Source organism: Indolivaga macrotermitis (assembly GCF_900128985.1).
Classification (GTDB): domain Bacteria; phylum Bacteroidota; class Bacteroidia; order Bacteroidales; family Dysgonomonadaceae; genus Dysgonomonas_A; species Dysgonomonas_A macrotermitis.
This window is the reverse complement of record NZ_FQUC01000001.1, coordinates 461370-519040: the sequence shown is the minus strand read 5'-3', so window position 1 is coordinate 519040 and position 57671 is coordinate 461370. Positions and strand designations below refer to the sequence as shown.

Sequence of the window (57671 nt, the reverse complement as noted above, 5' to 3'; positions counted from 1 at the left end):
TTGACCAATATCGAAACGAATAGCCTTGACATTTGCCTTGATATTTTCCAATAATTCAGCTCCTTTATTCGAAGGGAAAATACTCAGATATGCTTTCGCTACGCTCAAGTCGGGACTGATCCTTACTGCACTGACCGACACCAATATACCCGGCATTCCTTTTGTTTGCAGAAGGAATACTTCCCCGAGTTCTTTCTGAATCAAACGGTTTATCTTTTGTTGTCTTGTTGTTTCCATTTAAATATATGTATATTGTATATGATTTATCGCAGCCAATAACTACGAGTCTGAAGGACAAAGATACAATCAATTTCTAGAGTATCCTTACTTTTTCCAGATAAGAGTAAGTCCATCCCTGATTGGCAAGATCACCTTTTCTACTCTATCGTCTTTTGCTATCTTATCATTAAACTCCTGTATACCTATCGTTTGCTTATCGGTATGATGCGGTATTTCCAAAACCTTTCCGTCCCACAATGTATTATCTGCAATAATAAGCCCTCCTGATTTTACTTTGTCAAATATAAGATCGTAGTATTGACAATAGTGCCTCTTATTGGCATCAATAAACACAAGATCGAACACCCCATTCAGAGTTGGAATTATATCGAGGGCATCACCTACATGTAAGTGTATTTTGTCTTCGAGTTTCGATTTATGTAAATGCTTCATTATAAAATCTTCCAACTCGTCATTTACCTCTAATGTATGTATTTCGGCATCATCGTCCGCTCCCTCTGCCAAACATAGTGTTGCGTAGCCGGTATATGTGCCAATCTCCAGAATCCGCTTCGGTTGAACCATCCGGCAAAACATTTTCAGTAACCGCCCCTGTAAATGTCCTGACAACATACGGGGACGCAATAGATTGACATGCGCATCTCTATTCAGATTCCTTAGCAAATCTCCTTCGTCGTCTATATGGGATAATATATATTCCTCTATAGCGTCAGTCATAATTATTTCATTTAAAACTTAACAAAAAAAGAAGTGGTAATGTAGAATCATTACCACTTCGTAAATATATAGATTTCCTAAAGAATTCTACTTATTCAACTGGTACGAAATATTTGTCACCAGCCTCCAAAACGCTTCCTACTTTTTCTATTTCAAGGAATGAAGTACCACCCTTTCCATCAGTAAACGAACCGCTCAAATAAGTTACATAGTCATCAGCATGTAATTCTTTCGCTTCAGCTAATTTTTTCATAGCTTTCAGGAAATATTCTTTATGCTTGTTAGTTGTATAACCGGTATCTTCCTGGTAATGTGCATTTACACCATAACAAACAGATAACTGGCGAGCAGTTTCTACATTACTACAGAATGCGTGAACCGGGCTTTTGCTACGGAAAGCAGCCAAAGTACGGGCAGTACGTCCTGTAACACTATCTGTGATAATAGCTTTAACGCCTAAACGGCTACAAGATTTAACGGCTTGTTTTGCAAGGAATGAAGTTCTGTCGTATTCCGAATCGCTGAAAGGTACAGGAATATCTTTCTCTTCCAGTTTAGAAATTTCAGCAGCACGGGCTACCTGAGCCATAGTGCGGACAGCTTCTACCGGATATTTACCGTAAGCAGTTTCACCACTCAACATCACAGCATCCGTTCCGTAATATACAGCGTTAGCGATATCGGCTACTTCAGCACGTGTTGGGCGTGGATTTTCGATCATAGTGTGCAACATTTGTGTAGCAACGATAACCGGTTTTTTATATTCGATTGCTTTACGGATAAGCAGACGTTGGATTCCGGGAATATTTTCCTGAGGAACTTCGATACCTAAGTCTCCACGAGCTACCATCACACCATAAGCATGTTCGTAGATTTCGTCGATATTATCAACACCTTCCTGATTTTCGATCTTAGCGATAATCTTGATATTGCTGTTTTGAGCATCCAATATTTTTTGAACATCCAAAACGTCTCCTTTATGTCTCACAAATGAGTGAGCGATAAAGTCAGCGCCGTATTTAATTGCGATATCAATACATTTTTTATCTTTTTCTGTGATAGAAGGCAATTGAATGCTTACTCCCGGTATATTCACGCTCTTACGGCTACCGATTGTTCCGTCATTTTGTACTTCTACGATCAGATAGTCATTTGTTTTTTCAATAACTTTCAATGCAGTTTCACCATCATCGATAAGAAGTACGTTACCTACAGGAACGTCTTTAACGATACTTGGGTATGAAACAGAAACTTGTTCAGGAGTCGACTTTACATTAATATCGCCGATTACTTTCAGTTTATCTCCTGTTTTTACAACAATTTTCTCTCCGCTTTCAGTAGCAGTTGTACGAATTTCCGGACCTTTAGTATCCATCATGATACCTATAGTAGGAGACACTGCGCGTACATTATTGATTACTTGCACGAAACCTTCTTCGGTCATGTGTGCAGAGTTCATTCTCACAACATTGATTCCTTCAGCATAAAGCGATTTGATGAAATCAACATCACAACGCATGTCTGAAATTGTTGCAACAATTTTCGTTTTCTTAAACATAAGACTAGTTTTTAATTATATTAAGTATTTATTTTTCATTCACAAAAAATTCGATAGCCAAGCGATACGATTCCAAACCCAAACCAACAACTGCCCCCTTACAAGCCGGAGCTATCATCGACTTATGCCGGAATTCTTCACGGGTATGTATATTAGAAATATGTACTTCTATTACCGGTGTAGTTATCGATTTGATAGCGTCATGCAATGCTATAGATGTATGTGTATATGCCCCGGCATTTAACACAACCCCGTTGTATTCGAAGCCAACTTCATGGAGCTTATCAATCAATGCACCTTCGTGGTTAGACTGAAAATAGGATAATTCGCAACGATCCTTATAAGCAACGACCAACTCCGAGTAATAATCTTCGAACGAAGTATTACCGTATACAGATGGCTCACGCTTACCCAATAGATTGAGATTTGGACCATTAAGAACTAATATCTTCATGAAATAACAGCGTTTTAGTAATGCAGGAGAATTTTAAAAAATTCACATACAAAGATAATTATTTTTTTGTTGATAAGAGTTATTCAAAATATTAAATGTTCAATACGATCTTTTGTCTACTCCTTCTACATAATTCAGAAAAGCCGTATTTACCATCCGGTTTCCTCCCGGTGTCGGGTAATTTCCCGAAAAATACCAGTCTCCGTTGTTTTCGGGACAAGCTTTATGCAGGTTCTCTATACTCTGGAATACGATTTCGACTTTAGCTTCTGTTCCTGCAGGAGTAAGCATCTGAGCCATTTTAGCGGATATCTCCTCGTCAGTAAATGGGGCGTAAATCTCCTTCACATAATTCACCACTTCTTCTTTCGGTTTATTACGTTGCGCAAGCGATTTTTGATATACCTCATCTATTATATATTCCAATCCCCTATCTTTTAACAATTCGACAGCAGCCCTGAATGCAGCGAATTCGCTCATTCTCGACATATCTATACCATAGCAGTCCGGGTAGCGTATTTGGGGAGAAGATGATACAACAACTATTTTTTTCGGATGTAAACGATCCAACATTTTTATAATACTCTGTTTCAAAGTCGTCCCACGCACTATACTATCATCTATCACCACCAGATTATCTTCATATGGACGGATAGAATCGTATGTTACATCATAAACGTGTGCCGCAAGGTCGTCCCGTCCTTTATCTTCCGATATAAAAGTACGTAATTTTATATCTTTAATAGTCACTTTTTCGGTACGTACCTTCATAGCGAGAATACGGGTAAGGTCTTCGTCTGAGATATTCTCGCCTTTCTCCCTGATCTTGCGGAAACGCACTTGCTGCATATAGTTTTCGAGCCCTTGAGTCATTCCATAAAAGGCTACTTCAGCGGTATTCGGCACAAACGAAAACACCGTATTCCTAAGGTCGGAATCTATTGATTTCAGAATATCCGGCAACAAAAGCGTACCCAATTCTTTCCGCTCTCTGTAAATATCTGCATCCGAACCCCGCGAAAAGTAAATACGCTCGAACGAACACGGTGCATATGCTTCTTTCTTCTCTATTATCTGGGGAAACTGTACTGTACCATCCTTTTTCACAACAATAGCCTGCCCCGCAGGAAGTTCACTTATCTGTGCCACATCCAGATTTAGGGTGGTCTGTATCACAGGACGTTCGGAGGCTACAACTACAATCTCGTCATCCATATAATAAAATGCAGGACGAATACCCCAAGGATCTCGGAATACAAACGAGTCTCCGCAACCGATCAACCCACCTATAACGAATCCTCCATCCCAGTTTTCGCTGGCACGGCGAAGCATAAAAGGTATATCGAGATTTTCTTCAATCACATCATTTAATTCCTTGCCCTTTACGCCCGAATCTTTACCATATTTATCAAACTGATATTGTACTTCACGATCGAGGTGATGGCCTAGCGACTCCAACAATACAAATGTATCGGCATAGTCGCGTGGATGCTGCCCTTCCTTTACCAAATCGGCAAAAATTTCATCCACGTTGGTCATATTGAAATTCCCTGCTAATGCCAGATTTCGCGAAGCCCAATTATTACGGCGCATGAAAGGATGCACGTATGATATACCGCTTTTGCCGGTAGTACTATACCTGAGATGCCCTAAAAAAAGTTCACCGGCAAATGGCAAATAATTTTTTGCATAAGCCGGATCATCTAATTTTTCGGTCGGAACCTTTTCATAATTACTCGCTACATTGCCAAATATTTCGGATATAGCACTCGAGCCTGTAGCTCTTTCCCTGAATATAAACTCGTTACCGGGAGTAGCATCTAGCTTTACAACAGCCAATCCGGCACCTTCCTGCCCACGGTTATGTTGTTTTTCCATAAGCAGATAGAGTTTGTTCAGCCCATAGCGCCAGGTACCATATTTTTCCTGATAATATTCCAGTGGTTTTAGTAGTCGGATCATAGCGATCCCGCATTCATGCTTTAAAGCTTCTGTCATTGCAGTTTACTTAATTGGGAGAATGTTGATGATTTTCTTTCCGTACATTTATTTCTTTGCCAAAAAGTTATTACAAAGATAATGCGAAAATCGGACGAAAAAAACGGAATTTACTTAATAGAATTCTTTTGACTCTTTTTTAATTTATTATTATGTCATATATTTACATACCATACGGTATGGTTTTATTTTAATAATAATAAAGACGCGAGCAACAGAATGAAGAAAGTGACTAAAACAGATTGGCTTGAAGAAGGATTGAGGGTATTAGCAACTGAAGGTTATTCTAAAATAACTATTGAGAATATGTGTAAATCACTCAGTATTACAAAAGGCTCTTTTTACCATCATTATAGAAGCATCGACGAATATATTAAATCATTGATGGAGTATTGGCTAAAAGAAAACACTATTGCTTTAATAGAAACCACAGAAACCTTTACTGAACTGGATGAAAAACACATTAAGCTAAATGAACTGACATCTGCGATATCTCAAAAAGCCGAACAGGTAATCCGCGCATGGGGTTTTTCAAATAACACTGTAAGGCTACACGTCCAATTAGTGGACAATATGCGCATGGAATATCTGACCCAATTAAACATACAGACAGGAATGGACGAAAAGGATGCTCAGGATTACGCCTTAATCGAATACAGTACTCTGATAGGAGTCCAGCAATTGCGCCCCGACATTACCAAAGAGGAATTCAACCACCTCTATCTCTTATTCTCTAACAAAAACTAAAACATAAAAATCATGAATTACTGGTTTATCTCAGCTGGATCATTTCTACTTATCTGCCTGCTTATCCATATGATTGCAGGCGACAAGAATTACCGTATGCTAAATCCGAAAAAGAACGATCAGGACAACAACAAGACTTTCGGTTTCTGGCTTATGGGACGTGGTACATTTCAAATGGTGAGTGTAGATTTATTACTGACCTCTGTTTGCATTTTCCTTATGGGTATTAACGTAATCCCTTATAACTTTCATCTCGCCCTTTTTATCTCCTTGCTTTATGCCGGATATCTCCTATTCTGGCTACTGACTTTGTATGTATCAAAAGCAAAACCGACGAACTACATCGAACAAGGGCAATGGGTTATATTCCTTATTAGTTTTATACTTATCATTTTAGGTTTATAAAATAGATACAACAAATTATTCGCAAATATATTTATAAAATAATTTGGTTTATAAAATAAACTAGTTTACATTTGCAGCATACTCTTTAAACTAAAACCGTAAACTATGAACAATTTAACCAGCGAAGAACGCATCAAACTTATAGATGAAATGATAGCCCAAACCAGAAACAACACCCAGAAAGGTGCTGGAAACGTCATGATCATATGCGGCTATTGCGTGGCTATAATAGCATTATTGAATATTCTTTTAGTATACACACTAGAACAGCCTCAATATGCGGCATGGATATGGTTATTAAGTATCCCTATGACCATCGTTAGCCTCATCATAAACAAAAAGAAAGACAGGCGAGCTTTAGTTAAAACTCAAGTAGACAAAATAATGTCGAAAACATGGATAGCGTTCCTACTATCAAATATAGCTTTATTAACTGTTATTTTTAGTTCATTCTTTGTTTTCGACACATGGTTATTCGCCGTACTTATCACTCCTGTTATTTTAATAATGCTTGGTTCCGGACAATATATTACAGGTGTAATTATGGGGTTTAGACCTTTCTACTACGGATCGGGATTATTCTGGATAGGAGCTATCTTGTGTATAATCCTCTACCCTATCATACACCAAACCGGTCAATTTGTGATTCTGGCAATATGCATGATAGCAGGTTTTGCTGTTCCCGGACACGCACTTAACCGTAAAGCAGAAAAAGATGTTTAAAGAATTAGACCCTCTATTGCATTCACAGTTACGTTTGGCAATCATGTCACTGCTTATCTCTGTAGAAGAGGCTGATTTTGTTTTTATCCGCGAAAAGACGAATGCTTCGGCAGGAAATCTAAGTGTGCAAATCGACAAACTAAGTGAAGCCGGATACATCAATGTCAATAAATTTATCGATGGTAAAAGACCCCGGACAATGTGTAAAATCACAAAGAAGGGAATCGAGGCATTCGACTCCTATGTAAAAGTTTTACGCGAATACATCGGAAAATAAAATATCAGAACTGTTTTATGATAACTTGTAACCTTTCATTATTTAATCGGTCTTACTTATTAAACCAACTCTTTTGATTGGGTAAAAAAAGTCCAACCTCCGGGAGCATGTGCATTTTATCTACCTTAATTGACAAAAAGAGAAAAAAATCAAAGAAATATTTGTATTCTTGTGACTATTTTCAATAAATAAAGACATACATATAAACTTCTGATCTGTAACAGTTGCCCACAACTATAATTTAGACAATGTGATAACAATTAATAATCTAAACAAAACGTACTATGGAGGTTCACCCCTTCATGTATTGAAGGGAATAAATCTCCAAATAGACAAAGGCGAATTTTTGTCAATAATGGGTTCGTCCGGATCCGGAAAATCTACATTGCTTAATATCTTAGGTATACTCGACACATACGATACCGGCGAATATTATTTGGATAATGTACTGATCCGTGACTTGAGTGAAACCAAAGCCGCTGAATTACGCAACAAGAAGATCGGATTTATATTTCAGTCATTCAACCTGATAACCTTCAAAAATGCGATGGAGAATGTTGCATTACCCTTATATTATCAGGGTGTAAGCCGTAAAAAGCGTAATATTATAGCGATGGAATATCTTGATAAAATGGGATTAGCCAGCCACGCTGAGCATTTACCCAACGAATTGTCAGGAGGACAAAAACAGCGTGTTGCCATTGCCCGGGCTTTGATAGCCCAGCCACAGATCATTCTTGCCGACGAACCTACAGGAGCATTAGACAGTAAAACGTCGAAAGAAGTGATGGGAATACTTCGTCAGGTTAATGAAATAGACGGAATCACAATGATTATTGTAACCCACGAACAGGCCGTAGCCGATGCTACCGACAAAGTAATCCATATAAAGGACGGAATTATAGGTTCTATAGAAGTAAGAAAATAATCCTATGTTAGACTTCGACGCATTACGAGAGATAGGTTCTACCATCAAGAAGAACAAGCTACGGACATTCCTCACCGGTTTTTCCATCGCCTGGGGTATTTTTATCCTGATAGCCTTGCTTGGCGCAGGTAACGGATTGAAGAATGGTATTACCTCTAATTTTTCAAACAGGGCAAAAAATGCCGTCAGTGTATGGCCAGGCTCTACGTCTATTCCATTCGAAGGGTTACCATTAGACAGGGTTGTCAAATTTGACGATGAAGACCTTGATATGCTAAGGAACAAAATACCCGGAGTAGACCACGTTTCAGGACGTATACACAGCAATTCCATCATATCCTACGGCACGAACTACGGATCATGGAATCTGTTGGGAGTACACCCTGATGCTGCCTATATCAACAACATAGATATGACAACCGGCAAAGGACGCTTTATCAATGAAGTGGATATCATAAAACGGAGAAAAGTGATTGTAATCAATACCGAAATGGCAGATATACTGTTCCCCGGTAGCGACCCAATGGGTAAATTTGTCACAGCAAAAGACGTTTCTTATCTGGTAATAGGAATATTTAAAGATAATACCGGCCGGACAAGTACACCATCGTACATTCCTTTCTCTACGGCACAAACCATCTATCGAAAAAACTACGGTACAGACAGGCTCGATTTTACAGTAAAAGGGCTGACTACAGTAGAACAAAATGAAGCTTTTATAGAAGCATTCAGAGAAAAAATGGGGGCATTGCATAAGTTTGATCCCAAGGACGAATCGGCTATCTCGATATGGAATACGGCAGAAGATGTAGCTCAAACAGAAAGCATATTAAACGGTATCACTTTGGTAATATGGATCATCGGGATATGCTCGCTTATATCGGGAGTTGTAGGTATCGGTAATATTATGCTGATAACCGTACGCGAACGCACCCGCGAATTTGGTATCCGAAAGGCTATCGGAGCAAGTCCTATATCGGTATTGAATCTGGTATTGCTGGAATCAATAGTCATCACTACCCTATTCGGGTATGTAGGAATGATGTTTGGAGTCGGACTTATGGAAATGATCAATTATGGTATGCAAAGTGCAGCCTCCGGAGCTTCAGGAGAAGGCCCCACTGTATTTAAAGATCCAAGCGTTAATCTGGCTGTGGTAATTATATCTACCGGTATACTTATCGTGGCAGGAGTGATAGCCGGTAGTATCCCTGCCATAAAAGCGATAAAGATCAGTCCGATAGAAGCAATGAGAGCTGAATAAATTTTATAATTAAAGAAATAGATTAGAAGTTTATGTTCGATTTAGATAAATGGCAGGAAATATGGAACACCATTACCGCGAATAAAGTCAGAAGTATAATGACGGGATTCGGAGTATTCTGGGGCATCTTTATGCTTGTACTTTTAGTCGGTATAGGTAATGCTTTCGAAGGCGGCGTTATGAAAAGTGTCAAAGGATTCGCAACTAACTCTTGCTTCTTCTGGACCAATGCCACCAGCGAACCTTACAAAGGTTTCAGAAAGGGGCGCCGATGGGTAATGAACAACCGGGACATTGAGACAATCAAATCTCAGGTAAAAGGTGTAGAAGAAATTTCGCCTATGCTATTCGGTGAAAGTTCATCCAAAAATGTAGTTTGGGGCAGAAAGTCAACAGGAGCTCAGGTGACCGGGGTTTATCCGGGACACTTTAATATCCAGACACAGACAGTGCTCCATGGACGACTCTTTAATGATCTGGATATCCAGAATCAAAGTAAAGTAGCCTTACTCGGGCGTACTGTTGCCCAGAATCTTTTTGACAAGGATAAAAATCCTGTAGGCGAATATATCCGGGTAAATGGTATTTATTTTCAGGTAGTGGGAGTTATACGCCCCAATTCACAAGCTCAGGTAGGTGGCGACGCACTAACATCTGTTTATCTGCCTTTCAGCACCATGCAAAAAGCATTCAACAGAGGAGATACAATCTATTTTATGGCGGCCACAGCTAAGCCAGACGTCCCCGTCACCTTAATAGAGAAACAAATTAAGGACGTTATCAAGAAAAATCATAGTATAGCACCGAATGACGATAAAGCATCCCGTAGTTTCAATATGGAACAGGAATTCAAGACTTTCCAAAATCTATTCTTGGGCATACGCTGGCTTATCTGGTTTGTGGGTATAGGCACCCTACTTTCGGGGATTATCGGGGTCAGCAACATTATGTTGGTTACAGTACGCGAACGTACCCGCGAAATAGGAGTCCGGAGGGCTCTGGGAGCCAAACCGATAGCCATACTCACCCAAGTTATCAGCGAAAGTTTTGTACTGACGTTCATCGCAGGATTCGGAGGGCTGTTCTTGGGAGCGATAATACTTGAAATGATCAGTATGGGTATGCAAGGTGCACCCGACGATGGCATGGTGTTTATCCCTCCGTTCGTATCATTCGGTACAGCAATGATATCTATGTCTATACTGGTCTTCTCAGGCCTCCTTGCCGGATTTATCCCTGCTATGCGGGCAATGAGTATAAAAGCGATAGATGCTATCCGTGAAGAATAAAAGTTACAATAGTTTAGATAAAAATAAAATAGAAAATAAACAAATATATACATAATATGAGCGAAGGACATAAAAAGAAAAGCGTTGTCAAGAAGGTTTTCAAAACTATCGGACTAGTATTGCTTGCTGCTATTTTCATAGGATTTTTCTTCTTCCTATGGCAAAAAAGTCAGCCGAAAGAAGTTATATATGAAATTGTAGAAGTTAAAGATGGCGACATCGAAAGTTCTACAGTAGCTACAGGAAAAGTATCGCCACGCGATGAAGTACTCATCAAACCTCAGATTTCGGGAATTGTAACCGAAGTTCTGAAAGAAGCCGGGGATTTCGTTAAAGCAGGAGAAGTAATCGCTAAAATTCAGGTTGTGCCGGAGTCATCATCATTAAGTGCGGCCGAATCTCAACTGAATGTATCCAAGATTAATCTCAATCTGTCGAAAACAGAATATGAGCGTCAGAAGCAGTTGTATGCTAAAGGTGTGATAGCTAAAGAAGAGATGGATCAATCGGAAGCTTCTTACAAAAAAGCTCAGGAAGATACTGAAAATGCAAAAAACAATCTGGATATCATCAAAACAGGAGTATCTAAAGTTACCGCACAGTATAGTAATACACAGATACGTTCTACTATCGACGGTATGATACTGGATGTACCTATCAAGGTCGGTAACTCGGTTATTCAGGCCAATAACTTCAATGAAGGAACAACTATTGCTACTGTGGCTAACATGAGCGATATGATATTTATTGGAAAAGTAGATGAAACAGAAGTAGGACGTGTACGTGTCGGTATGCCTATTAAACTATCAATCGGGGCTATTGAAGGCAAAAAATTCGATGCCCTGCTGGAATATGTTGCGCCTCAGGGAGTAGAAGAAAACGGAGCAATATTGTTTGAAATAAAAGCTGCCGCACAGATCACAGATTCTATCGATATCCGTGCGGGATACAGTGCCAATGCTCAGATTATCTTCTCTAAAGCAAATCAGGTGCTAACAATCCCCGAAAGCTGTGTTTCTTTCAGCAACGACTCTGCCTTTGTCTATACTCTGAAAGAGGAAACTCCTAAACAAGTGTTCGAGAAGAAACATGTTAAGCTCGGATTATCTGATGGTATCAACATCGAAGTGAAATCAGGTTTAGTGAAAGGCGATAAGATCAGAGGCAATGAAGCCAGCGACAAGCCGGAAGCCGGATCGGAAGAAGAGAATAAGAAATAATGTTTTCTGACAAAACAATGATTATGAAAAAATATTTTATAGCTGCCTGCCTGCTTTTCAGTGCAATCGGTATGAGTGGTCAAACCACATGGTCACTAAGACAATGTATCGATTATGCAGTTAATAATAACATAGAGATCAAGCAACAGGAACTGCAGGTCAAAAGTGCAGAAATAGACCTGAATACAAGTAAAAGCAGTCGCTTGCCCGATTTGAATGCCAGTGCCAGCCATACTTTTAACTTTGGGCGTGCCATATCCAGTTCTACGAACGGATATATTGATACCAATATGGCTAATACTTCATTAGGTATATCATCATCCACACCTCTGTTCACTGGTTTTAAGATCTCGAATGATATAAAGGCCAAAGAATTCAGTTTACTGGCAGCAACCGAAGGATTAGAAAAAGCTAAGGATAATATGGAACTGCAGATCACCTCCTATTTCCTGGACGTCCTTTTCAAAAAAGAAATACTGAAAGTCTATCAGGAGCAGGTATTATTAACTCTAAAGCAGGAAGAAAGAACCCGTATCCTTGTTGAGAATGGCAAAGTTGCACTTGCACAGTTATATGACATCAAGGCTCAATTAGCAAAAGACCAGCTCAATGTCACAACATCTGACAATGACTTAAAGAACAGCCTTCTTAATTTGGCACAAGCATTAAACTTGCAATCGGCTGAAGGATTTGACATAGAGGCTCCTGATGTAGACGGTGTACAATTGACCGACAACGTATTAGCCGGATTAATGCACCCTAATGAAGTATATCAAAGAGCATTGGATGTCAAACCACATGTAAAAGAAGCTGTATACAATGTCGAAAGCAGTAAGAAAAACCTAAAAGTAGCGCAGTCGGGTTATTGGCCTACTCTCAATTTCAATATGGGATACAGTACTGCATTTCAGAGAATATACAATGCCAACAATGTTAGTTTCAAAGATCAGTTCAACAACAACGGAAGCGAGTATCTGGGATTTAGCCTGTCAATACCTATCTTCAACCGCTTTCAGGTACGGAATCAGGTACGGCAAGCCCGTCTTGATATTATGAATCAGGAACTGAACCTTGATAATGTAAAGCTCGCTCTTTATAAAGAAATTCAGCAGGCGTATCAAAACGCCGTATCGGCTCAGGCAAAGTATGTGTCTACCGAGAAGGCTTATGATGCAGCTCTAGAGTCTTTCAAATATGCCGAAGAACGCTATCAGATAGGAAAAACCAGCGTTTTCGAATACAGCGAAGCTCAAACCAAACTGATTAGTAGTAAGTCTGAACAAATACAAGCTAAATATGAGTTTGTTTTCAGAAGTAAGATTCTGGATTTCTACCAAGGAAAACAAATCGAGATTTAAATATATAAACTCATACATAAAACATGATGCGAATCGGTATTTTCATAAATACCGATTCGTATTATTTATATATATTTGCAGCATAATAATTTATTATATACTAATATGAAGATGTTTCGGTATTTAACAGTAGCCCTTATTATCTTAACGGCTGTAGCATGTTCCAACAAAGGACCTCAATTCGTAATACAAGGAAAAGTAGCCGATGCAGACACTGCTGTTCTGTATCTCGAAAAAAGAGAACTGGATAAGATTACCCTTCTTGATTCGGTTAAACTAGGAGACACCAAAGGGGATTTCAAATTTTCACAACCGACCACTTCTTATCCCGAGTTCTATGTACTCAGGCTTAACGGGCAAGTTATAAACATAGCTATAGACTCTACTGAAAACGTAACTGTAAACGCATCTCAAAAAAGATTTGCGACCGATTATACTGTCGAGGGTTCGGAAGCCAATTCACTATTAAAAGATGTTGCTCTGGCTCAATATAAAGCAAACCATGAATTGGTTGAATTACGTAAGAGATTCGATTCTAAGGCTGTTAATGAGCAGGAATACATTACAGAAGTTAAGTCCATTGCAGACAGCTATAAAGAAACCGCTAAAAAGATCATCTTCACTAACCTGAAAAGTCCGGCTGCGTATTTTGCACTTTTCCAAAAAGTAAGCGGATATCTGTTTTTTGACCCATATGACCGTACAGACTATAAGATTTTTGCAGCTGTAGCAACTGCCTGGGATATGGAGTATAAAGATTCTCCCCGTGCCAAACAGTTACACGACTATACTTTGGCTGCCATGAAAATACGTAAACAAAGTGAGCAAAATCTGGATATTGACTTCGATAATATACACGAAGCAAATACTGCCGAATATTATAAAATAGAGCTACCGGATGTAAACGCTAAAAATATAAACCTCGCATCTTTGAAAGGGAAAGCTGTATTACTTGATTTTACAGTATATCAGGATGAGAATTCTCCCCGCCATAACATGGAACTAAACAGACTGTATAATAAATATAAACCCAATCTGGAAATCTATCAGGTATCTTTTGATTCTGATACCCACTTATGGAAAAATGCAGCGATCAATATACCTTGGATTGCTGTTCACGAGGCTAAGTCGGTTAATTCCGAACTTATCGCCAGATATAATGTACAGGCATTACCGACTATCTTTTTGTTAAATAAAGACGGAGATATTGTAAAACGTTTATTACCAAATGATAATATTGAAACCGAAATACAAAAAATATTATAAATAGCCCATTTCGGTTTTGCTTTCTCGAAAAATTAATTATATATTTGTATCAGACATAAAAAGAAAAGGAGTTCTCGTCTATTCGGCGAGGATTCTTTTTCTTTTTGTCACAAAATAAGAGTAATAATTTATAATTAACATTTTGCTATGGCTGTTGCTTATATGACCGAAGAAGGTTACGAGAAGTTGAAAGAAGAAATCAACCTCTTGGAAACAGTAGAGAGACCTAAGATCTCAAAACAGATAGCCGAAGCCCGCGACAAAGGCGACCTATCTGAAAATGCTGAATACGATGCAGCAAAAGAAGCTCAAGGCATTCTTGAAGCTAAGATTGCTCAATTAAAAAATTTATTTGCGAGTGCACGCCTGATAGATAAGAATTCTATCGGTACTGATTCTGTGCAAATTCTAAATAAAGTTACTATCAAGAATACTAAAAACAACCAGCAGATGACCTATACTCTGGTTGCTGAGAGTGAGGCTAATCTCAAAGAGAATAAAATAGCTGTAAACACTCCTATTGCACAAGGATTATTAGGTAAAAAAGTCGGTGAAGTAGCCGAAATAAAAGTTCCGAACGGAATTGTATCATTTGAAGTTGTAGATATCTCCATCTAAAAATATAATAAAAATGTCGAGCATTTTTTCTAAAATAGTAAAAGGTGATCTTCCATCTTACAAAATAGCTGAAAGCGATAAATTCTTTGCATTTCTGGACATTGATCCTATGGCCAAAGGCCACGTATTAGTAGTTCCAAAGGAAGAAACAGATTATATTTTCGACTTAAGTGACGAATTATTAGCAGAGATGATGGTTTACAGTAAAAAAGTAGCCAAAGCTATATCAAATGCAATACCATGCCAAAGAGTAGGTGTTATGGTTGTTGGATTAGAAGTACCACATGCTCACATACATTTGATCCCGATCAATAAAGAATCGGACATGAACCTTTCCAATCCGGGATTATCACTGGAGAAAGAAGAATTTGAAAGAATAGCAGATGCTATTGCGACAGAGTTCGCTAAATTATAAAAGGATATTCGTAAGAATCTGCCAGGATAGACAATTGTTTATCCTGGTTTTTTTATTCTAGAAAAGCAGATTAATATCAAAATATACTCACAAATAACAACTTACAAAGCAGATTCAAATAACAATCAAGAATCCAGAATCTTAGTTTATTTTAATAATTCTAGCGAAAGTTAGTACCAGAGAAACTTCAAAATGAAAGATAAAAGTATTTATTTTGTATACACATATCAATAATTAAATACCACAATGGAAATAGAACGCTTATACGAAATATTTAAGCAACATCCCACAATAACTACCGATACCCGCAACTGCCCTAAAGACTCGATTTTTTTTGCTTTAAAAGGCGCCAATTTCAATGGAAACGAATATGCAGCCAAAGCGATTGAGCTAGGTTGCAGTTATGCCATAGTAGACGAGGCGAAATTTGCAGATAAATCCAAAAACATATTATTGGTTGATGACACATTAAAAACATTACAAGATCTGGCACATTTGCACCGGTCTAAATTTACGATTCCGGTAATAGCAATTACAGGGAGTAACGGGAAAACTACATCTAAAGAACTGATAACTGCTGTTTTGGCAAAAGAATTTGATGTACTATCGACTCAAGGTAACCTCAACAATCATATAGGAGTGCCGCTTACACTCCTCAAGATGAGCAAAAAGCACGAAATTGCCGTAATAGAGATGGGAGCCAGTCATGTTGGTGAAATCAAAGTTCTTGCTGAAATTGCTGATCCCACATTCGGCTTAATAACCAATATCGGACATGCTCATATCGAAGGTTTCGGATCATACGAAAATATCATAAAAACAAAATCGGAGCTATACGACTATATCAGAACCCGTAAAGACGGTAAAATATTCATTGACGCTAATAATGAATTACTGGTTGGATTATCCGATGGGCTCACTACAATCCAATACGGACAGGGAGAAGGCTTATTTGTCAGAGGAAAAGTTGTATCGAATGATCCTTACATGAGTTTTATCTGGCAATTCTCGAAAGACGACCACCTGGTTCGGACTCATCTCATTGGCGAATATAATTTATCAAATGTATTAGCTGCTGTAACCATAGGAAAGTATTTTGGAGTAAAAAAAGTGAAAATAAATGAAGCCATCACTGATTATATCCCAACAAATAATCGTTCCCAGTTAAAAAAGACAGCAAAAAACACGCTTGTTATCGATGCTTACAATGCAAACCCGACAAGCATGAATGCTGCTTTGCAGAACTTTGTAAAGTTGGCAATCCCGAACAAAGCCGTGATTTTGGGAGATATGCGCGAATTAGGTCCGGATGCAGCAATGGAACATCAAACCATTGTAGATCTGGTTACATCAAACGGAATCAAAGATGCTTTCTTTATCGGGGAGAATTTCAATAGGACTCATACCGATCTGCCTAAATTTAAAGATCTGGAGACATTCCTATCCTATCTGAAAGAAAAACCGTTGGTTGATAAGAACATTTTAATTAAAGGATCGAGGGGTATCCAACTGGAAAAATGTGTAGATTTGTTGTAATGAAAAACAAATAGTATTACTAATGAAAAAAATATTTTATTTAAGCCTTCTTATTTGTATACTGATTCCGGGCGAACTTCTGGCATGGGGCACAACCGGTCATAGGGTTGTAGCAGATATAGCTGAACAGAATATCAAATCGGGAACTCAGAAGAAAATAGCACGGTTACTCGATAACCTCCCGATGGCATATTGGGCTAATTGGCCTGATTTTATCAAGTCGGACAAAACCGGTCAGTGGGATAATACATTTATCTGGCATTACGTAAATGCTCCGAGAAACCAATCGAAAGAAGATTTCATTGCTTATATTCAGAGCGTAAAACAAGAAAACATTTATAGCGAAATCCCTAAATTGGAACGAACTATCGCAGATAATGTTTCTTCACCTGAACAGAAAAGAGTAGCACTGATCTTTCTAATCCACTTGATAGGAGATGCACACCAGCCCATGCACGTTGGTTGTGAAGAAGACTTGGGCGGAAACCGTATTTCGGTGCTTTGGTTCAGTGACAAAAGTAATCTGCACTCGGTTTGGGACTCTAAACTCATCGATTTCGAAAAGTACAGCTATACTGAATACTCACATATTCTGAATATTATCCCGAAAGAGAAGAAAAAAGAGTTACAAGCAGGTACTCTCGAAGATTGGCTTTACGAGTCTCATACTCTTGCCAATGAAGTGTATGCCGGCGTTAATAACGAAGACCGCCTATCCTTCGATTATAGCTACAAATACAAGACAGCGATGGAGCTTCAGTTGCAAAAAGCAGGTTTGCGTCTTGCAGCCATATTAGATCAGGTTTTCAAATAAACAGAATAAAAGCTATAGCAAAAAGAGAACAGACGGTATTCTGTTCTCTTTTTTAGTTAAAGAATCAAATTAATTGATACTTTTTATCCTTAATAAAACTGTACTATCGGTATTTATAGCGCCTATAAAATAAAAAACAATTATCTTTGCAAGTCAGTCAAAACCTCTGTACCAATGGTTGTTCTAACAATTACAACAATTTGCAGAAATGTTAAAGGTATTCTTGCGTCAATAAAGAACTTAGATAAAATAGATTTGTAAAAAGAATGAACGAAGAAAAAAATCTTGTAAATCATATAATCGCTGCGTGTCAGGATAGAAAAGCGAAAAGTATTGTCACTGTCGATTTGTCCGAATTACCGGGAGCAATATGTAAATATTTTGTTATCTGTGAAGGAAACACTCCAATTCAGGTATCAGCCATTGCTGACGAAGTAGTAGACAATATAAAAAAGAAAACAAAAGAAAAACCCATTTCTATCGATGGTTTACGCGAATCCAGATGGATCGGAATAGACTATGGCACAGTAATTGTTCATATATTCATTCCCGAACTCCGCGAATTCTATGACTTGGAACATCTATGGGCTGATGCCAAACTAGAACAAATACCAGACATAGATTAAAATTTGGGCTGAACAATCAAATAAATGAAATGTTATGAATAAGCGGAACCATAACATTAATTTAATTCAAGAACAAAAGATGTTCCTTCTTTAATTTATATGGAAAATAAAAACAATAATAATCCATTACCTAAAGGTAAAGGCCCCAAAATACCAATTTCCAGCTACTGGATATATATTATCCTGCTAGCATCTATTATCGGGATATATTTCTTTTCACAGAATGCCATGGTGAAAGAGGTTGGCTGGTCTGACTTCCAAAAGTACACCGAAGAAAATTGTGTGGAGCGCATCGTCGTGTTCAACAAGAAAAATTCACTTCAGGCATATATCCGAAAAGATTCGGTACAACACGTGTTTAACGAAGATCCTGCTAAAATAGGTAGTGATCCTTCTATTATCGTGAGCATACCTTCCGCCGATAAGTTTTCTGATTTTTACGATAAAGTTATCGCTAACAACAAATACAAGATAGATGTAAGTTACGAAACAGGATCGGATTTCACTGATATATTAATCGGATTCCTACCGTTTATCTTACTTATCGGTATCTGGATTTACATTATGCGCCGTATGTCAGGAGGAGGCTCCGGAGGCGGTGGCGGAGTATTCAGTGTTGGAAAATCGAAAGCCCAATTATATGATAAAGGCTCTGATGCTAAAATAACTTTCAAAGATGTAGCCGGACTTGCCGAAGCAAAAGAAGAGCTGGAAGAAATGGTGGAATTTTTACGCAACGCATCCCGTTACACCGAAATAGGGGCTAAGATTCCTAAAGGAGCCCTTCTTGTAGGACCTCCGGGAACAGGTAAAACCTTATTAGCCAAAGCTGTTGCAGGAGAAGCAGATGTTCCGTTCTTCTCAATGTCGGGTTCAGACTTTGTTGAAATGTTTGTCGGAGTTGGGGCTTCACGTGTAAGAGACCTGTTCAAGCAGGCTAAAGAAAAAGCTCCATGTATCATATTCATCGACGAAATAGATGCAATTGGGCGTGCACGTGGAAAGAACCCGAATATGGGCTCAAATGACGAGCGGGAAAATACATTGAATCAGTTACTAACCGAAATGGATGGTTTCGGAACTAATAGTGGAGTTATCGTATTAGCCGCTACAAACCGTGCTGATATATTGGATAAAGCTTTGTTACGCGCAGGCCGTTTCGACCGTCAGATATATGTAGATCTACCGGATTTAAATGACCGTAAACAGATATTTAAAGTACATCTTCGCCCTATCAAGATAGATGATACTGTAGACATAGAGTTTCTTGCCCGCCAAACTCCCGGATTCTCTGGAGCGGATATTGCCAATGTGTGTAACGAGGCTGCATTAATAGCTGCCCGTAATCACAAAAAAGTAGTTACCGAAAGTGACTTTACAAGTGCAATTGACCGTATTGTAGGCGGACTTGAAAAAAAGAGTAAGGTAACGACTCTGAATGAGCGCAAAACAATCGCCATTCACGAAGCAGGACATGCTACTTTAAGCTGGTTTCTCGAACATGCCGATCCATTAGTAAAGGTTACAATTGTACCACGTGGAAAAGCCTTAGGGGCGGCTTGGTATCTACCAGAAGAAAGACAGATCACAACAAAAGAACAAATGTTGGATGAACTGTGTGCCCTACTTGGCGGCCGTGCTGCTGAAGAGGTATTTATAGGACAAATATCATCCGGAGCAATGAATGACCTGGAACGTGTTACGAAACAGGCATACGCTATGATATCTTACATGGGTATGAGCCCTAAAATCCCTAACTTATGTTTCTATGATTCGTCAGGACAAAGTTACGGATTCAGCAAACCATACAGTGAAGAGACAGCCCTTGTGATAGACAAAGAAGTACAAGAGATGATCAACTCACAGTATGAGAGGGCGAAAGAATTGTTGCGCCAACATTCGGAAGGACATAATAAGCTTGCCGATCTCCTTTTGGAGAAAGAAGTTATTTTCTCGGATGACCTGAAAACAATATTTGGTCGACGCCAATGGATTTCGCGTTCAGAAGAAATACTGAAAGAAGCGGAACACCAACAGGAGTTGAGTAAATTGGAGGAAAAAGAAGAGGAGTCGAATAACGAAGGACAAATAGTAGCTACAGACGAAAGTGCTATTTCTGCTCCCACTACTCCATCAGAAGATAAACCCGAGATAAAAGAGTAAATTCTCTAAAATTATTATAATGATAAAAGGTATAGTTCAGTAAACTATACCTTTTTCATTATATTTGCACAATCAACAGTACAACGGTTATATAATCTTGTAAAAAAAGACTCAATAGTGCTTAATCTAAAAAATCTCGGAACCCGCATATTTACAGGACTAATATTTATTGGGCTCCTTGTTGGAGGTATCCTATTCAATCAATATTCTTTTCTGATCGTATTCTCAATCCTCACAGCTTATGCGCTCTATGAATTTTACGGATTACTGAGTAAGGTGGGCAAGGTACCTTTGAGTAAGGTGTTAAATACAATCGGAGGATTGTGCCTGTTTATCAGCTCTTATTTCTTTTTCTCCTGTACTAATCAATCCTTGATTTTATTGGCTCCTTATGCCCTGTATCTGTTAATACTCTTTATCTCAGAATTATATTTGAAACATCCCAACCCTATCCTATCTTTAGCTTATGCTGTTTTAGGCCAGATATATATAGCTATCCCTTTATCTTTACTCAATTATCTGGCATTCAAATATGATATGGTTAATAACGAGTATCACCATGCATTTTTACTTGCGCTATTCGTGTTTATTTGGGTAAACGACTCATTTGCTTATCTTGCCGGATCATTATTCGGTAAACATCGGCTATTTGAACGTATTTCTCCAAAGAAATCATGGGAAGGATTTATCGGTGGTGCTATCTTTTCTATCGGTGCTGCTGTAGTATATGCTCAATTTTATGCACAGCTACCTTTGTGGGCATGGATAGGATTCGCTATTGTAATGATATCTGTCGGTACGCTTGGAGACCTCATCGAATCGCTGATAAAACGGACTTTAAATGTAAAAGATTCCGGTAGTGTTCTCCCCGGACATGGGGGTATCTTAGACCGGATAGATAGTGTGATATTTTCAATACCTGCACTTTTTATCTATCTCGAAGTCGTTTCATTCTTCATTAATCCTTAAGTTTCTAGAAAATTCATCGCCCCTTCCTATAGCTTAAAAAGCCTCTATGTGAATATATTTTCATGAATATATTTATTTTTTTGCATTTTTTTACTAAATTAGCACGTCTAATGCAGGCAATAAGTACAAACAATTAGGTAATCATTCGTAAGATAACACTTATTATAAATCAAAAACTTAAAGACAAATTAAGCAGCTTTCTCTCTTGTAACTAATCTCAAAACAACTATTTTCCATAAAAATATTCTGACCATGAAGAAACTTTTACTATCAGGAACTATGCTTTTATCGTTCTTGTGCGCCTTCGGACAAAAGAGCGATGACAGTGCTTTACTAAAGAAATTGGTAGATAAGCAAATCCTCACGCAACAGGAAGCTGATCAGATTGCTCAGGAGGATAATAAACAGAGTCAGCCTGCTTCATTTACACAGAAGGTTGATAAAGTAAGGGATGCTTTTAATACACCTTATATGAAATTTGGAGGATATGGAATGCTTTTATACAAATACAGTGATGTATCTAATGTAAAACATGACTTTGAGCCACGTGTCGTATTCCTGAATATGGGCGGACAGCTTACCAACACAATCGGCTACTTTGTTATGGCTGAGTTGGTAGACCCTCTTTTACACGAACTTTATCTTGATTGGACGCCGACTAAAGCATTTAATATCCGGGCAGGGCAATTCAAGGTTCCGTTTTCTTTCGAAAACCAGATAAGCCTTACTAATCTCGAAACCGTCGTATATTCTCGTACTATATCGAGTTTGGTTAGTATGAGTGATGATGTTATGAAACTTCAGAATAACAAAAATAATGGAGGCCGCGATATCGGTATCCAGGCATCGGGTTCTTTATTCCCTACAGGCAACCATGACCTGCTACAATACTCGATGGGAGTATTTCAGGGATCGGGTATAACTACTCGTGAACAGAATAACACAAAAGACTTTGCAGGTACATTGACTGTACAGCCTATAAAAGGACTTAGAGTTGGAGCCGGAGGTTATTTCGGGCAGGCAACTTATTCTAATGACGGAGGAATAACAACTTCAGACCATGTAAGAAACCGTTGGGGAATAAGCTCTGACTATCAAACCGACCGTCTAACTGCCCGTGCAGAATGGTTTAAAGCAAATGATGGAGGTATAGACCGCGAAGGAGTATACGGATCTCTTATGTATTACCTTATTCCTAAAAAATTTAATGCTGTAGGTAAAGTGGATTACTTTAACAAAGACAAAAATATCAATAGTGAAGTTATGGACTACACATTAGGACTAAATTACTACTTCTTTCCTCAATGCAGGTTCCAGTTAAACTACACTTATTCTGACTATTCGAACAAATGGGGAGCAGAAAACAGCAATGTAGTACAGGCTCAATTACAGATTGTTTTTTAAACAGTTTATAATATAGTTATGATCTGATCAACTCTAGATATTTAATTATTACTTTTGCACCAAAATTGAGACTTCGATTTTGGTGCAAATTTTATTTCATGAAGAGTTTTCATTAGATCGGGTTATGAAAAAAGTATTCAAATGGACATTGTATGTTATTACATTTCTAGTTGTATTCAGCATATTACAAGTAGTTATACTTAAATTTGTTCCGGTATATTATACCCCGTTGATGGTCTCTAATAATCTAAACCAGCTATTCACGAAAGGAAGTGCTGAATGTGAACACAAATGGGTACCTCTCGATAAGATATCAAAAAACTTACCCCGGGCAGTAGTTGCATCCGAAGACAACCTATTTATAGACCATTCGGGCTTTGACTTCAAACAAATAGAGAAAGCGCGCGACGAAGCGGACAAAGGAAAACGTTTACGCGGAGCCAGTACCATTAGTCAACAAACAGCCAAAAATGTATTTCTTTGGCAAGGACGGTCATTTATCCGTAAAGGACTCGAAGCATATTATACTGTACTCATTGAACTGATATGGGGAAAAGAACGCATCATGGAAGTTTATCTGAATTCGATAGAAATGGGCGAAAATATATATGGTGCTGAAGCTGTTGCGCAACAACATTTCAAGACATCAGCCAGTAAACTTACAGCATCGCAATGCGCGCTTATAGCGGCTACGCTGCCTAATCCTAAAAAATTCAACTCGGCAAAACCCTCGCCTTATATACAGAAACGTAAAGCTAAAATACTCAATCTAATGGGTAAGATTGGCCCCGTAGACTTTTAAGTAAAAGTATATCTTATTTTAGAATAGTATAGTACTGCCTGTATTATTCCCCGCATAGACAGATATACAATAAATGCCAGCCACAAAGCATTATTCCCTAGTGTCGGAACCAATAAAAAATAAATAAGGAAGAAGCAAAATGCAGCCACAAGCATCGAGTTTCTCATTTGCCGGGAAGCTGTTGCCCCAATAAAAATCCCATCCCAAAGAAAGGCAGAAAAGCCGGCGACAGGTATTATCAATATCCATATACGATATTGCTCGCAAATGGCTATTACATCAGCTTTATCTGTAAGAAGACCTAATATAGAGCTCGTAAAGAGTGCGTATCCGATAGTAAATAATAACACAAAACATCCTCCCCAAAGAAAGATAAGTTTTATCATTCTATTCAGTTTGAAGAACTGCTTAGCTCCGATAAAACGGCCGGTAAGAGCTTCCGCAGCATAAGCAAAACCATCCATTATATAAGAAAATAATGTGAATAATTGCATCAAAAGAGCGTTAGCAGCCAAAACCAGAGCACCCATACGGGCTGAGACTGATGTAAAGAATGTAGTTACTGCAATGAGTAAAAGTGTACGAATAAATATATCAGCATTCACCCTGAAAAATGGTATATAAGCCTTCCGATCTTTTAATCTATTAAAATCTAATAGCACTCTTATATTTTTGTATTTATAAAACCAGATTAAAAATGAAATCAGGAATCCCGAGAATTGAGCGACAGTTGATCCCAGAGCAACTCCTTTCAGTTCCATTTTCAGGACATAAACAAATAACAGGCTCATTGATATGTTTATGATATTAACAGCTATAGCTATCATCATAGGGGTACGTGCATCCTGCATACCGACAAACCATCCGGCAAAGGCATACATACCTAATACTGCCGGTGCCGCCCAAACGTAGATATAAAAATAATCGGCTGCATATATCTTCAATTGTGGTTCGGCATTCACCACCCGAAAGAATATCTCGAATATAGGATACTGAAAAGCAACAATCAATATCCCTCCCAACAACGCAATCGACAGTGACCGCAATAGTATTACCCCCGACTCTCCCATGTCTTTTGCTCCATAAGCTTGGGCAGTGAAACCACTCGTACCCATCCGGAGGAAAGAAAAACTCCAATACATAAAGTTAAATATTATTACAGCAATAGCTATAGCACTGATAAATATCTCTTTATCAAGGTGACCTACAATAGCCATATCCACCATACTCAACAGTGGAACAGTTATATTTGAGATTATATTGGGAATTGCGAGACGCAAAATGGCTCTATTCATAAATACAAAAATAGCTAAAGACTTCTTAATGCAGAAATAACACCTAAACGGAAAAAACCTTATTTCGGAAAAACTTAATATATTTGTACTATGATAAAGCGATTTAATCTTCGTAATATGAGCATAGTGAGATCATTTTTACTTATTGCAATCTTAACTCTGGCCGGTAGTTCTTTTGCCCAAACATCAGGCTATCATCCTTTTTTAAAGATTGGCGATGAAACTGTTATGTTATCCGACTTTGAATATGCTTACAAAAAAAATTTGCTTAACAATGCAGATAAGCCCGAGCCGCTTGATGATTTTCTTCAATCCTATATCAATCTCAAAATAAAGATAGCCGAAGCTAAAGATAAAGGTCTGGATAAATCCGACATTTTCCTGAATGAATATAATAATTACGCCCGTACAGCACGATCTCCTTTTGTAAGTGACACTATATCACCTGCAATTGTAGCCAAAACAACATATGACAGGTTGCAGGAAGATGTAGAAGTAAGCCAAGTATTCATCCCTTTCGGGGTTGAAAAGGTTTTTCCGAAGGACACTTTAGACACTTTCCTGAAAATTACACAGGTAAGGCAAAAAATGGCAGACGCTTCGAAAGAAGAATATGCCTCCCTTGTAAAGCAGTATCCTGTACCACAGACTAACTCTAACAACAGTATCACATCTTGGCAAACAGCTTTGATGTCTTCCGAGATTTTAGAAAATGCAATATATAATACTCCGATTGGCACTATCTCTCAACCGGTAAGGACTAATGAAGGATATTACCTTATTAAAGTTCATCAAAAAAGAGCCAGCAGAGGAGAAGTTAAAATATCTCATATAATCTTCCCCTTTCCCGATAATGCCACTCCGACACAAAAAGACAGTGTCAGGGCACTTTCGCAACGGGTAGTAAATGATTTAGATAAAGGCGTTTCGTTCGAAGGGTTAGCTAAAGTTATTTCATTCGACAGGGCGACTGCCGAAGTTGGGGGCAATCTAGATTGGTTCAGCACAAGGAGTAATCTTCTTCCGACATTCGACTCTATTTTTTTCAGTCTGAAAGAAGTAGGTAATTATACAAGGCCTATCGAATTTAATTACGGCATACAGATATTTAAACTGACAGCCAAAAGTAAATTGGATCCGTGGCCGGGTATCAAAAACGACCTCATAAAAGAGCTTGAAGAAAAAAAATACACAACCGAGATAGAAAAACTAAAGCTAAAAAGACTAAGCGATCAATACTCATATTCGTTAAATAATGAGACTTATCAGCAATTATTAAACATTGCAAACACTACTCATGTATCAGACAGTACATTCTTCCATGAACTGGCTCCGATAGAGCAACTTCCTCTGATTCAAACAAGAGATAAACAACTTCTTGTTTCAGACCTTCTCCTTTTTATAGTTCAATATCCTCAAACGAGATACTCTCTTTCTACTGATATTTTAGAAGAGAAGAAGAATGAGCTCATTCTTAACCAACTATTTACAATGCTTGAAGAAGATGTGATTAAAAATAATCCCGAACTCCGGTATCAATTACAAGAATATCACGACGGCATTCTATTATTCGATATTATGGAGCAGGAAGTATGGGCTAAAGCCAGAGACGATGATAAAGGACTGGCTAAAACATTCAAGCGCAACCGGTCAAAATACACATGGGCTGATCCTAAATACAAAGGATACGTGATCCATGTAAAAGATAAAGACACATTTGACGAAGCTCTCGAATTTCAGAAGAAGAAGGGAAAAGACAAAGACTTTATCCAGCAACTACTAATTACATTTAATACCGATTCGGTTAAGCCTCTATACGTAGAAAAAGGAGCTTGGGGTAAAGGCGAAAATAGCTTTGTAGATCATATTTTATATGAAACCGAAGTAAAAAAAGAGATTGTAGGATATCCGTATTTCTTCATTAATGGAAAAATGATCAAACGACCCGAAACATTTGAAGATGTAAGAGGGCTTGTTGTACAGGACTACCAGAATCAACTGGAGCAGGAATGGACTAAAAATATAAGAAAAAAATATCAGGTAACGATAGATCCCGAAATCTTACAGAACCTGAAACAAAAATACAACCAATGATAAAACCGGCTCAGTACATATGTAAACGGCTTTTACTTATTACCCTTTTGGTAATAGTCATAAGTGCTTGTTCGTCAAAGACCGATACTAAATTAGATAAAGACGACACGCCAGTAGTATCGGTACACGGAAGGACTCTTTATCTTTCAGACCTGAATAATGCTATCCCTGCCGGATTAAATACGGCAGACAGTACACAGGCAGCCGACGCATATATAAAGATGTGGGTAAAAGAGGAGCTTATCTACGAAAAAGCAAAGCAAAATGTAACGGATCAATCCGAAATTGATGAGATGGTAGAAAATTACCGCCAGTCTCTTACCACCTTTACTTATATGGAGCAACTATTAAAAGAGGAACTATCAAAGAAAATAACTGATAACGAGCTTAAAAGTTACTATGATAAGAATCCTGATAGCTTCGAGTTAGAGTCGTGCCTTATCAAAGGCCTTTTCTTAAAAATACCTCAATCATCAACAGAAGTAAGGAACTTTAGACAATGGTATCAGTCTAATACGGACGCTGCTAAAGAAAAGATAGAAAAAGCCTCTTATCAGAATGCGGTTATTTATGACTATTTTTATGATAAATGGATCAACTTCGATGATATATCATCAAATATCCCTATCTCTATAAGCGATCAGGCTCAATTCGTAAAAAACAACAAAAACTTCGAGACTGAAGACTCGTTGTACGTTTATTTCCTGCATATAGAAGAATATGCACTTCCCGGCACAAAAGCCCCTTACGAATACTCGAAACCTGAAATAACAGACATCCTGATCAATAAGCATCGTGAAACATTTTTGCAAACTTTGGAGCAAGATCTTCTCAACAAAGCGATTGAAAATGATGAAGTAAAGTATTACCAAGATAAGAATCAGGCTCAGAAGAAAAAATAAACAACAGTCTGTTAATAACTTCTTTTAATATATTCAAAATATAAATCTACCCTATTATTACTATATTTACGCCTCATTTAAAATATACATAATGGCCCTTTTCAAGAAAACCATCCTTTTTGTCGGTCTATTCGGATCCATACTATTTGGAGCTAAAGCTCAAGACAATGTTATTGACCAGATTGTCTGGGTTGTAGGAGATGAAGCTATTCTTAAATCTGATGTCGAAGGTGTAAGAATGCAAATGCAACTAGAGAAAGAACGTTTCGACGGTGATCCTTACTGTCTCATCCCCGAACAATTAGCTGTACAAAAATTATTCTTGCATCAGGCCAAAGTAGATAGTATAGATGTAGATAATACAAATGTAACACGGACTGTGGACAGGCGTATCAGCAATGCGATCTCATCTCTTGGCTCTCAAGAGAAACTTGAAGAATATCTCGGCAAAACAATATCCCAACTACGAGAGGAATGGCGCGAACAGGTTCGCGACAATGAAATTGTGAATAAAGTACAACAGAAACTTGTAGGTAATGTAAAGCTTACTCCTGCCGAAATACGAAACTATTATACCCAACTTCCGCAAGACAGTTTACCTTTTATTCCTACAACTGTAGAAGTTGAGATCATTACGATGAACCCGAAAGTTCCTCAAGCAGAAATTGATGCTGTAAAGAATAAACTTCGCGATTTCACAGATAGAGTCAATAAAAAGGAAACAGACTTTGCTACGTTAGCCCTCCTTTATTCAGAAGACACTGAGTCTGCTAAACGTGGAGGAGAACTGGGCTTTATGGGACGTGCCCAGCTGGTTCCCGAATTTGCAAATGCAGCATTTATGTTGAACGACCCTCTAAAAGTATCTAACATTGTAGAATCAGAATATGGTTTCCATATTATCCAATTGATAGAAAAAAGAGGTGACCGTGTTAATGTGCGCCATATACTGTTAAAACCGAATATTCCTACAGAAGAGCTATCAAAAACTACTGCAAGAATGGACTCTTTAACACAGGATTTAAACGCTAAAAAATTCACATTCGAAGAAGCGGCGTCATACATATCTGCGGACAAAGATACCCGTAATAACAAAGGGTTGATGGTTAATAAGAATGACTATAGCACTTATGCCGGAACCTCACGTTTCAGGATGGAAGACCTACCTCAGGAAGTAGCCAGAGTTGTAGATAAACTTGCAGTTGGAGAACTATCCAAGCCATTTACAATGCTAGGAAGCAACGGTAAACAAACAGTTGCGATCGTTAAAGTACGCCAAAGAGTAGACGCTCATAAGGCAAATCTTTCTGATGACTATCAGGTTATGAAATCTATAGTAGAAGGTAAAAAACGAGAAGAAGTCCTTAAAAAATGGGTACAGGATAAAATCAAAGCTACTTATGTTAGAATAGACGATGATTGGAAAAACTGTGACTTTCAACATACAGGCTGGATCAAATAAAGTAGTCTAAAAGGATGGCTCTTTCTTAGAGAGATGTGTATCCGCAAAACACAGTGAAAACACTATTTTCGTAATCGTTTACAGAAAATACAGGTCTAAGGACTTATGATAAAGTATATAAAACAATTGATAAACAACAGGCGCAAAATGCACATAGCAGTTATTTTGTGCCTGCTTGTTATATATAGCTCTGCGCAGGCTTGGGTACAACAAAAGAACCAGCAAAATCCAAACTTAACTGTTCAGGCTCCAAAAACACCCCAACAACCTGCTCAAAAGAATGGAAAGAAGCTTATCGTTATAAAAAAAGCTTCGATTCTGGAACAGCGCGAAGGATTTGAACCACAGATACTAAAAGACAGTGTGGTATTGCTTCATGACGGTATTGTGATGTATTGCGACAGTGCTTATCTGGATGAAGCGGCTAACCGTTTTGATGCCTTTGGCACAATAGAGGTTATACAAGGGGATACACTATTCCTTTATGGCAGCTACCTGCAATACGAAGGAGACATCCAATTGCTCAAGGTGCGTAACAATGTTCGTCTCGTAAACAAAGATGTAACCTTGTTTACCGATAGCTTAGATTACGATCGTATCGGCAACATCGGCTATTATTTTGATGGAGGTATGCTGGTAGACTCTGTAAATGAGTTAACTTCTTATTGGGGACAATACGAACCGGCTAAAAACCTTGCATTATTCAAGGACAGTGCCCGGTTGACCAACCCTAAGTTTGTAATGTACACCGATACTTTACTATACAATACAGAGAACAAGATAGCTACAATACTGGGGCCAACACGTATAGAATCAGACAGTGCTACAATCTATTCTACTAAAGGCTGGTATAATACAAATACGGAACAGTCTCTGCTACTAGACCAGTCACGCATTGTCAATAAAGAAGGATATAGAACATTAACCGGAGACTCGATATTATATCACAAGAAAGAGGGATATGGGGAAGTGTTTGGCAATATGCACCTACAGGATACGATCAAGAAAATAATCCTGACAGGACATTATGGACTATACAATGAACTGACTGATTATGCAATGGCTACAGATTCGGCTTTAGCGATAGAATATTCGCAAGCCGACAGTTTATTCCTGCATGCCGATACCCTTCAGATATTTACAGACTCTATATACAAACAGGTAAAAGCACATCAGGGTGTAAGATTCTTCCGTGTTGATGTTCAGGGTGTTTGTGACTCGCTTCAATTTAACAGTAGAGATTCTACCTTGTACATGTACAAAAACCCTATTTTATGGAACGAGAACCATCAAATACTGGGAGATACCATACAAGTCTTTTTTAATGACAGTACCGTCGACTGGTCACATATCTGGCCTAACGCCTTTGCTATAGAAGACAAAGATTCAGTCCATTATAATCAGGTGAAAGGAAAGGATATGAAAGCCTATTTCGACAATAAAAACATAAGGCATATATTGGTATCAGGTAATGCAGAATCAATTTTCTATCCGGAAGAAGAAGATAAAACCATGATTGGAATGAATCAGACCGAAAGTAGTTTTCTATCGATGGATTTTAAAGAAAGGAAAATTGAGAAAATTAAAATGTGGCCGAAAGCAACAGGTAAGATGACTCCTTTGGCTGACCTTAAGCCCGATGTAGGCAAGCTCAATAATTTTATGTGGTATGATTACCTTAGACCCCTCGACAGGCATGATGTGTTCCGACAAGTGCAACGCAAAGCCGGCTGGGATCCCAATAAACGAAGGTCGAACCGTTCAATGCCCGCAGACTAAATATTATTTTGAACCAATTACACAACAAAAGCAACAATGAATGATATAATACATCTACTGCCTGACTCGATCGCCAACCAGATAGCAGCAGGAGAAGTTGTTCAGCGCCCGGCTTCTGTTGTTAAAGAATTGCTGGAAAACGCCATTGATGCAGGAGCAACTTCTATACAACTGATTATAAAGGATGCAGGCCGTACCCTGATTCAGGTAATAGATAACGGCAAAGGAATGTCCACTACCGATGCCCGTTTAGCTTTCGAACGCCATGCTACTTCCAAGATCAGAACCGCTGAAGATTTATTTGCATTACAGACAATGGGATTCAGAGGTGAAGCATTGCCTTCTATAGCTTCGGTTTCTCAGGTAGAGCTTAAAACAAGGCGGCACGAAGACGAAATAGGTACTCATCTTATTATATCGGGGTCAGTCCTCGAGAAGCAAGAAGAAACAGCCTGCCCTGTTGGCAGTAATTTTGCGATCAAGAATATATTTTTTAATGTTCCGGCCCGTCGCAAATTTTTAAAATCGAACGAAACCGAGCGAAAAAATATCCTAACGGAACTGGAGCGGATTGCTATGGTTAATCCGGAGATAGAATTTTCCTTTATCGATAACGAGATTGAAGTATTACGCTATCCTGCATCCAACCAAAAACAACGAATAATCAATGTTGTAGGGAAAAGCTTCAATCAGCAACTGATAGCTGTTGAAATAGAAACATCCATTGCAAAAATACATGGATTTATAGGTAAACCCGAGTCTGCCCGCAAGGCCCGCGCCATGCAATATTTCTTTGTCAATGGAAGATACATGCGGCATCCTTATTTTGCCAAGGCCATCACATCGGCATATGAGCCTTTGATACCGACAGGCGAAAACCCTAACTTCTTTATTTATCTGGAAGTAACTCCCGATACTATTGATGTAAATATACATCCGACCAAAACCGAGATCAAATTCGAAAACGAGCAACCGATCTGGCAAATATTAGCCGCTATGACCAAAGAAGCGCTAGGTAAGTTCAATGAAGTGCCTAGTATCGATTTTGATACAGAAGATGCAATCGATATACCCATACATGACCGTACTGCTCAAGCTATACGTCCTCAGGTAAATATCAATCCGTCATACAATCCTTTTAAGACACAGTCAAGCGGGAATTCATCGTATAGCCGTCCTAATTTTGACTGGGAATCTCTATACAAAGGTTTTGAAGATGATGCGAAAATAAGCGGCAGCGCCGGTGACGAAACACCTATCCCTTCCGGCTTGTCATCCGGTACTCTATTCGAGGAGCAGAGTGTAGATGATTCGACTACTCTTCATTATCAGTATAAGAATAAATATATTCTGACATCGGTTAAGTCAGGATTAATGATGATAGATCAACGCAGGGCACATATAAGAATCCTGTTTGACCAGTTTTTACAGAATATTAAGCAAAAGAGGGGTATATCCCAACGATCTTTGTTCCCTGAAATCATAGAATTCTCGGCCTCCGAAGCGGCGATGATACCTTATCTGCTAGAAGATATAGAAGCTGTAGGCTTCGATCTCAGCAATTTAGGAAACAACACATATGCTATAAATGGGGTTCCATCGGAACTTGATAAAGTAAATCCGACGGAGTTAGTGCATAATATGGTATCTAAAAGCCTTGAGACAGGAAGTGATGTAAAAGAAGAGATACAAGAATCATTAGCCTTATCTATGGCATATGCCGCTGCAATTACATACGGACACAAACTTACAGCCGAAGAAACGTCTAATATTGTAGATAAACTATTTGCCTCTTCGTCGCATAAATATACGCCCGATGGTAAACTGATAATATCAGTAATGGATGATATCGAAATCGATAAACGATTTAGATAGAAGTCAGGCCAGATTGCACTTAAGGTGCCGGTCTACAAGAGATATCAGCTCTTCTGCACTGGTTTTTGAGGTTTCCACAGCAATACTCCCTTTATTATACGGAGCATAGCGTAAACTATTTGTAATAGAGAACATCCCGATTGTAGGAACTCCGACACTACTTGCCAGATGCATAATACCGCAATCTGCCGTAATGAAAATGGATGAGTTGGCTATAACTGCCCCCATCTCTCTCAGATCCAAGCTATAATATGTTCGGGAAGTAAAGTCTATCTGGGAAATATTCTCTTTGGGCAATACTTCTACGATATTATAACTTTCGCCATACGTTTCATTAAGCTTTTGATACACTTCTTTCCACCAATCTTTCGAATAACACTTCGTGCCTGTAGCAAATGTATAAATGCAGATCGTCGGTTTCTCCGATTCCGTGATCTTTCTTAAGACCGAGGCTCCGTTTGTCATCTCCGAACTGTCCAACCTTAAAGAAAGTTCCGGCACAAACTGCTTGTCGGATAAATATCCCGACTTAGTTAAATAATCCCTGAAATTATATACTATACACTTTGCCATATGGACGTAATCCTGGTTTAACGCCAATAGTTCAGGTATATTATAACTATAAAACTTAATATTAGACTTGGCAAGCTTCGTTGCCAGACGACCTGAGGATGATCCTATCTCGACATTTATAACCATATCATACTTATATTCCCTCAACGAAATCCATGTCGAGAGATAGCTGAACAGGCATTTAAACGGTCTGCCGGGTAACTTAATAATACGATCCAGATTAGGATAATTTTTAAATAGAATAGGTGCCAGATTGCCGCGCACAAATATATCTACCTTACATGTTGGGAAGTGTGCTTCTATCTCCTGCAGTAGGGGAGTTAACATAAGCTGGTTACCCAACCGGCTATTAGGTCTCACAATCAGAATACGTTGCAAAGAAATGCTTTGCAGCATCGAGATGTCCCGGTTTGTAACTATACCACCTATTTTACACGTCAACGCTCTCATCAGATAGCGTCTCATTTCATTTATACCAGCATACATATTAAACAAGTTATGCCTAAACTCGAGTAACGGAAATGTTAACTAAAGAAAGGGAAATCCAAGTATCTTTTTATTGTTTTTACAATTGTATCCAATTAGGAATATAAAAAGAAAAAAGATCGATATAACACTCAACTTCATCGACGAATAGATGTGATGAGGGTTAATCCTTATTTAAATAAAGGGCTGGTATATATTTTTCGGGACAAAACTTATCGAAGTCAGAACTTTTATTCTTCAGGCTTTTTACTTTGTATACTTAAGGTTTCGTTATCCCAGTTCTTTATTTTTCCTTCTGCTACTTCTATTATCTACGGCACTAAGATAAAGGATTTTATACATTCTGGCAATAGGTCAACAAAATCTTAATAATTTTTCTATATATATTTTTTCTATTTGAGTTTCAGTTAGATACTATAAACATTCTTTAATCTATTCCAAGAGTCATTTTGCATATCTCTATCTCTTTCTCATTACCGGTATTTTTACCCATAACATCGGATAATTTTACGGCCTGCAAAAATTCATCCTGAGGTTTCGATTTAATCGCTGTTAGCTTTATTACAATATTTAGCGGTTTTACTCCAACATCATTGGTGAAGTAAGTACCTATACCATAAGTATCGTGCACTCTCCCATTCACGTAATTCTTGATACGTTTTACTTCTTCCACATTCAAAGAATCACTATATACGATGGTTTTCGATGCCGGATCTATCCTGTTTTGTTCATAAAACTGAATAGCCTTATCCGTAAAATCCAAAACATCACCGCTATCGCACCGTACTCCGTCAAACAGTTTTGCCTGTTTCAGGCTAAATGATTTGAAGAACGAATCTGTTGTATATGTATCTGTTAACGTTATCCCCAGACTTCCCTGAAATACATCGACCCAAGCCTCTAATGCTTTGATGTTTGCTGCCCGGTAACCAAACAGGGCACCGTGGTACATAAACCATTCGTGTGGCATAGTCCCGATAGGTGTAGTATTATGTTTCATAGCTAAATACACATTGCTTGTACCCTTAAAATAATTACCGGAATTTGCTTTTAACGTTTCCACAACTTTATCATGTACATCAAATGAAAAACGGCGGCGTGTACCGAAATCCGAATAATCGGCATCTAAAGCAGTTAATCCCAACGCTTTTTCCTTGGCATGTGCTTCCACATCGTCAGGCTGAGCTCCGGTCATTATAAAATACAGCTCTGAAATCAGGGCCATGAGCGGAACTTCCCACAGAACAGTACGATACCAAAAACCTTCTATATAAATCTCCAGATCACCACCTGTTTGTGTTATATGCACTTCATCGGGATTATATTCATATCCCTCAAGAAAATCGATAAATGCCGGATCGAAGAAATAACACCGTTTTGCAATATACCTTTTCTCCTCTTTTGTCATCCTCAGAGTTGCCATAGAAGCTACCTCTTGTTTCAACCTCTCGGCAAAGCCTTCAGGAAATTGAGTATGGCCCCGGTTGATAAACTCATATTTGACATAAGACCATGGATACAATTTTTGAATGGCAAGCATTACCGAGAACTTATATAAATCGTTGTCGGTGAAATGTTTTAGAATCATAGTTATAACTTTTGGGGCATATACCGTCTGAACTTAGAGGCAATACCAGTACTTATTGTTTGTGAATATAACGCCCGGCACTATAAAATTGTTATCGTCTTTCCAATAAAACTACATTTTCGACATGATGCGTATGAGGAAACATATCTACCGGCTGTACTTTTATAACCTTATATTTTTCGTCTAACAGATTTAAATCTCGGGCTTGTGTAGCCGGATTACAGCTTACATAAACTATACGTTCGGGTTCTGCAAAAAGAATTACATTCACTACATCTTCGTGCATTCCGGCACGGGGTGGATCGGTAATGATCACATCAGGTTTTCCATGTTCATTGATAAAATCCTGAGTCAGAATATCCTTCATGTCTCCTGCATAGAAGAGAGTATTTTCTATCTTGTTATTTTCAGAATTCACTTTTGCATCTGCAATCGCGTCTTCGACATACTCAATCCCTATTACTTTTTGAGCTTGTTTAGCTACAAAATTAGCAATCGTTCCTGTCCCTGTATATAAATCATAAACCAGCTCGTTTCCGGTTAATCCGGCAAAGTCCCGGGCTACTTTATAAAGATTATACGCTTGTTCGCTATTAGTCTGATAAAATGATTTCGGGCCGATCTTGAATTTCAGTCCTTCCATTTCCTCATATATATAATCATTTCCTCGCCATGTCAGTACTTCCTGATCGGTGATAGTATCATTCGCTTTCTCATTCAATATATAAAGCAGTGATGTTATCTGTGGAAACTTCTCTGCTATTGCATTCAGGATATCTGCTTGAGCATCTTTATCTTCTTCATAGAATACAACTATCACCATTAATTCTCCGGTAGTAGATGTACGGATTATAAGAGTGCGCATCAATCCGCCTTTAAATTTAAGATTGAAGAATGTATATCCTTTTTCGTGGCAATAATCACGGACAAAATTCCGTATTTGGTTAGAGATATCGTCTTGCAACCAGCATTTTTCTATATCCAATACTTTGTCGAACATTCCGGGAATATGAAATCCTACGGCATCCATATATTCGAATACTTCGCCCGAATTGATTTGCTCCAGAGTCAACCACTTCTTATTAGAGAATGTATACTCCAGTTTATTACGGTAAAACTCGGTTTTGGCAGAGCCTAGTATCGGTTGTATTTCCGGAATTTCGATATGACCTATACGTGTTAAGTCGTTGGCAACCTGTGCTTGTTTATACTTCAGCTGTTCTGTATAAGGAAGAATCTGCCACTTGCAGCCTCCGCAGATCCCAAAGTGTTGACATACGGCTTCGGTTCTCTTTTCTGAATACTTTTCGAAATGTACAGCCTTTCCTTCGGCATAACTGTTTTTCTTACGTGTTACCTGAATATCAATTACATCGCCGGGTACTACATAAGGCACAAATATAACCATGTTATCTACTTTGGCTATTGCCTTTCCTTCGGCTGCTACAGTAACGACCTCTACTGAAGGATATAGGGGTAAAGCTTTTTTCTTTCTACTCATTTCTATTCTTTTGACACGCAAAAATAATACAAAAAAGTAAGACCCTGCATCAAAAGACGATACAAGGTCTTTTATTTCGGTTATAATAAAAACTATTCTTCTTCCAATTCTTTCAGATTGTCCATACTCTTTTGTATAGAGTCTATATTTTTGTCATATATCTTTTTATAAGACCATAGCGTGAAAACTAACGAGGCCATGAATATGCAGGTCATCAGTACCCACAGCATGGTACTCGCATTTAGCTTCATATATAAGTAAATACATCCGCCCATTATCAATGGTATAAATAAAAACATAAACTGCTTTTCTTTTTTTATCAGGATATTGTACTTATTTATGTGATAAATATTACTACTCACAGGTTTAGAAAAATTTATTCTGGTCAGGATATACAACTTAAACAACACCCAACATAATAAGCCTAAAATACTGACCAGTACACTGTACATAAATATCTCATATGCCTGTAATTTTACAGGTAATATAATACCATATATTGGAATAGGAATAACCAATAACAGAATTATAATTCCGAATATCTCATAAGCAATCAAACGGCCGAGGGCTTTATCTGATTTTGTATGTAACATTTCACGCATTATATTCTCTTTCAGAACTTCTTGTTTTTTTAATCGCTCATCCAAAGTGAGCCATGTATTTTTTAATTCATTAAGTTCCATATTCTCAATTTTTAATGTTTGACATTTCTCTTAATTTTAGCTTGATCCGTTTCAGTTTTGTAGCGACATTACTTAACGAGAGACCCGTGATTTCGGCTATTTCTTTATAGGACTTTTCTTCCAAATAAAGCAAGATAAGGGCTCTTTCCACATTTTTTAGCTTATAAACCAGCCTATACATTTCTTTGATATTATCCTCCATGTTTTCAGGCTCCATCAGTACCCCTTCCAATAAAGAAACCGATACTTTTTGGGGCTTTCTGAGCGTCTTCCTTAATCCCGAAATGCATGTATTAAGTGCGATCTTATATATCCATGTTGATTCGGAACTATCTCTGCGAAACACAGGATACCCTTTCCATAGATTGCAAACGACATCCTGATAAAGGTCTGCCATAGGATATTCATCTGTTACATAAAAGGAGCATACTTTATATATAACCCTCTCATATTTTCGGATCATGTCTATAAATGAACTTTCGAGCTCGATATTATTCATCCTTTATTCTTTTATACTATCAGACGCCATGATTACGAAAAAATGACAATCTGAATATAAATAATGCGAATCAGTAGTTGAAGACGTTCTAGCTTTTGCTGTAATGATCTTTATAGATAGGTGACAATAACTAAACAGAGGTGACATTTGGCTGTTACCTGAGTGTCACTTTTGTCACCTTACTATTTCACTATACATCAAGCAAATACTCTTAAAAAAGGTGACAAAGGTGACAAAAGTGACACCTTTTTTGAATTTATTTTTTTAGTTTTCCACTTTTAGTTTATTCTGTTCCAATATATCAAAGGGCTCTCTTGGTAATAGATAAAAATAAAAATCCTCCGGCTGTAACCGGAGGATCTAGTTATATCAGATAGATTTACTTTTAATTATCTGCTTTAGTTTTCTGCTAAGTTTTTCTTTGCATCCATATCTCTTGTCACTTTTCCATAAATAACCAAAGCAATGGCTGAGACCAGACCTATACCGAAGAAGAAAAACCAGATATAATGAGCATGAGCTGTTACATCGGCATATGCCTCCGGAGTATATCCCCGTGGATCGGGGCAATATCTTTCGAGAAGGAATCCCGAAATACCGAACGCTAAAATTGAAGACACAAACGAATGTAAATGACTAAATCCAAGATATAAGCCTTCTTCACCTTTAGGCGATTGCAATGAAAAGTATTCCAAAAACCGGGGTGAAATAAAACATTCTGCCAATGCCTGGAATGCAATACCTACTATCATCATCAACGTTACAGGATGTATAGTCCCAAATACCAAACTATCGCCCATCATCGAACCGGTAGCCATAATAGCTGCTGATATTGGGATAATAAACATACCCACAGTCATAGAAGCCAGCGCCGAGCGTTTTTGCATCAGGGTAGTAATAATATTCACCATCAAAAACACAACAAACGGATTCACATTGGCAATCCATCCGGGTGACGCGTCTGCTCCAACCAAACGGATTACATATTTCGGCATAGTTGCATACATTTGTTGTTGTACCATCCAGAATCCGCTGACGATAAGTATAAGAACGATCAGTCGACCGTTGGTACATACTTTTCCCAATGCTTTGAATATATCTGAAAAAGATTTTCCTTGTCCTTCGGTATTAGCCGAGCGATACATAAAATACACTGCTATCAGTGCTAATAATGTCATTGTACCCGAAAAATAATTGAGATACACCAATCCTACATCTCCTAAACTCTTTCGCAATGGATCAACTACCGTTTTTCCGGTAAAAGCCCCAATATTTACCATCATATAGAAAATAGCAAAACCTCTGGCACGGGTACTTTCCGTTGTTTCGCGGGCTACAGTACCCGAAATAACAGATTTTATAAATGCTCCACCAATTACGATCAGCAATAATATAGGTACTATAATCCATTGCTGCATACTTCCCAGCAAGCCTGTAAACTCGGTATCGTGACCGAATGTTACCAGACCTCTGTCTTCAAAGAATGCCGAGAATAACCCATTACCTGTTCCGGCTCCGTATTTTACCAATCCCGCATTTTCGAACATCGTGGGCACAATCCCTAATCCGAAATATCCTACTGTAAGTAGCAGGAAAGCGATGAGTATAGATGTTCTGAAACCTATTTTATCAGCATAAGCACCGACGAAGGTGGGAAGTAAATAAAGTAAAGCTGAAAATGTACCTGAAATTAATCCCGCCTCTATATCTGAGAACCCCCAGACATTGGACAAGTAGATGGTCAGAACAATGAATACAGCATAATACGCCAAACGCTCGAGTAATTCGACCGAGTTGGCGACCCAAAAGGCTTTAGAGAATTTTGTCATAATAGTCTAGAGTCTGTTTATATGTTATAGATTAGATATTGTCTCTTTCAGAAGGCTTTGATATAGTAGGTCAGTTTTGCTGAAATAACCCTGTTAGCCGAACGTGAATATGGATCATACTTCCGATTATCATATATATCGCCAAAGCCCATATAGTAACGCCCTTCTAAGGCAAAATTACCGACACCTGTACGAAGTTCTACCCCCATACCTACTGTTATACCATAATCTATTTTCCGCTGAGCTTTCAATCCATACAGATCAGTGGAGAAACTGGCTGAATCGGGAGGTGTGGCCAGCCATTCATCAAAGGCGGCATTTGTTTTCTCTTTATCGCTGAACATAATGCCTATTTGTGGACCGGCATTAAAGAAGAACCGTACCTTATCTCCAAAATAGATATGTGTCAGAAAGGGTATCGTGATATAATTCAATGTATGTTGATGCTGGTTTGCGACCAGATTTTCATCCCGAAAATCTGTTTTCCATCCCATTTGCGAGTAGTTCAATTCGGCTATTAACCCTACATTCTTCTCGGATATATAGCGCACGGAAACTCCGCCTTGAAATTGTTGTATGGATTTAGTCCTAAAATTGAGGTTAGTACTTGTAGGTACAATACTCATGGATGAAAAAGTTGGTCCGAACCCGACACCTACATTCCATTCCGATTTAAATTTATCCTGACCAAATCCTAGCAGGCTAGCCCCTATCAGAAACAAGCTTATCAACAGACATTTTTTCATTTACCGTATTCTATTTTATCGATTGTTCCGTTCGGCTTATAATGAATCAGATAAAATCCGTTATTCATAAAACCGCCTGTCGGGTTCGCTTTCACAAATGAGAATGGTGTCTGAAGAGTTGGAACTGCGACAGAACCAATCTGATTCTGAAAATCGCGTCCGTAATTCAGATAAGCTGTAAGGAAATACAATCCTGTATCATATCCCAGCATTCCATATTTCGGATAAGTATTTATCAGCGACTTATTATTATACCAGCCTTTGTAATCCTGTACAAACCTCGACACTTTATAGTCTGTATCATTAGCATAGAACGGAGTATAGAAATATGTATCATATTTGCCAAATTCTGTAGTATACTGGGTATATGTCTGCCACTCGGTGTGCCCGAATAGAGATATGCTTACTCCCGGCCTTTCGTTTACAACAGTCCCTAATGCCGGTAAAATAGTTTGTAGAGTCTGGATTGAGCCGGATGCCGGGATAATTACATTTTTTCTGCTGGGGTCGATTGCCAAAGCCAAGTTTGCAGTTAAGCTTTGATTGTCCGATATTTTTCTAATCTTTGTCCCTGACTGAGACAAATAACTATCTAACGTCGAAATAAGTTCTTTTTTATCATCTCCATTACCTGTTATACAGATAACATTTGCACCGGAAAATAAACTGACAAAAGTGCGGGCTACATTTGTGTATAATTCGCTGGAAGGAGCATTTACCTGAAACACATGGGTATTGTTCTGGGTCTCGTGTTTCTTAGTAGGGAAAGGGATAACGTACTTTATACCTTGTTTTTGAGCAAATGCAGACATTATGGAAATCTGTTCGGGTGAAACACCTCCTATAACCATATCAAGATTTTTCATTTCATAAGTATCAAGCAAACTTTTCAACTTTGCTGTACCTGTCTCTGATCCCATATCAAACACATACACATTAGCAGACAAGCCTCGTGCTTTGACATCGTTCAATGCCATCAGAAAACCTTCATAGTATTCCAAGAAGCGGGCGCTTTGTCCTTCCGATTTATTCAGGAAAGGCATTATTACCCCTATATTTAGTCCATTAATATCCTGCAAAGTAGATACTCCGGTCGAAACCTGAGGAGTAGCCGTATATGACGAACTATTCGCATTCGGTATCAAGATAGTCATACCTTGTTTAAGGCCATCTCTCAAAGAAGGATTCAGGCTTATCAGGTCTTCCGGTGTAGTATTATATTGCCTAGAGATTCCATAAAGGGTTTCTTTCGGCTCAACAGTATGCTGACGGTATTGCACAGGTGCAGGTACAGGCTGAACTTGCGGACGACCTTGAGCCGCTGCTGCTGTTTGCTCCTGACCTAATGGAATTACCAACCGTTGACCAATATATAAAGGTTTTTGACTAAGTTCGGGGTTTACATCCACCAATTGCTCAATAGAGACTCCTGTAGATTTTGAAATTGAATACAGTGTTTCTTTAGCTTTTACTATATATTCCCTGATTCCATATACCGAAGAACCTATTTTAGGCTGTGCGGTTGCTACCGCAGATTGCACTCCTCCGTTATCCGGAACCTTGATTGCTGCTCCTATTTTCAATCCATTCTCTATCTCCGGATTTAAGATATAAAGATCTGCTACCGGAACATTATACTGCTTAGATATCGAATAGGCAGTTTCTCCTTTTGAAACTATATGGGTGATATATTTTTTATCTGTCTGGTGAGAGCTTATTTCTGTGTTTGCTCCGAATTTCCCTATTGTTGTCGCTGACAGAGACGGTGCTAATAGCAGACAACCTAATACAAGAATGGATTTAATTTTTTTTAAACTCATTTGTCTATACGTTTATATTGAGTAGCAAAGGTATAAAATATAGCGACATTTTCGCATTTTTTTAATTCTCATTAGTTAACAGATACAGCGAATCCTTCTCATCTGAACTCAGCCCAAAGCCCCGACTCTATGGCACTACGGCTTTGCTCTATCAATTCGGGAATATCATCGGTGGTTAATCCTTTTGTTTCAATCGGATCATGTACGATTATCTCCATTGTTTTTCCGAAATGCATTGTCGAAGTATTTCTTTTCAAAACATTATACGGGCCATTCAATGTTATAGGAACTATTGGCAATTGCATCTGGGTAGCTATTACATACGCCCCTTTTCTAAACCGTCCCATCTTGGCATTCAGGGTTCGGGCTCCTTCGGGAAAGATAACCATAGAAACACCTTCTACGAGTTCTTCCTCGGCCTTCTGTATAGTTTGCAGCATTGTTTTTGTATTAGAGCTGTCCACAAACACATGGCCTGCTATTTCGGATGCTTTTCCGACAAAAGGTAGCCGGCGTAATTCGGACTTCTGTACCCATTTGATATTTTGGTTCAAGTACCCGTATGTCAGAAATATATCGAATGCACCCTGATGATTCGCAACAAAGACATACGATTCATCCGGCTTCACTTTAGCATTCGGCTTCACTCTTATTTTACAAAGAGCAGCCCTGCATACTATTTTAGACCAATATTTCGGAGGAACATATCCCCAGAATTTATGTTTACCAATGGTGCAGCCACACATAACCAATACAGCTGTTATAATAGTAGCAAACACAAGAATAGGAGTGAAAATCAGCCATTGGTAGAGGAACGACGCAACTACTCTCATCTTTGAATTTACTTTTGATTATTGATCAAATAAACAAAAATACATTTTTTTACTGTTGTGTAGATACCAACTTATTCTTTTTTCTTCAGATTTATATAAATCAAAGAAACTAAACACTTAATAAATACCTATTTTTGTATACTATTTTCTTTATGCGATTATGACTGACGATTTATCCCAATACAACCCCGAAGGTTCGGAACTTAGAAAATTACAACTCAAGATGTTGGAGATTCTGGAAACTGTAACATCTATTGCCGACAAATATAATATTCCATATTGGCTAAGTGGAGGTACTCTTCTGGGGGCTATGCGTCACGGAGGATTTATACCTTGGGATGATGATATAGACATAGAACTACTCTTACCCGATTATGAGAAGCTTCTTCAAAAACTTTCGGAAGAATTACCGGATACATTTTATCTACAAACACCTAAAGATAAAGGATACAGGCTATTATTTACAAAAGTGAGAGACCGTAATTCTATCGTGCATGAGGAAGATGATGAATTAGACAGATATACCGAAAAGGGATTGTATATCGACATTTTTCCGGAAGAACGAAGCTATAAGCGGTTGAAAAGTTTTGTCGATTTCTTTTATGGACGAGGATACAGACGCATTAAAAGAGGTAAGCCGTTTCATTCTGCACAATACTTCATGGAATATTTCTCGTCACTGTTATTTTTCTATCCTTTCGGTATCCTTCTGAAATATGTTGCACGCGGAATATGTTCTATCACTAAACCCAACCATATACTGCATAGCTATGGTATTGGAAATACCACTAATCACCATGCTTCTTATATATTACCGACCAGCACAATTGAATTCGAAGGAAAAACATTTTCGGCACCGGGTAATCCCGATGCTTACTTAAGCAAACAATATGGTGATTATATGACAATTCCGCCAAAAGAAAAAAGGGCTACTCATTTTTTACGTGTTACATACAAATAACTTACTCTGTCAATAAACTACTTATTGCTTCTTCAATTACTGTTTTCATTAAAGCATACCCTTCCTTACTGGGATGTATCTCATCTGGGATATATTGAGAGTCCATTGATCCGTCAGACTTCAAAAAAGGAGCGAAAAGATCGGCAAATACATATCCCTTCTGGTGGGCATACAATTCTATTTTCACATTTAGTTCGCATGTACGTGCAGATACCTCCTTCGATTTTCCTCCCCAATTAAAAACACGGGTGTAAGGAACCGATGTTAATATAACCTTTATACCATTTGATTCCGCCGATTCTGCCATAAACTTTAGATTAGCAAGGGTTTCGTCCTCATCGTAAGGTGCATTAAATTCCGAAGCATCATTAATTCCTCCGCTTATCACAACAATCTGAGGATTAAGATCAAGTACATCCCGTTTAAACCTGAGTAGCATTTCGTCTGTGGTCTGCCCTCCAATTCCCTTACATATATAGCCGTTAGACTTGAAGAAAACAGCATCTTTCCATTCCCAGAATTCAGTAATCGAATCTCCTATAAAAACAACCTTGTTCCCCATCTTTTCATTATGATTATGTAAGTATGTATTCTATAGTTGTTTCAATACCATTTTCCGGTTTAACGCCGATGTTATCTGAGTAAAAAAACTTTTAATGTCTGCATACTTACTCTTATCATAACGTCCGGTATAGATATCTATTGTTTGGGAATAGATTATTTGACCTTCCTTATTCTCACTTTTACAAACAAATATACCAAACTCAGTTTCGATCATTATATCTTTGGGCAAAAGCTCTACAGCATATCCTTGAGGCAGGTTGATCGAAACAAATACAGAATCTGTAAACCCTTGAGAAATTTCAATATCATGAACCCGTGTCTGGGCTGTCAGCATATTCAAGCTAGCTTGCCGTACAGGACTAAGAGGAATGAACAAACGGCTACCTGTCTTTGCTGCGAAATCGGCTGCAGAAAACGGCACAGACATTGAAGAAGATGGATAAGCTGATTTATTCAAGGATGTCTTGATCTGCCCTAACTGCATTTTAGAGATCGGAATACTTTGGTTTACATACTTAACCAACCGGTCACGGTCGTCCGACTCCATAACAGAATAGGATTGTTCGAAACCATCCAGATATTCTACGGTTGACACATCACCTGAGACGCCTCCATCTCCATCGACAGTTAAATTCAGAGTCGATTCTCTTTTATTTTGTTTATCTGTATAATCCGGAAGGCGGGCTATAGCTCCCCCTGTCTCTCCTATAACAACAGCATCGTGCCCTGCAATCTTCTGATGTACGTATCCGAACGGTAATGTCTGATTTGTACATTCAAGCCAAATGCTATCATTTCCATTCGGGACTAATAAAATAACATGGTCAGCCTGATTAAAATTCGGATAATCGGCAAATAATCTTTTCTCCTTTGTACTGATAACGCAGTAGTTAGACGGTATATCAATTGCTTTCAGCATCGCATACATATAATTGGTAAGCCCTTTGCAATCGCTAAATTTCACTTTAGACACAGTCATAGCATCCATGGGCTGATACCCACCGATACCCAGCTGAATACTTACATAACGGGTGTTCTTCTGCATATAATCAAATACAGTTTCCACTTTTTCCCTTACGGTTTTTGCATTCCGGGTCATATCTTCCAATTGAGCGATCAATGCCGGAGGCAGTTGGTCTTTGCCTTTCAATAATTTATCCACCCACAATCCGTAATTAGCCCAATCCGCCATATTACCACAATACGAGTCGAAACAAAAGTCTGAAGGTGCCATCAAGACACGGGGAAATATCTCCCTGAAGGAAGGAGCTAACGGCTCGTATGATATAGCCGGTAAACTACTTGAAGATGAAGAATAAACTGTGGATGCAGAAGTTTTCTCTTCTTCCATATCCAGATTTCCGAAAACATATTTTCTTAAAATAACAGAAGATGGTACTTCTATTTTTATGGTGCTTTTTTCTACTGACTGAAAATATCCGTCATAAGGATAAAATGCAGGATAGCTCAATATCCCATCTTTCCATTTTTCCTCATATTCGTACTCAACCGTATACGGATACGAAGGGCTTTTGTATATATAGAACATATCTACTCTACCTGTAGCTAAACCATCATCAGAAAGAGTAGAAGTAGTCAGGTCTCCTTTTTTTATCTTTCTTGTTATATTTCCCTCAGCATCCCTGATAATTCCGGAAAAAGAAGATAACTCCCGGAATTTATCTCCGGTAAAAGTAAAATTACCATAATCTTCTCCTTGCTTGTTCAATATGGTTACCACTTTTGTAACCTTATATATGGCTTTGTTGATATCCGACTGAATAAACTCTTCCTGATTTAGCCGGATCACGGTATTGGCATTTTTCTTTAAGCTGTCGGCAATCGTTACTACAGGATAAGCTTGTTTCTCTGCACCAAAGGCTTCCATGAATACAGTGAACACATAACAAAGAATAATAATGGTTTTGAAGTATCGTTTCATCACTTTTACTTATTATGATCCGGCCTTTTTTAATACTATCTGTGCAGAACTTTGAGCTACCATTTTGGTAAAAAAGTCCTGCAACTCACTATAAGACTCCTGATAAAGTTCCAGTTTATTGATTTGATAATAATATTGAATCTGTACCCTATTACCACTCGCGGCTATCCTGTATAAAAAAGTCAACTCATTATCTCCATAAACAACTTTAGTCGATTGTGGTAACTCCTCTACAACGTATCCTTCGGGAATAGTAACTGATATAATCTGCTTGTAATCCGTCAGACAATCAAAATTAACCGGAAATTTTCGGGTTTCCGCTTTAAACGGGTTCTCTGTAAATATCCTTTCGACTAACGGATTAAAATAAATCATATCATCACCTATCGATCCGCTTTTCATCAAAGTATAGCTGAGCCTAACGTCATCACCCGACGAATTTTCTCCGGATATTTCAAAATCTTCAATTGTACCGTTCAGCCTCGATGATAAGTTCTCTGTATATTCAGACTGATCCTTGAACTTTTCGTAATATCCTTTAAATTTTAGTGCTGCTTCATCTCGCATTATATCTTTTACAATAGATTTCATTCCCTTATCCGTAAACTCTACCGAAGCAACAATAGATGATATACCCTTTGTTTTTGTTGATAAATCCACCCAATCCGAATTTGTTCCATTTATAGCACGGGCTTGAGTCACCAGACTTCTTTCCGGCAAAACATTCCATGCTCCAAATTTAGATGCAGCATCAGTATAATAGGTCAATGTATCAATTTCGACAGCGGCAATAGCATAGTTCAGTTCCGAAATAGAAGGATTAGCTATAGGAAGCCTGCCCTTTCCGCGGCTACTCATCACAACCGGATAAGCATTGAAACCTCCGGCTTTAAGTGCATTTATCAACAGAAAATTTATATCGGCACTATTTCCCATTCCTGTTTTCAAAGCATCTTTCAGGTTATCAGGCGTCAGCGATATTTGGTCATTCCATTTCACCTTCGATTTTACCAACCCCAGAATTTCCACTGCACGGTCTAGAGTTTGCCCCGTGTTTGAGATATCATCTTTAAATAGTCCTGTTTTCTTCAAATTTCCTCCAAAGTCTTCAGCTTCCAGTAAGCGTCTGTCAACTTCTCCCCACGTAGTCGTTAAAGATTTGAACGTAGACCATGGATATTTGATTGACCTTAATTCAAAACTTACTTTTGTTACATAATCATCCAGAGCCCATAAGTAAGGTTCACTTTTGATTGCCGGAATATCCTTTCCGACCATCAAATATTTATCGGCATTAACCGATACCCTTTCGTTGTGATATCTTCCGTCATCATCTCTGTAATTCACACTGAAATTAAGATTCGACGGCTCCTTTTTCGTAATCAATGATTCGTATCCCTGCATGTTTACATTATAATAGTAATAATCCGGGATTATAATCTCGTAACTTGTATATAGAATAGGTACAGACGTCTGAAAACTGAATTCGCGCAATTCATACAGATATACTGAGGTTATGGTATATTTAAACTCCACAACGGAGCCAACCTTAGCAGCAGGCATCGAGAACTTCTTAACCTTCCACTTTTTCTCGACATTCTCATCGAATATATAATCATTCGAAAGCTTTGTCTTCACAATTTTACCATCTTCCAGATTATATGTAGTTCCGCTTAGCCCGGTTATTTTCTCTCCTACCGAATTACTTTCCTGATAATAAGAAAAACTCTGGTTGCAAAGATCAAGCCCCTCGCTCTTTAAAATTTTCATCTTCACCTTCAATGTGAACTCAAATTGAAAACCATTTAGCTCATTATAAACAAAACGGGTTTCGCCCACTTTAGATAGTATAACTGCCGAGGCTGCCGAATCCTGAGGATATACAGTCATATTTAGTTCTTCTAAAGTTGCATTTCCAAACTTTGATTGTGAAAACAGCACGTGTCCTTGCAGAAAAAACAATGCTCCAAGTAAATAGGTGTAGAATCTCATAGTAACAAAAAGTTAATTGTGCTTATATTGTTATGTAAATATATGTAAAATATTAACATAACAATACAAAATATAACAATATCGAATATAATATTCTATATTACCATTATAACCTAATTATAGAAATGGATATAGCACTATAAAAAGCCCATAAATAAAGGCGTAGAAGCTATAGGATTAACCTCAAACAATACATCACACTTCATCTAATATATTTAAGTCCGGAATAGGCTTTATTCTGTTTTATTGAGTAATTTTGCACTCTCATTCTTAAGCTTTTATTAGATGGATTTTCTTGAACTGGTAAACAAAAGGCAAAGTACACGTAAATATGACTCTTCGCGAAATGTAGAGCCTGAAAAAATCTCCCGGATTATTGAAGCTGCCCGTTTAGCTCCATCGGCTTGTAACTCACAGCCATGGCATTTTATTGTAGTGAATGAACCGGAACTTAAGAACAAGGTAGCAGATGCTGCTTCGGCCAGGTTATTAGGAATGAATCACTTTACAAAACAAGCTCCTGTACATATTGTTGTAGTTGAAGAAAAAGTAAACCTCAGCTCAAGCATAGGCGGGATAATTAAAAATAAAGAATTTGCCTTACTCGATCTGGGTATCGCTGCAGCACATATTACTCTGGCTGCCGAATCGGAAGGTTTGGGCTCATGCATATTAGGCTGGTTTAACGAAACGAAGATAAAGAAACTATTAAACATCCCTGATTCGAAGCGTGTAATTCTTGATATTATCATCGGCTATCCTGCTGAAACAACCAGAAACAAAAAAAGAAAAACAACAAACGAAATATTATCTTACAATACTTATAAATAATGGCTCTTTCGCAAAAACAATTCGGCCATATAACTATGTTTACGGTTATATGTTTTTTCGCTATAAATATTCCGATCAGTAAATATTTACTGCAATCCGGCTATATCAGCGCTTACGGGTTGACTCTCGCCCGTATCTCCTTTGCTACAGTTGCATTCTGGATAGCATCTGTTTTTATTAAGAAAGACAAGATAGAACGCAAAGATCATCTGATTCTTTTTGCCGGAGCATTACTTGGTATCATTTTTAATCAGGGGTTATTTATTTTCGGACTGAGCAATACTTCTCCTGTAGATGCCTCAATTATTACCACCAGCAGCCCGTTATTTGCCATGATCATTGCGGCTTTGGTTCTAAAAGAGCCGATAACCACACAGAAGGTATCCGGAGTTTTGCTCGGAGGGGTTGGTGCTATCTTTTTGGTATATACAGGTAATCACGGGGACATTACTACAGCCTCAAGCCTGAAAGGCAACCTATCTGTTGTAGGGAGTTCATTAAGCTACGCTACTTATCTGGTTATAACCAAACCGCTCACTTCTAAATATTCGTCTGTGACTTTGATGAAATGGATGTTCTTATATTCGCTAATCATGCTGATGCCATTATTTTATAAGGACCTGGCCTTTGCCCCTTTATTCCAGCAATCAGATTTCGTTCCATATATTCTGATAGGCTATACTTTATTGTTTGCGACGTTTATAGCTTATATGCTTATTCCGATAGCCCAACAACGTATTAGAGCTACTACCATATCTATGTACAATAACCTGCAACCGCTCATAGCTTCCTTTATAGCTATTGTACTGGGGCAAGATCATTTTTCAATCGAAAAAGCTATTTCAGCTATCCTTATCTTTAGCGGAGTATATCTGGTAACACAGAGTAAATCGCGGGCTGACGTTTTAGCCGAACAACAAAATAAGGCTTAATCTCTATACACCCTATAATAAAAAAAGGCCTCGAAATCACTTCGAGACCTTTTTCCCATCTAATTAAAATAACTAATCTTATAATCAAGTACAAACAAGTAGTGTTTTTTTATTTCGGAAGATTAAATGCTTCTTTCAAGGCCTGCATATCTTCCATAGAAGTTCCTGTAGGTTCAAATCCCATACCCTTAGCTGTCAGATATATCTGAGCCGACTTAGATAATGTATCTACCATATCGAACGCTTCCATGATATTTTCCCCGACTGCACAAACTCCGTGTTTTTCCCACATTACTACATCATAATCAGCTAATTCTTTCACGGTAGCCTCAGCTAATTCAACTGAACTTGGCATTTTGTAAGGGATGATACCCAATCCTCTCGGACAGAATGCCCGTGTCTCGGGAATCATACTCCAAAGCAGATAAGTAAGTTTATCTTTTTCGAGATATGCCGGATTATGAGTCATGGCAATCAGGTCGATCGGGTGTGTATGCAATGCCGCTTTGTAAGAAGAACCGCTACCGATCAAGTAATTGTGCATAGACAAGTGAGAAGGTAATTCCGATGTAGGTTTTACTGGATTATCGGCAATCATCACATAGCTGCTGCAATCATCCAGAATACGGATAACCGAGCCGTTTTCCATAGGCCATCGGGCAAGATCGCGCATACGTTTGTTGGTTCCTTTACAGAAAAAGTAACAACCTTTCAGGTGAGGCAGCGTAGTACCTATAGATACAGGTTCGCTGATCGGTTTCATATTTCTTATTTCGTCATCTATTACATCTGTAATATTGATGGTAATGTTACCTCCGTTACGCTCTGCCCAGCCTTTTTGCCAAAGGTATCCGGCAACTTCCGCTACATCTGCAACCTGTTTGGCTAATACCGGGCGATTGTCTAATATTGATTTCATGTTATATATAAGTAAAATAGTATACGATAATTATTTTGAACACTAAGGTACTAAGGTGCAAAATGGTTTTTATTCTTATAAACGATAAGTTATAAACCTTTACAACATAGCGCCTTTGCGTTTATTTCTATAAGTTTTATTATTGTTGAGCCATAGCTACTACTATAATAGAGGAAATTAGTACTACGAGCCCAAGTATCAGAATTCCGATAGTCTTGCTTCCCACTCCTTTCCATTCTTTCAGCACGATTCCCCACAGATTACTGAATAGTACATTCAGGGACATAAGGATGCTCCATGAGAAAGCCAATAGTACAGGGCTTTCGGTCAAAAAGCTTTTACCCATTTCGAGTCCGAAAAACTGAGAATACCATAATACTCCAGCTAACGCACAGAAAAGTATATTGTTCACTAATATGCCTGAGTTGACAGATGTATATTCTCTGATACTCTTATTCTTTACGTTTTGCTGAATACAATAAACTGCATTCGTAAAGAATCCACCCAATGTAACTAAAAAGATAACAGGTAAACCTGCGTATAGAGGTTTAACTCCGGCACTTAACGCTGCTTCTTTAATCGGTGTTCCCGCATCAAGCCCTAAAGCAAAGCACGCACTCATTACACCAGCCAACAAGGCAACCAAAAGTCCTTTAGTCAAAGCAAAGTCCTTAACAGCCGCTTTCTTTTCCTCTTCTGTCATGTTCTTGGAACGAAGGCTTCCCGCATAACCAATGATGGCTATACCCGCAAGGGTAATCGATACCCCGATAAGAAGCATCAGTCCGTCGCCATGCAACAGATCGGTACCACCAAACAAAGCCGGGAATAATGTACCGAAAGCAGCACAAGTACCTAAGGATATGCTTTGCCCGAGAGCTACTCCGAGAAAACGCATGCTAAGACCGAAAGTCAATCCGCCGACACCCCAAAGTACACCGAATATCATTGCCTTAAAAGCACCTCCGGATCCCCAAAGGTCGAACAGAGTTTGCCCTTCGGGTATTGCCAGTAACGCCCCCAACAAGGGAAATACCAGCCATGCAAATATACCTTGTACTAACCAAAAAGATTCCCACGACCAATCCTTTACTTTCTTGATAGGTACGTAGGAGCTTGATTGCCCAAGGCTACCCAAAGCGATTATCAATAGCCCTATAATTGTATTCATAAACAGATTTGTTTTAAGCTACAAATAGCTCACAACGGGGAGTCTTGTTGAATTAACCATGGTAAGTTATACCCCCGTCGCAAGCCGATCTGCACATGATTTTATGATCTCTTAGAAGTTACATTCTTCTCATACTTCTGAACAGCAGGAATAAAGTCTTCTCCTATTTCAACATTATTAGTTAAGCAGAAATAATCCCATACAGCATTCCAAGGAAGGCTCTTCGCTTCTTCAAGCAGAGCAAGTCTTTCGAAATATTGTCCGTTAGCTTCGTATTCGCGAAGTTGGGTAAGCGGCTCAAGGAAGCCTTGCAAAAATGCTTTTTGTGTAGCACGTACTCCGATTACATAAGCACCGATACGGTTGATTGATGCATCAAAGAAGTCTAATCCCACATGCACTCGGTCTAAAGCATCGGCACGTACAATTTCTCTTGCCAATTCGATAGTATCTTCATTCAATGTCACTACGTGGTCAGAATCCCAACGCACCGGACGGCTTACGTGAAGCATAATTTCAGGAGTGAATAATAGCAATGACGAAATCTTATCGGCAACACTTTCTGTCAAGTGGAAGTGACCTGTATCCAGAGTTACTATCTTTTGTTTTTTCGCCCCGTATCCTAAATAGAAGTCGTGAGAACCTACTGTATAACTTTCCAGTGCAATACCGAATAATTTAGACTCGATACAGTCTTTCATGTTCTTATAGTCGGTTGCAAATATATCATCCAGTGATTGTTCCAGGATTTGACGGTATTTCAAACGGTTTACAGTAAGGTCTTTCATACCATCGTGTATCCATAGATTCATGATACAAGGATCATTTTGGAATTTACCTATTTCTTCTGAAATAGCACGACTACGTTTTGTATGCTCGATCCAGAAATCACGGATACCTTTATCCGGATTTGCTAATGTAAGGTCTCCACTCTTTGGATGTCCGAAAGAGCTTGAATTGAAATCGATCTTCAGGTTCTTTTCTTTAGCCCACTCCATCCAACCGGTGAAATGTGAAGCTTCTATTTGATCTCTATCTACTGATTTTCCTCCGAAATCACCATAAATAGCATGCAAATTGAAACGGTGTGTACCTCCGATATGAGTCAGAACTTCTTCGATATCAGCTTTTACTTCACCGATATTACGTGCACGTCCCGGATAGTTTCCTGTAGCTTGAATACCGCTACCCCCTTGATTCCCCAGTGTTTCGAAACCAACAACATCATCTGTTTGCCAGCAATGTAAAGAAATAGACAGTTTTTGAAGGTTTTTCAGAGCTGCTTCAACATCCACACCTACTGCAGCATAGCGTTCTTTTGCTATCTCAAAAGATTTTTGCACCAATTCTGTTTTACTCATGACTTTATAATTTAGAGGTTAAGGTCTCAGACCTATTTATTTTATTTGTAATAATTGAAAAAACTTGTTATACGCTTCGTTCCATACTTCTGTATCACAGGGCTGGAATACTTCGGGAGTCACAGAATTACTGATTACTTTACGTATATCCTGTAAAGAATCTATTAGCCCTGCGCCCTTTGCCTGCATCATCACGTTACCAATAGCTGTTGCTTCCGATGGCCCCGCAACAACCGGCATACCTATAGAATTAGCTGTTGCCTGATTCAGTAAGCGGTTTTGTGAACCACCGCCGATCACATGCAATTTTTCGATCTTGAAAGGTGCTACTTTTTGTAGACATCCCAGCACGAAGCGATATTTAAGAGCCAAACTATCGAAGATACAACGGATAAACTCTGCATGGCTCTGAGGTTGCTTCTGACCGGTTTTCTGACAATACGTACAGATAGCCTTAGACATGCTCTCGGGGTTAGCAAAAGATGGATCGTCCGGATCTATCATTGACTGGAATCCTTCTATGGAATTCGACAGTTCAACAATTTCGGGATAGGTATATTTTTGTCCGGCAGCTTCCCACTCTTTTCGGCATTGTTCGAGAAGCCACATTCCGGTTATATTCTTTAAGAAACGGGTAGTACCGTTTACTCCACCCTCATTGGTAAAATTCAGATCAAATGACTCGTTTGTTATAATAGGATCATCTACCTCGATACCCATCAGGGACCAGGTTCCGGAACTCAGATAGGCAAACTTTTCGTTTTCCGCTGGAACGGCTGCTACTGCCGATCCGGTATCGTGACCTGCTACAGCAATAACCGGTATCCGGTCTATTCCACACTCTTTCATTATACTCTCCGTTACATAACCGATTACCTCTCCGGGCATTACTATCGGTTGCATCAATGAGGGACTTATCCCTATTGCATCGAATAACTTAGCTTCGAAATTCTTTGTTCTCGGATTTAGAAGTTGAGAAGTAGATGCAATTGTATATTCACACACCTTTTTACCAGTAAGCATATAAGATAAGGCATCCGGCATGAAAAGGATATCAGCAGCAGATTCCAATGCCGAAGATTTTTCTTTTTTAGCAGCAAATAACTGGAAAATAGAATTAAAATTCATTATCTGAATACCTGTCAGGTCATAAACTTCTTTCTTTGGCAGGATATTGAAATACTCTTCCGGCGCACCTTCGGTATAAGGGTCTCTGTATGAACGGGGCTGGCTGAGAACCGATCCGTCTTTACCCAGATATACGAAGTCTACACCCCAAGTATCTATACCTATAGCATCTATCTTTATACTCTGTGACGCAACTACTTTCAATCCATCTTTCAGAGCATCAAACAGTGCATATATATCCCAGTAATACTTATCATGTACGCGAATTATCTTGTTGGGAAAGCGAGTTAACTCTTTCAACTCTATTCTGTCGTTTTCTATAGTCGCTAGAATAGACCGTCCACTAGTGGCTCCCAGGTCAAATGCAAAAAAGTGGTGTATATTTTTCATGGCTTCATCTAAAATGTGGATAAGGTTATATACCCTTTTGTTGTTTTAACTAAAAAAGTAACAGTTCAGTATTATCCAGATTCTTTCTGTTACAATAAAAGGACGTAACAAAAGTAACACTTCGGATAAAAGCCTAATTGTTCAAAATGATTTAGATACTTTGAAAAATGACATTAATCTATTTTTTTATATTTTTTAGCATCTGTAATCTCCGAGAAAACCAGAAGACAAAAAACAAGAACAACAGCCCAATATATCAAACATTTAAAACAAATACACAGAATGCAGTTCACAGTAAAGAGGAAATACAAATACAAAAAAGCTTTTACTCTTGACCGTGCATAAAAAAACCGGAAGCTATTCACATAGCTTCCGGTAACCATCTAATCAAATCTTTATAATAAAACCACGAAGGTCTAAGACCTATCTACTTTTATAGGATTGAGAAACCTGCTTCTAATCCTTCGGAACTATTTGTCCCTATCCATAATTTAAAGTCTCCTGATTCTGCTTTTTTCACAAGGTCCCTGCCGAAGAAAGCCAGATCATCTGTAGATAAGGTAAACTCTATAGTTTGAGATTCACCTGCTTTCAGAGCAACCCTTTTGAATCCTTTCAACTCTTTAACCGGACGGGCAATAGAGCCAACCATATCCCTGATATAAAGCTGAGCCACTTCTACCCCGTCAACCGAGCTTGTATTTTTGATTGTGACTTTAGCCGTGATAGTTCCTCCCATCGGAATAGAGTTAGCGGACAAGGTCAATCCCGAATATTCGAATTTACTGTACGATAAACCATACCCAAACGGATATAATGGATTTTTACCCGAATCGAGATAGAATGAAGTATTACCTAAGGATGTTTGCCCGGCCTCTACCGGTATTTGATCTAATGTCATAATATCACCTTCGGGAGCCGGACGACCTGTACTATTGTGATTATAATACATCGGTATCTGACCTACTTCGCGAACAAATGTCACAGGCAGTTTTCCGCTAGGATTGGCTTTCCCGAAGATCAAATCGAGGATTGCCGGTCCACCCATCGTTCCCGGATGGAAATTAAATAACACAGCGTCTGCATAAGGCAGGTCACGTTCTATCGTCAACGGGCGACCTGCCATAATAACCAAAACAACCGGTTTACCTACACTTTTCACCTCTCTCAACAGATCAGACTGCACGCCTATCAAATTGATATTGGACAGGGAGTGAGCTTCTCCTGACAAGATAGATTCTTCACCTAAAAACACAATTGTAACATCTGCAGAAGCTGCTGCTTTTTTAGCTTTCTCGAAATTTGCCGTGCTTTTTTCACGGCTGAAGGCTAATACAGGCTCGTATACATAATTTATATTTGAATATTCTGTTTGAAGAGCTTTAAGCGGAGTTACCGTATGTGCCTTATCCCCGTCAAACACCCATGTTCCCATCTGATCGTGTGGTGCATCTGCCAAAGGACCGATTACTGCTACTTTCAGATTTTCTTTAAGAGGCAGAATATTGCCTTCATTCTTCAACAAGATCGCCGATTCTACAGCTGCTTTTCTGGCTTCCTGCAAATGCTCCTGTGAATAAATTGTGCTCGCTTTATTCGTATCGACATACGGGTTTGAGAATAATCCCAAACGGTATTTAGTACGAAGAATATTACGAACCGAATTATCTATGTCAGTCATCGACACCTGACCTGCCTCTACTAATTCTTTCAGGTGGCGGTGA

The 57671-nt window shown here is 38.5% G+C and carries 50 protein-coding genes (2 of these 50 cut by a window edge); 27 read left to right on the top strand and 23 right to left on the bottom strand.

Annotated elements, in window-relative coordinates:
• The 5 genes from rbfA to BUC12_RS02045 all read right to left on the bottom strand — a co-directional run.
• Positions 1–237: the 5' portion of a 30S ribosome-binding factor RbfA gene (rbfA, locus tag BUC12_RS02065; protein WP_062175508.1), read on the bottom strand. Its footprint begins 123 nt before the window's first position; only the first 237 of its 360 coding nucleotides appear in the window; its start codon is at positions 235–237; the stop codon falls past the left edge of the window.
• Positions 238–324: 87 nt separating this feature from the next.
• Positions 325–957, bottom strand: coding sequence for an O-methyltransferase (locus BUC12_RS02060; RefSeq protein WP_062175507.1), 633 nt, complete (start codon positions 955–957; stop codon positions 325–327).
• 91 nt (positions 958–1048) lie between these two features.
• Positions 1049–2515, bottom strand: coding sequence for a pyruvate kinase (pyk, locus tag BUC12_RS02055; protein WP_062175506.1), 1467 nt, complete (start codon positions 2513–2515; stop codon positions 1049–1051).
• Positions 2516–2543: 28 nt separating this feature from the next.
• Entirely contained in the window at positions 2544–2969 is a 426-nt protein-coding gene (aroQ, locus tag BUC12_RS02050) for a type II 3-dehydroquinate dehydratase (RefSeq protein ID WP_062175505.1), read from the bottom strand.
• 99 nt (positions 2970–3068) lie between these two features.
• On the bottom strand, positions 3069–4967 hold the full coding sequence (locus tag BUC12_RS02045) for an amidophosphoribosyltransferase (RefSeq protein ID WP_062175504.1): 1899 nt from the start codon (positions 4965–4967) through the stop codon (positions 3069–3071).
• A 219-nt stretch (positions 4968–5186) separates the two neighbouring features.
• On the opposite strand from BUC12_RS02045, the gene BUC12_RS02040 reads away from it, so the two are divergent.
• From BUC12_RS02040 to mtgA, 19 genes are all read left to right on the top strand, one after another.
• Positions 5187–5714 carry a TetR/AcrR family transcriptional regulator gene (locus BUC12_RS02040; protein WP_062175503.1) on the top strand — a complete coding sequence of 176 codons (528 nt, stop codon included), beginning with the start codon at positions 5187–5189 and terminating at the stop codon, positions 5712–5714.
• Between the two features lie 12 nt (positions 5715–5726).
• A complete protein-coding gene (locus tag BUC12_RS02035; RefSeq protein WP_062175502.1) occupies positions 5727–6119 on the top strand; it encodes a hypothetical protein in 393 nt (130 codons plus the stop codon).
• A gap of 105 nt (positions 6120–6224) precedes the next feature.
• Positions 6225–6842 (top strand): hypothetical protein, encoded by a 618-nt coding sequence (locus tag BUC12_RS02030; RefSeq protein ID WP_062175501.1) that lies wholly within the window; start codon positions 6225–6227, stop codon positions 6840–6842.
• Positions 6835–7119, top strand: coding sequence for a winged helix-turn-helix domain-containing protein (locus BUC12_RS02025; RefSeq protein WP_062175500.1), 285 nt, complete (start codon positions 6835–6837; stop codon positions 7117–7119). Before BUC12_RS02030 ends, BUC12_RS02025 begins: the two co-directional genes overlap by 8 nt.
• A 250-nt stretch (positions 7120–7369) precedes the next feature.
• Complete coding sequence (locus BUC12_RS02020) at positions 7370–8047, top strand: ABC transporter ATP-binding protein (protein ID WP_062175499.1); 678 nt, start codon at positions 7370–7372, stop codon at positions 8045–8047.
• 4 nt (positions 8048–8051) lie between these two features.
• Positions 8052–9311: an ABC transporter permease gene (locus tag BUC12_RS02015; RefSeq protein ID WP_062175498.1), complete on the top strand. Its 1260-nt coding sequence runs from the start codon at positions 8052–8054 to the stop codon at positions 9309–9311.
• Between the two features lie 32 nt (positions 9312–9343).
• Positions 9344–10600 (top strand): ABC transporter permease, encoded by a 1257-nt coding sequence (locus tag BUC12_RS02010; RefSeq protein WP_062175497.1) that lies wholly within the window; start codon positions 9344–9346, stop codon positions 10598–10600.
• Positions 10601–10656: 56 nt separating this feature from the next.
• Positions 10657–11820 (top strand): efflux RND transporter periplasmic adaptor subunit, encoded by a 1164-nt coding sequence (locus tag BUC12_RS02005; RefSeq protein ID WP_062175496.1) that lies wholly within the window; start codon positions 10657–10659, stop codon positions 11818–11820.
• 23 nt (positions 11821–11843) lie between these two features.
• Positions 11844–13178, top strand: a complete 1335-nt coding sequence (locus BUC12_RS02000; RefSeq protein ID WP_062175849.1) for a TolC family protein — start codon at positions 11844–11846, stop codon at positions 13176–13178.
• Positions 13179–13283: 105 nt separating this feature from the next.
• A complete protein-coding gene (locus tag BUC12_RS01995) occupies positions 13284–14444 on the top strand; it encodes a thioredoxin-like domain-containing protein (RefSeq protein WP_062175495.1) in 1161 nt (386 codons plus the stop codon).
• 147 nt (positions 14445–14591) lie between these two features.
• A complete protein-coding gene (greA, locus tag BUC12_RS01990) occupies positions 14592–15062 on the top strand; it encodes a transcription elongation factor GreA (RefSeq protein ID WP_062175494.1) in 471 nt (156 codons plus the stop codon).
• 13 nt (positions 15063–15075) lie between these two features.
• Positions 15076–15477 (top strand): HIT family protein, encoded by a 402-nt coding sequence (locus BUC12_RS01985; RefSeq protein ID WP_062175493.1) that lies wholly within the window; start codon positions 15076–15078, stop codon positions 15475–15477.
• A gap of 246 nt (positions 15478–15723) precedes the next feature.
• Positions 15724–17013: a UDP-N-acetylmuramoyl-tripeptide--D-alanyl-D-alanine ligase gene (locus tag BUC12_RS01980; protein WP_062175492.1), complete on the top strand. Its 1290-nt coding sequence runs from the start codon at positions 15724–15726 to the stop codon at positions 17011–17013.
• Positions 17014–17035: 22 nt separating this feature from the next.
• Entirely contained in the window at positions 17036–17827 is a 792-nt protein-coding gene (locus BUC12_RS01975) for a S1/P1 nuclease (protein WP_062175491.1), read from the top strand.
• Between the two features lie 266 nt (positions 17828–18093).
• Positions 18094–18453, top strand: a complete 360-nt coding sequence (gene rsfS / locus BUC12_RS01970) for a ribosome silencing factor (RefSeq protein WP_062175490.1) — start codon at positions 18094–18096, stop codon at positions 18451–18453.
• Positions 18454–18552: 99 nt separating this feature from the next.
• The gene (gene ftsH / locus BUC12_RS01965; protein WP_062175489.1) at positions 18553–20616 is read left to right on the top strand and encodes an ATP-dependent zinc metalloprotease FtsH; all 2064 of its coding nucleotides are present in this window, start codon (positions 18553–18555) and stop codon (positions 20614–20616) included.
• A 117-nt stretch (positions 20617–20733) separates the two neighbouring features.
• A complete protein-coding gene (locus tag BUC12_RS01960; RefSeq protein WP_062175488.1) occupies positions 20734–21585 on the top strand; it encodes a phosphatidate cytidylyltransferase in 852 nt (283 codons plus the stop codon).
• A 252-nt stretch (positions 21586–21837) separates the two neighbouring features.
• Positions 21838–22989, top strand: coding sequence for a porin (locus BUC12_RS01955; protein WP_062175487.1), 1152 nt, complete (start codon positions 21838–21840; stop codon positions 22987–22989).
• Between the two features lie 124 nt (positions 22990–23113).
• Positions 23114–23791 (top strand): monofunctional biosynthetic peptidoglycan transglycosylase, encoded by a 678-nt coding sequence (gene mtgA / locus BUC12_RS01950; RefSeq protein ID WP_062175486.1) that lies wholly within the window; start codon positions 23114–23116, stop codon positions 23789–23791.
• Here mtgA and BUC12_RS01945 read toward each other — a convergent pair.
• Entirely contained in the window at positions 23788–25086 is a 1299-nt protein-coding gene (locus tag BUC12_RS01945) for an MATE family efflux transporter (protein WP_062175485.1), read from the bottom strand. The two genes, mtgA and BUC12_RS01945, sit on opposite strands and share 4 nt — an antisense overlap.
• Positions 25087–25176: 90 nt before the next feature.
• On the opposite strand from BUC12_RS01945, the gene BUC12_RS01940 reads away from it, so the two are divergent.
• The 5 genes from BUC12_RS01940 to mutL all read left to right on the top strand — a co-directional run bounded on the left by BUC12_RS01940 (position 25177) and on the right by mutL (position 33198).
• Positions 25177–27180, top strand: coding sequence for a foldase protein PrsA (locus tag BUC12_RS01940; protein WP_062175484.1), 2004 nt, complete (start codon positions 25177–25179; stop codon positions 27178–27180).
• The gene (locus tag BUC12_RS01935) at positions 27177–28082 is read left to right on the top strand and encodes a hypothetical protein (protein ID WP_062175483.1); all 906 of its coding nucleotides are present in this window, start codon (positions 27177–27179) and stop codon (positions 28080–28082) included. Before BUC12_RS01940 ends, BUC12_RS01935 begins: the two co-directional genes overlap by 4 nt.
• A 91-nt stretch (positions 28083–28173) precedes the next feature.
• Positions 28174–29544, top strand: coding sequence for a peptidylprolyl isomerase (locus tag BUC12_RS01930; protein ID WP_082141847.1), 1371 nt, complete (start codon positions 28174–28176; stop codon positions 29542–29544).
• Positions 29545–29649: 105 nt separating this feature from the next.
• Positions 29650–31323, top strand: a complete 1674-nt coding sequence (locus BUC12_RS01925) for an OstA-like protein (protein ID WP_062175482.1) — start codon at positions 29650–29652, stop codon at positions 31321–31323.
• Positions 31324–31359: 36 nt separating this feature from the next.
• Positions 31360–33198: a DNA mismatch repair endonuclease MutL gene (gene mutL, locus BUC12_RS01920; RefSeq protein ID WP_062175481.1), complete on the top strand. Its 1839-nt coding sequence runs from the start codon at positions 31360–31362 to the stop codon at positions 33196–33198.
• Between the two features lie 3 nt (positions 33199–33201).
• Here the strand turns inward: mutL and BUC12_RS01915 are convergent, their stop codons facing one another.
• The 9 genes from BUC12_RS01915 to BUC12_RS01875 form a co-directional block, all read right to left on the bottom strand.
• The gene (locus tag BUC12_RS01915) at positions 33202–34257 is read right to left on the bottom strand and encodes a glycosyltransferase family 9 protein (RefSeq protein ID WP_062175480.1); all 1056 of its coding nucleotides are present in this window, start codon (positions 34255–34257) and stop codon (positions 33202–33204) included.
• Positions 34258–34684: 427 nt separating this feature from the next.
• The gene (gene pncB, locus BUC12_RS01910) at positions 34685–35845 is read right to left on the bottom strand and encodes a nicotinate phosphoribosyltransferase (protein ID WP_062175479.1); all 1161 of its coding nucleotides are present in this window, start codon (positions 35843–35845) and stop codon (positions 34685–34687) included.
• 91 nt (positions 35846–35936) lie between these two features.
• Positions 35937–37346, bottom strand: coding sequence for a 23S rRNA (uracil(1939)-C(5))-methyltransferase RlmD (gene rlmD, locus BUC12_RS01905; RefSeq protein WP_062175478.1), 1410 nt, complete (start codon positions 37344–37346; stop codon positions 35937–35939).
• Between the two features lie 92 nt (positions 37347–37438).
• Positions 37439–38029, bottom strand: a complete 591-nt coding sequence (locus tag BUC12_RS01900) for a hypothetical protein (protein WP_062175477.1) — start codon at positions 38027–38029, stop codon at positions 37439–37441.
• A gap of 4 nt (positions 38030–38033) precedes the next feature.
• Positions 38034–38528 (bottom strand): RNA polymerase sigma factor, encoded by a 495-nt coding sequence (locus BUC12_RS01895; protein WP_062175476.1) that lies wholly within the window; start codon positions 38526–38528, stop codon positions 38034–38036.
• 398 nt (positions 38529–38926) lie between these two features.
• The gene (locus tag BUC12_RS01890; RefSeq protein ID WP_062175475.1) at positions 38927–40357 is read right to left on the bottom strand and encodes a POT-type proton-dependent oligopeptide transporter; all 1431 of its coding nucleotides are present in this window, start codon (positions 40355–40357) and stop codon (positions 38927–38929) included.
• A 47-nt stretch (positions 40358–40404) separates the two neighbouring features.
• A complete protein-coding gene (locus BUC12_RS01885) occupies positions 40405–41103 on the bottom strand; it encodes a porin family protein (protein ID WP_062175474.1) in 699 nt (232 codons plus the stop codon).
• Positions 41100–42923 carry a LysM peptidoglycan-binding domain-containing protein gene (locus BUC12_RS01880; RefSeq protein WP_062175473.1) on the bottom strand — a complete coding sequence of 608 codons (1824 nt, stop codon included), beginning with the start codon at positions 42921–42923 and terminating at the stop codon, positions 41100–41102. The genes BUC12_RS01885 and BUC12_RS01880 overlap by 4 nt, the downstream gene beginning before the upstream one ends.
• Positions 42924–43021: 98 nt before the next feature.
• Positions 43022–43756: a lysophospholipid acyltransferase family protein gene (locus tag BUC12_RS01875; protein ID WP_062175472.1), complete on the bottom strand. Its 735-nt coding sequence runs from the start codon at positions 43754–43756 to the stop codon at positions 43022–43024.
• A 160-nt stretch (positions 43757–43916) separates the two neighbouring features.
• On the opposite strand from BUC12_RS01875, the gene BUC12_RS01870 reads away from it, so the two are divergent.
• Positions 43917–44717 (top strand): LicD family protein, encoded by an 801-nt coding sequence (locus tag BUC12_RS01870; protein ID WP_062175471.1) that lies wholly within the window; start codon positions 43917–43919, stop codon positions 44715–44717.
• A 1-nt stretch (position 44718) separates the two neighbouring features.
• Here BUC12_RS01870 and BUC12_RS01865 read toward each other — a convergent pair whose 3' ends face one another.
• Genes BUC12_RS01865 through BUC12_RS01855 form a run of 3 tightly spaced genes read right to left on the bottom strand, consistent with a single transcriptional unit; the run spans position 44719 to position 49215 of the window.
• A complete protein-coding gene (locus BUC12_RS01865) occupies positions 44719–45279 on the bottom strand; it encodes a GDSL-type esterase/lipase family protein (RefSeq protein WP_062175470.1) in 561 nt (186 codons plus the stop codon).
• Positions 45280–45309: 30 nt separating this feature from the next.
• Positions 45310–47223, bottom strand: coding sequence for a DUF3857 domain-containing protein (locus BUC12_RS01860; protein WP_062175469.1), 1914 nt, complete (start codon positions 47221–47223; stop codon positions 45310–45312).
• Positions 47224–47235: 12 nt separating this feature from the next.
• Positions 47236–49215 (bottom strand): DUF3857 domain-containing protein, encoded by a 1980-nt coding sequence (locus tag BUC12_RS01855; RefSeq protein ID WP_062175468.1) that lies wholly within the window; start codon positions 49213–49215, stop codon positions 47236–47238.
• 285 nt (positions 49216–49500) lie between these two features.
• Here BUC12_RS01855 and BUC12_RS01850 point away from each other — a divergent pair, with 285 nt between their 5' ends.
• Together BUC12_RS01850 and BUC12_RS01845 are read left to right on the top strand one after the other, a co-directional pair.
• Positions 49501–50046: a nitroreductase family protein gene (locus BUC12_RS01850; RefSeq protein ID WP_062175467.1), complete on the top strand. Its 546-nt coding sequence runs from the start codon at positions 49501–49503 to the stop codon at positions 50044–50046.
• On the top strand, positions 50046–50978 hold the full coding sequence (locus tag BUC12_RS01845; RefSeq protein ID WP_062175466.1) for a DMT family transporter: 933 nt from the start codon (positions 50046–50048) through the stop codon (positions 50976–50978). The genes BUC12_RS01850 and BUC12_RS01845 overlap by 1 nt, the downstream gene beginning before the upstream one ends.
• Before the next feature lie 109 nt (positions 50979–51087).
• Here the strand turns inward: BUC12_RS01845 and rhaD are convergent, their stop codons facing one another.
• The 5 genes from rhaD to bglX all read right to left on the bottom strand — a co-directional run.
• Positions 51088–51897: a rhamnulose-1-phosphate aldolase gene (gene rhaD / locus BUC12_RS01840; RefSeq protein WP_062175465.1), complete on the bottom strand. Its 810-nt coding sequence runs from the start codon at positions 51895–51897 to the stop codon at positions 51088–51090.
• Positions 51898–52036: 139 nt separating this feature from the next.
• Entirely contained in the window at positions 52037–53068 is a 1032-nt protein-coding gene (rhaT, locus tag BUC12_RS01835; protein ID WP_062175464.1) for an L-rhamnose/proton symporter RhaT, read from the bottom strand.
• A gap of 101 nt (positions 53069–53169) precedes the next feature.
• On the bottom strand, positions 53170–54429 hold the full coding sequence (locus BUC12_RS01830) for an L-rhamnose isomerase (protein WP_062175463.1): 1260 nt from the start codon (positions 54427–54429) through the stop codon (positions 53170–53172).
• 36 nt (positions 54430–54465) lie between these two features.
• A complete protein-coding gene (locus tag BUC12_RS01825) occupies positions 54466–55947 on the bottom strand; it encodes a rhamnulokinase (protein WP_062175462.1) in 1482 nt (493 codons plus the stop codon).
• A 433-nt stretch (positions 55948–56380) separates the two neighbouring features.
• A protein-coding gene (bglX, locus tag BUC12_RS01820; protein ID WP_062175846.1) for a beta-glucosidase BglX crosses the window boundary here: on the bottom strand, positions 56381–57671 show its 3' portion. 944 nt of this gene lie beyond the right edge of the window; the window shows 1291 of its 2235 coding nt (coding positions 945–2235); the start codon falls outside the window, past its right edge — the gene reads right to left on this strand; it ends in the stop codon at positions 56381–56383.

What these genes read in the sequence shown, in the direction of transcription:
- BUC12_RS02000 (WP_062175849.1), top strand. Translation starts at nt 11,844, where the DNA reads ATGAAAAAATATTTTATAGCTGCCTGCCTGCTTTTCAGTGCAATCGGT.
- BUC12_RS01930 (WP_082141847.1), top strand. Translation starts at nt 28,174, where the DNA reads ATGGCCCTTTTCAAGAAAACCATCCTTTTTGTCGGTCTATTCGGATCC.
- aroQ (WP_062175505.1), bottom strand. Translation starts at nt 2,969, where the DNA reads ATGAAGATATTAGTTCTTAATGGTCCAAATCTCAATCTATTGGGTAAG.
- BUC12_RS02060 (WP_062175507.1), bottom strand. Translation starts at nt 957, where the DNA reads ATGACTGACGCTATAGAGGAATATATATTATCCCATATAGACGACGAA.
- BUC12_RS01955 (WP_062175487.1), top strand. Translation starts at nt 21,838, where the DNA reads ATGAAGAAACTTTTACTATCAGGAACTATGCTTTTATCGTTCTTGTGC.
- BUC12_RS02005 (WP_062175496.1), top strand. Translation starts at nt 10,657, where the DNA reads ATGAGCGAAGGACATAAAAAGAAAAGCGTTGTCAAGAAGGTTTTCAAA.
- BUC12_RS01870 (WP_062175471.1), top strand. Translation starts at nt 43,917, where the DNA reads ATGACTGACGATTTATCCCAATACAACCCCGAAGGTTCGGAACTTAGA.
- BUC12_RS01935 (WP_062175483.1), top strand. Translation starts at nt 27,177, where the DNA reads ATGATAAAACCGGCTCAGTACATATGTAAACGGCTTTTACTTATTACC.
- BUC12_RS01915 (WP_062175480.1), bottom strand. Translation starts at nt 34,257, where the DNA reads ATGTATGCTGGTATAAATGAAATGAGACGCTATCTGATGAGAGCGTTG.
- BUC12_RS02035 (WP_062175502.1), top strand. Translation starts at nt 5,727, where the DNA reads ATGAATTACTGGTTTATCTCAGCTGGATCATTTCTACTTATCTGCCTG.
- BUC12_RS01865 (WP_062175470.1), bottom strand. Translation starts at nt 45,279, where the DNA reads ATGGGGAACAAGGTTGTTTTTATAGGAGATTCGATTACTGAATTCTGG.
- greA (WP_062175494.1), top strand. Translation starts at nt 14,592, where the DNA reads ATGGCTGTTGCTTATATGACCGAAGAAGGTTACGAGAAGTTGAAAGAA.
- pyk (WP_062175506.1), bottom strand. Translation starts at nt 2,515, where the DNA reads ATGTTTAAGAAAACGAAAATTGTTGCAACAATTTCAGACATGCGTTGT.
- BUC12_RS01985 (WP_062175493.1), top strand. Translation starts at nt 15,076, where the DNA reads ATGTCGAGCATTTTTTCTAAAATAGTAAAAGGTGATCTTCCATCTTAC.
- BUC12_RS01885 (WP_062175474.1), bottom strand. Translation starts at nt 41,103, where the DNA reads ATGAAAAAATGTCTGTTGATAAGCTTGTTTCTGATAGGGGCTAGCCTG.
- BUC12_RS01940 (WP_062175484.1), top strand. Translation starts at nt 25,177, where the DNA reads ATGATAAAGCGATTTAATCTTCGTAATATGAGCATAGTGAGATCATTT.
- BUC12_RS01925 (WP_062175482.1), top strand. Translation starts at nt 29,650, where the DNA reads ATGATAAAGTATATAAAACAATTGATAAACAACAGGCGCAAAATGCAC.
- BUC12_RS01850 (WP_062175467.1), top strand. Translation starts at nt 49,501, where the DNA reads ATGGATTTTCTTGAACTGGTAAACAAAAGGCAAAGTACACGTAAATAT.
- BUC12_RS02015 (WP_062175498.1), top strand. Translation starts at nt 8,052, where the DNA reads ATGTTAGACTTCGACGCATTACGAGAGATAGGTTCTACCATCAAGAAG.
- BUC12_RS01845 (WP_062175466.1), top strand. Translation starts at nt 50,046, where the DNA reads ATGGCTCTTTCGCAAAAACAATTCGGCCATATAACTATGTTTACGGTT.
- BUC12_RS01855 (WP_062175468.1), bottom strand. Translation starts at nt 49,215, where the DNA reads ATGAGATTCTACACCTATTTACTTGGAGCATTGTTTTTTCTGCAAGGA.
- mutL (WP_062175481.1), top strand. Translation starts at nt 31,360, where the DNA reads ATGAATGATATAATACATCTACTGCCTGACTCGATCGCCAACCAGATA.
- BUC12_RS01980 (WP_062175492.1), top strand. Translation starts at nt 15,724, where the DNA reads ATGGAAATAGAACGCTTATACGAAATATTTAAGCAACATCCCACAATA.
- rhaD (WP_062175465.1), bottom strand. Translation starts at nt 51,897, where the DNA reads ATGAAATCAATATTAGACAATCGCCCGGTATTAGCCAAACAGGTTGCA.
- mtgA (WP_062175486.1), top strand. Translation starts at nt 23,114, where the DNA reads ATGAAAAAAGTATTCAAATGGACATTGTATGTTATTACATTTCTAGTT.
- BUC12_RS01825 (WP_062175462.1), bottom strand. Translation starts at nt 55,947, where the DNA reads ATGAAAAATATACACCACTTTTTTGCATTTGACCTGGGAGCCACTAGT.
- BUC12_RS01860 (WP_062175469.1), bottom strand. Translation starts at nt 47,223, where the DNA reads ATGAAACGATACTTCAAAACCATTATTATTCTTTGTTATGTGTTCACT.
- BUC12_RS02010 (WP_062175497.1), top strand. Translation starts at nt 9,344, where the DNA reads ATGTTCGATTTAGATAAATGGCAGGAAATATGGAACACCATTACCGCG.
- rhaT (WP_062175464.1), bottom strand. Translation starts at nt 53,068, where the DNA reads ATGAATACAATTATAGGGCTATTGATAATCGCTTTGGGTAGCCTTGGG.
- BUC12_RS01880 (WP_062175473.1), bottom strand. Translation starts at nt 42,923, where the DNA reads ATGAGTTTAAAAAAAATTAAATCCATTCTTGTATTAGGTTGTCTGCTA.
- BUC12_RS01830 (WP_062175463.1), bottom strand. Translation starts at nt 54,429, where the DNA reads ATGAGTAAAACAGAATTGGTGCAAAAATCTTTTGAGATAGCAAAAGAA.
- BUC12_RS01890 (WP_062175475.1), bottom strand. Translation starts at nt 40,357, where the DNA reads ATGACAAAATTCTCTAAAGCCTTTTGGGTCGCCAACTCGGTCGAATTA.
- BUC12_RS01945 (WP_062175485.1), bottom strand. Translation starts at nt 25,086, where the DNA reads ATGAATAGAGCCATTTTGCGTCTCGCAATTCCCAATATAATCTCAAAT.
- BUC12_RS02040 (WP_062175503.1), top strand. Translation starts at nt 5,187, where the DNA reads ATGAAGAAAGTGACTAAAACAGATTGGCTTGAAGAAGGATTGAGGGTA.
- BUC12_RS01900 (WP_062175477.1), bottom strand. Translation starts at nt 38,029, where the DNA reads ATGGAACTTAATGAATTAAAAAATACATGGCTCACTTTGGATGAGCGA.
- BUC12_RS01875 (WP_062175472.1), bottom strand. Translation starts at nt 43,756, where the DNA reads ATGAGAGTAGTTGCGTCGTTCCTCTACCAATGGCTGATTTTCACTCCT.
- BUC12_RS01975 (WP_062175491.1), top strand. Translation starts at nt 17,036, where the DNA reads ATGAAAAAAATATTTTATTTAAGCCTTCTTATTTGTATACTGATTCCG.
- rlmD (WP_062175478.1), bottom strand. Translation starts at nt 37,346, where the DNA reads ATGAGTAGAAAGAAAAAAGCTTTACCCCTATATCCTTCAGTAGAGGTC.
- pncB (WP_062175479.1), bottom strand. Translation starts at nt 35,845, where the DNA reads ATGATTCTAAAACATTTCACCGACAACGATTTATATAAGTTCTCGGTA.
- ftsH (WP_062175489.1), top strand. Translation starts at nt 18,553, where the DNA reads ATGGAAAATAAAAACAATAATAATCCATTACCTAAAGGTAAAGGCCCC.
- BUC12_RS02030 (WP_062175501.1), top strand. Translation starts at nt 6,225, where the DNA reads ATGAACAATTTAACCAGCGAAGAACGCATCAAACTTATAGATGAAATG.
- rsfS (WP_062175490.1), top strand. Translation starts at nt 18,094, where the DNA reads ATGAACGAAGAAAAAAATCTTGTAAATCATATAATCGCTGCGTGTCAG.
- BUC12_RS02025 (WP_062175500.1), top strand. Translation starts at nt 6,835, where the DNA reads ATGTTTAAAGAATTAGACCCTCTATTGCATTCACAGTTACGTTTGGCA.
- BUC12_RS02045 (WP_062175504.1), bottom strand. Translation starts at nt 4,967, where the DNA reads ATGACAGAAGCTTTAAAGCATGAATGCGGGATCGCTATGATCCGACTA.
- BUC12_RS01995 (WP_062175495.1), top strand. Translation starts at nt 13,284, where the DNA reads ATGAAGATGTTTCGGTATTTAACAGTAGCCCTTATTATCTTAACGGCT.
- BUC12_RS01895 (WP_062175476.1), bottom strand. Translation starts at nt 38,528, where the DNA reads ATGAATAATATCGAGCTCGAAAGTTCATTTATAGACATGATCCGAAAA.